71 protein-coding genes and 1 pseudogene (2 of these 72 cut by a window edge) are annotated in these 50077 nt (G+C 65.1%); 28 read left to right on the top strand and 44 right to left on the bottom strand.

Annotation, left to right across the window (positions count from 1 at the left end; all coding sequences use genetic code 11):
• The 16 genes in view from AC1PLS_RS07810 to AC1PLS_RS07735 are tightly spaced (at most 48 nt apart) and all read right to left on the bottom strand, a layout consistent with a single transcriptional unit that may run on beyond the window.
• A protein-coding gene (locus AC1PLS_RS07810; RefSeq protein WP_481104352.1) for a phage minor head protein crosses the window boundary here: on the bottom strand, positions 1–911 show its 5' portion. 187 nt of this gene lie to the left of the window's left edge; the window shows 911 of its 1098 coding nt (coding positions 1–911); its start codon is at positions 909–911; the stop codon falls past the left edge of the window.
• The gene (locus AC1PLS_RS07805; protein ID WP_481104351.1) at positions 911–1270 is read right to left on the bottom strand and encodes a hypothetical protein; all 360 of its coding nucleotides are present in this window, start codon (positions 1268–1270) and stop codon (positions 911–913) included. The genes AC1PLS_RS07810 and AC1PLS_RS07805 overlap by 1 nt, the downstream gene beginning before the upstream one ends.
• On the bottom strand, positions 1270–1782 hold the full coding sequence (locus AC1PLS_RS07800; protein WP_481104350.1) for a DnaT-like ssDNA-binding protein: 513 nt from the start codon (positions 1780–1782) through the stop codon (positions 1270–1272). The genes AC1PLS_RS07805 and AC1PLS_RS07800 overlap by 1 nt, the downstream gene beginning before the upstream one ends.
• Before the next feature lie 2 nt (positions 1783–1784).
• The gene (locus tag AC1PLS_RS07795; protein WP_104647333.1) at positions 1785–2315 is read right to left on the bottom strand and encodes a hypothetical protein; all 531 of its coding nucleotides are present in this window, start codon (positions 2313–2315) and stop codon (positions 1785–1787) included.
• A gap of 48 nt (positions 2316–2363) precedes the next feature.
• Complete coding sequence (locus AC1PLS_RS07790; RefSeq protein ID WP_481104349.1) at positions 2364–3293, bottom strand: DUF2184 domain-containing protein; 930 nt, start codon at positions 3291–3293, stop codon at positions 2364–2366.
• A gap of 13 nt (positions 3294–3306) precedes the next feature.
• The gene (locus AC1PLS_RS07785; RefSeq protein ID WP_481104348.1) at positions 3307–3747 is read right to left on the bottom strand and encodes a structural cement protein Gp24; all 441 of its coding nucleotides are present in this window, start codon (positions 3745–3747) and stop codon (positions 3307–3309) included.
• Between the two features lie 3 nt (positions 3748–3750).
• On the bottom strand, positions 3751–4845 hold the full coding sequence (locus AC1PLS_RS07780) for a DUF2213 domain-containing protein (protein WP_481104347.1): 1095 nt from the start codon (positions 4843–4845) through the stop codon (positions 3751–3753).
• Between the two features lie 3 nt (positions 4846–4848).
• Entirely contained in the window at positions 4849–6219 is a 1371-nt protein-coding gene (locus AC1PLS_RS07775; RefSeq protein ID WP_481104346.1) for a DUF1073 domain-containing protein, read from the bottom strand.
• Entirely contained in the window at positions 6219–7787 is a 1569-nt protein-coding gene (gene terL / locus AC1PLS_RS07770; protein WP_481104345.1) for a phage terminase large subunit, read from the bottom strand. Before terL ends, AC1PLS_RS07775 begins: the two co-directional genes overlap by 1 nt.
• Positions 7702–8196, bottom strand: a complete 495-nt coding sequence (locus AC1PLS_RS07765; protein WP_104605336.1) for a terminase small subunit — start codon at positions 8194–8196, stop codon at positions 7702–7704. The genes terL and AC1PLS_RS07765 overlap by 86 nt, the downstream gene beginning before the upstream one ends.
• Positions 8197–8226: 30 nt before the next feature.
• Positions 8227–8397 carry a hypothetical protein gene (locus AC1PLS_RS07760; protein WP_172453037.1) on the bottom strand — a complete coding sequence of 57 codons (171 nt, stop codon included), beginning with the start codon at positions 8395–8397 and terminating at the stop codon, positions 8227–8229.
• Positions 8394–8999 carry a hypothetical protein gene (locus tag AC1PLS_RS07755; protein WP_481104344.1) on the bottom strand — a complete coding sequence of 202 codons (606 nt, stop codon included), beginning with the start codon at positions 8997–8999 and terminating at the stop codon, positions 8394–8396. The genes AC1PLS_RS07760 and AC1PLS_RS07755 overlap by 4 nt, the downstream gene beginning before the upstream one ends.
• 34 nt (positions 9000–9033) lie before the next feature.
• A complete protein-coding gene (locus tag AC1PLS_RS07750) occupies positions 9034–9165 on the bottom strand; it encodes a hypothetical protein (RefSeq protein WP_481104343.1) in 132 nt (43 codons plus the stop codon).
• A 1-nt stretch (position 9166) separates the two neighbouring features.
• Complete coding sequence (locus AC1PLS_RS07745; RefSeq protein ID WP_047130278.1) at positions 9167–9379, bottom strand: hypothetical protein; 213 nt, start codon at positions 9377–9379, stop codon at positions 9167–9169.
• Positions 9376–9879: a hypothetical protein gene (locus AC1PLS_RS07740; protein ID WP_481104342.1), complete on the bottom strand. Its 504-nt coding sequence runs from the start codon at positions 9877–9879 to the stop codon at positions 9376–9378. The genes AC1PLS_RS07745 and AC1PLS_RS07740 overlap by 4 nt, the downstream gene beginning before the upstream one ends.
• A complete protein-coding gene (locus AC1PLS_RS07735; protein WP_481104341.1) occupies positions 9876–10391 on the bottom strand; it encodes a glycoside hydrolase family 24 protein in 516 nt (171 codons plus the stop codon). Before AC1PLS_RS07735 ends, AC1PLS_RS07740 begins: the two co-directional genes overlap by 4 nt.
• A gap of 595 nt (positions 10392–10986) precedes the next feature.
• On the opposite strand from AC1PLS_RS07735, the gene AC1PLS_RS07730 reads away from it, so the two are divergent.
• A complete protein-coding gene (locus AC1PLS_RS07730) occupies positions 10987–11190 on the top strand; it encodes a hypothetical protein (RefSeq protein ID WP_481104340.1) in 204 nt (67 codons plus the stop codon).
• Here AC1PLS_RS07730 and AC1PLS_RS07725 read toward each other — a convergent pair.
• From AC1PLS_RS07725 to AC1PLS_RS07695, 7 genes are read right to left on the bottom strand one after another with little or no spacing between them, the layout of a single operon-like run.
• The gene (locus AC1PLS_RS07725; protein ID WP_104623317.1) at positions 11187–11729 is read right to left on the bottom strand and encodes a hypothetical protein; all 543 of its coding nucleotides are present in this window, start codon (positions 11727–11729) and stop codon (positions 11187–11189) included. The two genes, AC1PLS_RS07730 and AC1PLS_RS07725, sit on opposite strands and share 4 nt — an antisense overlap.
• Positions 11719–11967, bottom strand: coding sequence for a hypothetical protein (locus AC1PLS_RS07720; RefSeq protein ID WP_481104339.1), 249 nt, complete (start codon positions 11965–11967; stop codon positions 11719–11721). The genes AC1PLS_RS07725 and AC1PLS_RS07720 overlap by 11 nt, the downstream gene beginning before the upstream one ends.
• On the bottom strand, positions 11964–12485 hold the full coding sequence (locus AC1PLS_RS07715) for a hypothetical protein (protein WP_481104338.1): 522 nt from the start codon (positions 12483–12485) through the stop codon (positions 11964–11966). The genes AC1PLS_RS07720 and AC1PLS_RS07715 overlap by 4 nt, the downstream gene beginning before the upstream one ends.
• Positions 12482–12703, bottom strand: coding sequence for a hypothetical protein (locus AC1PLS_RS07710; RefSeq protein ID WP_481104337.1), 222 nt, complete (start codon positions 12701–12703; stop codon positions 12482–12484). The genes AC1PLS_RS07715 and AC1PLS_RS07710 overlap by 4 nt, the downstream gene beginning before the upstream one ends.
• Entirely contained in the window at positions 12700–12945 is a 246-nt protein-coding gene (locus AC1PLS_RS07705) for a hypothetical protein (protein ID WP_481104336.1), read from the bottom strand. The genes AC1PLS_RS07710 and AC1PLS_RS07705 overlap by 4 nt, the downstream gene beginning before the upstream one ends.
• Positions 12942–13115, bottom strand: a complete 174-nt coding sequence (locus tag AC1PLS_RS07700; protein WP_181105622.1) for a hypothetical protein — start codon at positions 13113–13115, stop codon at positions 12942–12944. Before AC1PLS_RS07700 ends, AC1PLS_RS07705 begins: the two co-directional genes overlap by 4 nt.
• Entirely contained in the window at positions 13112–13510 is a 399-nt protein-coding gene (locus AC1PLS_RS07695; RefSeq protein ID WP_481104335.1) for a hypothetical protein, read from the bottom strand. Before AC1PLS_RS07695 ends, AC1PLS_RS07700 begins: the two co-directional genes overlap by 4 nt.
• A 71-nt stretch (positions 13511–13581) precedes the next feature.
• On the opposite strand from AC1PLS_RS07695, the gene AC1PLS_RS07690 reads away from it, so the two are divergent.
• Positions 13582–14007, top strand: a complete 426-nt coding sequence (locus tag AC1PLS_RS07690; protein WP_481104334.1) for a hypothetical protein — start codon at positions 13582–13584, stop codon at positions 14005–14007.
• 23 nt (positions 14008–14030) lie between these two features.
• Here the strand turns inward: AC1PLS_RS07690 and AC1PLS_RS07685 are convergent, their stop codons facing one another.
• The 5 genes and pseudogenes from AC1PLS_RS07685 to AC1PLS_RS07665 form a co-directional block, all read right to left on the bottom strand.
• A complete protein-coding gene (locus AC1PLS_RS07685) occupies positions 14031–14672 on the bottom strand; it encodes a hypothetical protein (protein ID WP_481104333.1) in 642 nt (213 codons plus the stop codon).
• 110 nt (positions 14673–14782) lie between these two features.
• Positions 14783–16198: pseudogene (gene dnaB / locus AC1PLS_RS07680) on the bottom strand (replicative DNA helicase); the annotation flags it as partial.
• Positions 16195–17199 carry a hypothetical protein gene (locus AC1PLS_RS07675; protein ID WP_481104332.1) on the bottom strand — a complete coding sequence of 335 codons (1005 nt, stop codon included), beginning with the start codon at positions 17197–17199 and terminating at the stop codon, positions 16195–16197. The gene AC1PLS_RS07675 and the pseudogene dnaB, both read right to left, overlap by 4 nt.
• Entirely contained in the window at positions 17196–17387 is a 192-nt protein-coding gene (locus tag AC1PLS_RS07670) for a hypothetical protein (RefSeq protein ID WP_184620175.1), read from the bottom strand. The genes AC1PLS_RS07675 and AC1PLS_RS07670 overlap by 4 nt, the downstream gene beginning before the upstream one ends.
• Positions 17384–17863, bottom strand: coding sequence for a phage regulatory CII family protein (locus AC1PLS_RS07665; protein WP_047130269.1), 480 nt, complete (start codon positions 17861–17863; stop codon positions 17384–17386). Before AC1PLS_RS07665 ends, AC1PLS_RS07670 begins: the two co-directional genes overlap by 4 nt.
• Positions 17864–18124: 261 nt before the next feature.
• On the opposite strand from AC1PLS_RS07665, the gene AC1PLS_RS07660 reads away from it, so the two are divergent.
• The gene (locus AC1PLS_RS07660; RefSeq protein WP_481104331.1) at positions 18125–18547 is read left to right on the top strand and encodes a hypothetical protein; all 423 of its coding nucleotides are present in this window, start codon (positions 18125–18127) and stop codon (positions 18545–18547) included.
• 25 nt (positions 18548–18572) lie between these two features.
• Here AC1PLS_RS07660 and AC1PLS_RS07655 read toward each other — a convergent pair whose 3' ends face one another.
• Positions 18573–18830 carry a hypothetical protein gene (locus AC1PLS_RS07655; RefSeq protein WP_481104330.1) on the bottom strand — a complete coding sequence of 86 codons (258 nt, stop codon included), beginning with the start codon at positions 18828–18830 and terminating at the stop codon, positions 18573–18575.
• Positions 18831–18906: 76 nt separating this feature from the next.
• On the opposite strand from AC1PLS_RS07655, the gene AC1PLS_RS07650 reads away from it, so the two are divergent.
• The 3 genes from AC1PLS_RS07650 to AC1PLS_RS07640 all read left to right on the top strand — a co-directional run bounded on the left by AC1PLS_RS07650 (position 18907) and on the right by AC1PLS_RS07640 (position 20762).
• On the top strand, positions 18907–19599 hold the full coding sequence (locus AC1PLS_RS07650) for a S24 family peptidase (RefSeq protein ID WP_481104329.1): 693 nt from the start codon (positions 18907–18909) through the stop codon (positions 19597–19599).
• 22 nt (positions 19600–19621) lie between these two features.
• Positions 19622–20245 (top strand): hypothetical protein, encoded by a 624-nt coding sequence (locus AC1PLS_RS07645; protein WP_481104328.1) that lies wholly within the window; start codon positions 19622–19624, stop codon positions 20243–20245.
• A 145-nt stretch (positions 20246–20390) separates the two neighbouring features.
• On the top strand, positions 20391–20762 hold the full coding sequence (locus AC1PLS_RS07640; protein WP_481104327.1) for a hypothetical protein: 372 nt from the start codon (positions 20391–20393) through the stop codon (positions 20760–20762).
• 17 nt (positions 20763–20779) lie between these two features.
• Here AC1PLS_RS07640 and AC1PLS_RS07635 read toward each other — a convergent pair whose 3' ends face one another.
• Entirely contained in the window at positions 20780–21025 is a 246-nt protein-coding gene (locus tag AC1PLS_RS07635) for a hypothetical protein (RefSeq protein WP_481104326.1), read from the bottom strand.
• A gap of 425 nt (positions 21026–21450) precedes the next feature.
• On the opposite strand from AC1PLS_RS07635, the gene AC1PLS_RS07630 reads away from it, so the two are divergent.
• From AC1PLS_RS07630 to AC1PLS_RS07560, 15 genes are all read left to right on the top strand, one after another.
• Positions 21451–21666: a hypothetical protein gene (locus tag AC1PLS_RS07630; protein WP_481104325.1), complete on the top strand. Its 216-nt coding sequence runs from the start codon at positions 21451–21453 to the stop codon at positions 21664–21666.
• Complete coding sequence (locus AC1PLS_RS07625) at positions 21663–21788, top strand: hypothetical protein (RefSeq protein WP_481104324.1); 126 nt, start codon at positions 21663–21665, stop codon at positions 21786–21788. Before AC1PLS_RS07630 ends, AC1PLS_RS07625 begins: the two co-directional genes overlap by 4 nt.
• Positions 21785–22039: a hypothetical protein gene (locus tag AC1PLS_RS07620; RefSeq protein WP_481104323.1), complete on the top strand. Its 255-nt coding sequence runs from the start codon at positions 21785–21787 to the stop codon at positions 22037–22039. Before AC1PLS_RS07625 ends, AC1PLS_RS07620 begins: the two co-directional genes overlap by 4 nt.
• A 38-nt stretch (positions 22040–22077) precedes the next feature.
• Positions 22078–22686: a hypothetical protein gene (locus AC1PLS_RS07615; RefSeq protein WP_127159244.1), complete on the top strand. Its 609-nt coding sequence runs from the start codon at positions 22078–22080 to the stop codon at positions 22684–22686.
• Positions 22683–22961 (top strand): KTSC domain-containing protein, encoded by a 279-nt coding sequence (locus AC1PLS_RS07610; protein ID WP_481104322.1) that lies wholly within the window; start codon positions 22683–22685, stop codon positions 22959–22961. Before AC1PLS_RS07615 ends, AC1PLS_RS07610 begins: the two co-directional genes overlap by 4 nt.
• Before the next feature lie 523 nt (positions 22962–23484).
• Entirely contained in the window at positions 23485–24330 is an 846-nt protein-coding gene (locus tag AC1PLS_RS07605; protein WP_481104321.1) for a recombinase family protein, read from the top strand.
• A gap of 2 nt (positions 24331–24332) precedes the next feature.
• The gene (locus AC1PLS_RS07600) at positions 24333–24746 is read left to right on the top strand and encodes a hypothetical protein (protein WP_481104320.1); all 414 of its coding nucleotides are present in this window, start codon (positions 24333–24335) and stop codon (positions 24744–24746) included.
• Positions 24747–24748: 2 nt separating this feature from the next.
• Positions 24749–26539, top strand: a complete 1791-nt coding sequence (locus tag AC1PLS_RS07595) for a lambda-exonuclease family protein (RefSeq protein WP_481104319.1) — start codon at positions 24749–24751, stop codon at positions 26537–26539.
• Positions 26540–26592: 53 nt separating this feature from the next.
• Positions 26593–26766, top strand: a complete 174-nt coding sequence (locus AC1PLS_RS07590) for a hypothetical protein (RefSeq protein ID WP_481104318.1) — start codon at positions 26593–26595, stop codon at positions 26764–26766.
• Complete coding sequence (locus AC1PLS_RS07585) at positions 26763–26960, top strand: hypothetical protein (RefSeq protein WP_481104317.1); 198 nt, start codon at positions 26763–26765, stop codon at positions 26958–26960. The genes AC1PLS_RS07590 and AC1PLS_RS07585 overlap by 4 nt, the downstream gene beginning before the upstream one ends.
• Positions 26957–27214, top strand: a complete 258-nt coding sequence (locus tag AC1PLS_RS07580; protein ID WP_104600776.1) for a hypothetical protein — start codon at positions 26957–26959, stop codon at positions 27212–27214. Before AC1PLS_RS07585 ends, AC1PLS_RS07580 begins: the two co-directional genes overlap by 4 nt.
• On the top strand, positions 27214–27540 hold the full coding sequence (locus AC1PLS_RS07575; protein WP_481104316.1) for a hypothetical protein: 327 nt from the start codon (positions 27214–27216) through the stop codon (positions 27538–27540). The genes AC1PLS_RS07580 and AC1PLS_RS07575 overlap by 1 nt, the downstream gene beginning before the upstream one ends.
• On the top strand, positions 27537–27689 hold the full coding sequence (locus tag AC1PLS_RS07570; protein ID WP_481104315.1) for a hypothetical protein: 153 nt from the start codon (positions 27537–27539) through the stop codon (positions 27687–27689). Before AC1PLS_RS07575 ends, AC1PLS_RS07570 begins: the two co-directional genes overlap by 4 nt.
• Positions 27689–27859, top strand: a complete 171-nt coding sequence (locus tag AC1PLS_RS07565; protein WP_481104314.1) for a hypothetical protein — start codon at positions 27689–27691, stop codon at positions 27857–27859. Before AC1PLS_RS07570 ends, AC1PLS_RS07565 begins: the two co-directional genes overlap by 1 nt.
• Before the next feature lie 58 nt (positions 27860–27917).
• The gene (locus AC1PLS_RS07560) at positions 27918–29891 is read left to right on the top strand and encodes a DNA cytosine methyltransferase (RefSeq protein ID WP_481104313.1); all 1974 of its coding nucleotides are present in this window, start codon (positions 27918–27920) and stop codon (positions 29889–29891) included.
• 50 nt (positions 29892–29941) lie between these two features.
• Here AC1PLS_RS07560 and AC1PLS_RS07555 read toward each other — a convergent pair whose 3' ends face one another.
• Entirely contained in the window at positions 29942–30277 is a 336-nt protein-coding gene (locus AC1PLS_RS07555) for a hypothetical protein (protein WP_481104312.1), read from the bottom strand.
• Positions 30278–30392: 115 nt separating this feature from the next.
• Between AC1PLS_RS07555 and AC1PLS_RS07550 the strand changes: the two genes are divergently transcribed.
• The 4 genes from AC1PLS_RS07550 (at position 30393) to AC1PLS_RS07535 (ending at position 31828) form a co-directional block, all read left to right on the top strand.
• On the top strand, positions 30393–30569 hold the full coding sequence (locus AC1PLS_RS07550) for a hypothetical protein (protein ID WP_481104311.1): 177 nt from the start codon (positions 30393–30395) through the stop codon (positions 30567–30569).
• 2 nt (positions 30570–30571) lie between these two features.
• A complete protein-coding gene (locus AC1PLS_RS07545; RefSeq protein WP_481104310.1) occupies positions 30572–31051 on the top strand; it encodes a hypothetical protein in 480 nt (159 codons plus the stop codon).
• A 118-nt stretch (positions 31052–31169) separates the two neighbouring features.
• On the top strand, positions 31170–31622 hold the full coding sequence (locus AC1PLS_RS07540) for a J domain-containing protein (RefSeq protein WP_481104309.1): 453 nt from the start codon (positions 31170–31172) through the stop codon (positions 31620–31622).
• The gene (locus tag AC1PLS_RS07535; RefSeq protein ID WP_047130252.1) at positions 31619–31828 is read left to right on the top strand and encodes a helix-turn-helix transcriptional regulator; all 210 of its coding nucleotides are present in this window, start codon (positions 31619–31621) and stop codon (positions 31826–31828) included. Before AC1PLS_RS07540 ends, AC1PLS_RS07535 begins: the two co-directional genes overlap by 4 nt.
• Positions 31829–32115: 287 nt before the next feature.
• Here AC1PLS_RS07535 and AC1PLS_RS07530 read toward each other — a convergent pair whose 3' ends face one another.
• Positions 32116–32286, bottom strand: coding sequence for a hypothetical protein (locus AC1PLS_RS07530; protein ID WP_167762803.1), 171 nt, complete (start codon positions 32284–32286; stop codon positions 32116–32118).
• A 107-nt stretch (positions 32287–32393) separates the two neighbouring features.
• Positions 32394–32639: a hypothetical protein gene (locus AC1PLS_RS07525; RefSeq protein WP_054592675.1), complete on the bottom strand. Its 246-nt coding sequence runs from the start codon at positions 32637–32639 to the stop codon at positions 32394–32396.
• A gap of 155 nt (positions 32640–32794) precedes the next feature.
• Here AC1PLS_RS07525 and AC1PLS_RS07520 point away from each other — a divergent pair, with 155 nt between their 5' ends.
• A complete protein-coding gene (locus tag AC1PLS_RS07520) occupies positions 32795–34492 on the top strand; it encodes a sensor domain-containing diguanylate cyclase (RefSeq protein ID WP_046342211.1) in 1698 nt (565 codons plus the stop codon).
• A 97-nt stretch (positions 34493–34589) separates the two neighbouring features.
• Here AC1PLS_RS07520 and AC1PLS_RS07515 read toward each other — a convergent pair whose 3' ends face one another.
• Positions 34590–34895, bottom strand: coding sequence for a hypothetical protein (locus AC1PLS_RS07515; RefSeq protein ID WP_046342210.1), 306 nt, complete (start codon positions 34893–34895; stop codon positions 34590–34592).
• A 94-nt stretch (positions 34896–34989) separates the two neighbouring features.
• On the opposite strand from AC1PLS_RS07515, the gene AC1PLS_RS07510 reads away from it, so the two are divergent.
• Positions 34990–35964, top strand: a complete 975-nt coding sequence (locus AC1PLS_RS07510) for a GGDEF domain-containing protein (protein ID WP_046342209.1) — start codon at positions 34990–34992, stop codon at positions 35962–35964.
• Between the two features lie 136 nt (positions 35965–36100).
• On the opposite strand, the gene AC1PLS_RS07505 is transcribed toward AC1PLS_RS07510, so the two are convergent.
• From AC1PLS_RS07505 to AC1PLS_RS07480, 6 genes are all read right to left on the bottom strand, one after another.
• Positions 36101–37525 (bottom strand): efflux transporter outer membrane subunit, encoded by a 1425-nt coding sequence (locus tag AC1PLS_RS07505; protein ID WP_184434076.1) that lies wholly within the window; start codon positions 37523–37525, stop codon positions 36101–36103.
• Positions 37519–38250 (bottom strand): SDR family oxidoreductase, encoded by a 732-nt coding sequence (locus AC1PLS_RS07500; RefSeq protein ID WP_016904913.1) that lies wholly within the window; start codon positions 38248–38250, stop codon positions 37519–37521. The genes AC1PLS_RS07505 and AC1PLS_RS07500 overlap by 7 nt, the downstream gene beginning before the upstream one ends.
• 43 nt (positions 38251–38293) lie before the next feature.
• On the bottom strand, positions 38294–41464 hold the full coding sequence (locus tag AC1PLS_RS07495; protein WP_054592673.1) for an efflux RND transporter permease subunit: 3171 nt from the start codon (positions 41462–41464) through the stop codon (positions 38294–38296).
• Between the two features lie 105 nt (positions 41465–41569).
• Positions 41570–42760, bottom strand: a complete 1191-nt coding sequence (locus AC1PLS_RS07490) for an efflux RND transporter periplasmic adaptor subunit (protein ID WP_184434073.1) — start codon at positions 42758–42760, stop codon at positions 41570–41572.
• Complete coding sequence (locus AC1PLS_RS07485) at positions 42757–43530, bottom strand: SDR family NAD(P)-dependent oxidoreductase (protein WP_434982530.1); 774 nt, start codon at positions 43528–43530, stop codon at positions 42757–42759. The genes AC1PLS_RS07490 and AC1PLS_RS07485 overlap by 4 nt, the downstream gene beginning before the upstream one ends.
• Entirely contained in the window at positions 43527–43754 is a 228-nt protein-coding gene (locus AC1PLS_RS07480) for a hypothetical protein (RefSeq protein ID WP_104568704.1), read from the bottom strand. The genes AC1PLS_RS07485 and AC1PLS_RS07480 overlap by 4 nt, the downstream gene beginning before the upstream one ends.
• A 130-nt stretch (positions 43755–43884) precedes the next feature.
• Between AC1PLS_RS07480 and AC1PLS_RS07475 the strand changes: the two genes are divergently transcribed.
• On the top strand, positions 43885–44919 hold the full coding sequence (locus tag AC1PLS_RS07475) for an XC_2801 family transcriptional regulator (protein ID WP_054592674.1): 1035 nt from the start codon (positions 43885–43887) through the stop codon (positions 44917–44919).
• Positions 44920–45806: 887 nt separating this feature from the next.
• On the opposite strand, the gene AC1PLS_RS07470 is transcribed toward AC1PLS_RS07475, so the two are convergent.
• The 4 genes from AC1PLS_RS07470 to AC1PLS_RS07455 all read right to left on the bottom strand — a co-directional run.
• Positions 45807–46532, bottom strand: a complete 726-nt coding sequence (locus AC1PLS_RS07470) for a YiaD family glycine zipper/OmpA-like lipoprotein (RefSeq protein WP_016902719.1) — start codon at positions 46530–46532, stop codon at positions 45807–45809.
• Between the two features lie 290 nt (positions 46533–46822).
• Complete coding sequence (locus tag AC1PLS_RS07465) at positions 46823–48241, bottom strand: cryptochrome/photolyase family protein (protein ID WP_481104308.1); 1419 nt, start codon at positions 48239–48241, stop codon at positions 46823–46825.
• Between the two features lie 102 nt (positions 48242–48343).
• Positions 48344–49774: a replicative DNA helicase gene (locus tag AC1PLS_RS07460; RefSeq protein ID WP_047130779.1), complete on the bottom strand. Its 1431-nt coding sequence runs from the start codon at positions 49772–49774 to the stop codon at positions 48344–48346.
• A 222-nt stretch (positions 49775–49996) separates the two neighbouring features.
• Positions 49997–50077 carry the 3' end of an NADPH-dependent FMN reductase gene (locus tag AC1PLS_RS07455; RefSeq protein ID WP_054591582.1) on the bottom strand. It continues 474 nt past the right edge of the window, so only the last 81 of its 555 coding nucleotides appear in the window; its start codon lies beyond the right edge, outside the window; it ends in the stop codon at positions 49997–49999.

Raw genomic sequence — 50077 nt, 5'->3', positions numbered from 1 at the left:
TGCGTGTGCCTGGTGCGCTGGTCGCCAGTGTCCGACCACGTGCCGATGACGTTGTCTGCCGACAGCGCGCCGGATTCGATCTGCTGCCGATACGCCTCCTCGCGTCCAGCGCTCAAGCTGCCGATCGACTCGGTGCGCGCAATCATCTCGCCACGCAGCTGCAGCAGCCGGTCGGCGTAGCGTCCAGCGATCTTGTCGATGTCCGCCTGCGATACCGGCTTGCCGGCGGCGATGGCCCGCTTGACGATGCCGTCGAGGCGCTTGTCGCGGCGCTTACGGCCAAAGTACTTCGCCATCTCCTTCGGGTCACCGCTGGCCAGCTCCCCGCGCATGCTCTGCACGAACTGGCCCTGCTGCGATGTCAGGCCCAGCACGCCCCCGGTGCGCCGGCCCGTGTCTCCTACGCGCCCCACGATGTCCAGCGCGCTCTGACGCGGATTGCGGCCAGCGACCATGCCGCTCTCCAGCACGTTGCGGATCAGCGTGCGCTGGTCGTTGACGATGCCGGTGATGAGGCTGCTGGACTTGTCGCGCAGCCAGGCCTCGGCGGTGGGGTTGCGCAGGTCGAAGCTCGGGCGCAGCGCGGGCGAACGCACGTCCTGCCTTGGCTTGTAGCTGCTGGTGATGATCGGATCCAGGCTGAGCCGAATCTTTGGCATTTCCGACATACCCTGCTGTCCGCCTGCCGCGTAGGCGTTGCGCAGCGCTTCGCCCAGATCCGCAAAGCGCGGCTCGTCCAGCCCCATGACGGTGAGCACGTCGTCGATCCGTCCGGCCTGCAGCAGGTCCGCGATGAGCTGCACGCCTGCCTGACTGGTGACCTCGGATATCGCCTTGAGGAAGGCGCGCGCGATGGCCGGCTCCAGCTTCGCCGCCAGCTGTTCAAGTTGGCGGGAAGTCGTTGCGGCCATTAGCGTCTCGCGTGAAATTCGAAAAGGAGGATCTGCCCGCCCGGTGAAAGCGGCTGCAGGTCAATGAAGCGATGCAGCACGCCGCCGAGCAGGATCCTGTCGTCCTTCGTCGGCTCGATGGCGACATCGGTGGAGATCAGCCCCAGCTTGTCCCCCTGCAGCACCAGCGTGGCGTCGCGGTTGGTCAGGCTGTAATCGACTTCCACCACCTTGCAGTCGTGCCGCGTCGGCGGCCCCTGCTGCGGGTTGTGCGGCGGCCCGGTGATGGCGCCGTCGCGCTCCAGCTGTGTGGCGTATCCGTAGCCATCGATCAGCCTGCGAGCGGTCGCTTCCAGTCGTGCATAGAGCGCTGCGGCCATCAGACCACCCTCACGGCTGGCATTACCATCGGGCGACGCAGCAGCGGCGCCAGGATCTCGTCGATGCCCGGAATGACCGGACGGTTCGGCGTGCTGCCTGCAGCGGTGCTGGCACCGTATGAGACTTCGATCGGGCCAACCTTCTCGCGCGTGACCTGCGCGCTCGCGACGTAGTCCGGCGATAGGCTGCCGGGCTCGATCAGCTCGCGCAGCGCTGCTTCGTACGCCGCGTGCTCCACCTCGATCGGCACTGCGTCGGCGGCGATTGGGTTGCCGTCGTAATCGACTGCGCCTGTGCGGGGCCATTCGTTCGGCTGGCCCCGCCCCTGGGTACGCACGCCGGGGAACATCGACTGCCACCGGCCCGAAGACAGCAGCACCCGGTACCGGCCGTCGATGTAGTCGGTACCGCGCACCAGGGACGCCCTGCGGGCCTCCTCACTGCCTGCGGCCCATGCCGCGTTGCCACGGACCAGGTGATACGCGTCTGCTCCTTCCAGCGTGCCGTACATGGTCAGCTCCCGGTCTTGGGCTTCTCGGCGTCGTCCAGCGCGGCCTGCAGTTTCTCCAAGCCCCAGCGCTTGTCGTGCTTGATGCCGCCGGCTTCCAGCTTGGCGATCAGATCGACCTTCTTCTGATCGTCGGCGGCCTTCGCGTCGATCACCGCCTGCGCGGCAGCAGCGGCTTCGGCCTTCAGCGCGTCGAGCGATGCGCTGATACGTGCCTCGCGGTCCACCTCGTCCAGCGAATTCCAGTCCTCCAGCGACAGCGCCGAGGCCTTGAACGCGTGCTGCACGACGTCGTCGCGCGTGACGCTGTCGCCGCCTTCGATGAGCAGGATGCTGTCGGGCAGATTGAACGTGCCGAGCAGGAACGGCGCGGTGTCGTCCTCCGACTCGGTGAGGATGCTCGCGGCGAGCCACGCCTGCACGACGGCGTTTTTCTTGATGGCCTGCCAGTTGGGCACGATGGCCGGCGAGCCGGGAATGATCTCGGTGCCGTCCGGCAACGCCAGCGGCGTCTTGTGGTTATTGCTGATCTTCATTGCAAGCTCCGGTGTGGCCCCGCCGGGGACGCGCGGGGCCTTTGTGGATCAGATGCCGTCGACGTAGACGACCTGCTTCGGGAGGCGCACGTCCAGGCCCCCCAGGCGCATCACGCCCGGGATGTCCCAGCGCAACGGGCCGGACTGCCACGCGGGCAGGAAGCGGTGCGGCATCGGCATGTGCAGCTTCAGCACGTTGGCGTCGTAGCGGTACGCGACCATGCGGGGCACGCCGCCGACACCTGCAGTGTCCAGGCCGCGCTGGCCGCGCACGGTCAGTGGCTGCCCTGTCTGCACGGTGTAAACGTTGTTCGCCAAGAACCATTGCAGGATGGTCATGTCGCTGTTGTCGCTCATCTTGCGAGTGGCGATCAGCAGGTAGCGCAACCAGGGAAGCAACAGTCGATCTGCGATCGCTGCGGTGTTCGTGCCATTGAACACATTCAACAGCGCCTGGTTCATGTCGCCGACAATCTCGTCGGGAGAGGCGTTGGGCCAGTCGCCAGTGGGTGCCGCTACCGGAGTGACACCTGCTGCGTTGAACAGGCCGCTGAACCCCTTGCTGGCGTCGCCAAACAGCGCGACGCGGTCGACCATATCCTCGGATGCACGACGCGCGACGGCTGCGTCCTCGTTGGGCAGGTTGATACCGAGCAGCTGTGCGCGGCCGATTTCTTCCCAGCCGTAGCCGTAGCCGATACCAGCGGTGTGCACGCCGGTCTGGAACTGCGAGCGGTTGGTGCCGGCCTTCGGGATATCGTCGGCGTTGCCGTTGATCCAGTCAGCCTTGCCGTACTGGTCTTGCGAGTAGTAGGTGACCGACGTGGCGAACTCGCTGCCGGACGTATCGACCGGGATCAGGTCGCGGTACTGGATATCCGGGTAGACGGTGCGGTAAACGCCGGGCTCGATGATGGTGGTCTGCGAGACCACGAAGCCCATGACTACCTGGGCGTCGAAGAGTGGATGTGCACGCATGTGGCTGAGCTCCTTAGCCGAGACGGACGACGGCCAGCTGGGCTGCCGCGGTGGTGCTGGTGTCCCAGCGGGCGCCGGTGATGGCGGTGTTGTTGGTGGCGACGTTGGTGAACGCGCCGGCTGCGGTGAGGTACACCGGATCGCCGGCGGCGACGGCGACCGAGGCGGTCACCCAGATGTCGCCCTTGGTGATGACGCGCGCCGATGCACGCTGCGGGAACAGGTCCAGGCCCGTGGCCGAGCGATCCAGCAGCGTGATGCCGACGAACTTCAGGTTGGCGCCACCGAACGTGACGATGCCCTTGTCCGTCCCGCCCTGTGCCACGGCCAGGCCGAACGCGAGGCCGGCGACGTCCTCGACAGTGCGAGAGATGATGGTGGACGGGATCATCGTGGCCTGCATGCCGCGCGTGGCTGCAGGCTGGATGTCCGGGTAGTTGGTTTGCAGTGCCATGGCTTAGGCCCCCTGGTTCTTGGTGCGGTAATCGAGGCCGGCGACGGACGCGGCGTAGCCGTTGTCCTGCACGACGGTGCGAAATCCGGCGCCGTCCTTCAGCGCCTGCACAACGGGATCTTTGGGCTTACAGCTATCGGCCAGAATGTCGAAGCGCGCCTCGATGTATGCGTCGCCCTTGCCGGCGATGGCGGCGTCGCCGAGATTGCCGATGACAGCAGCCTTGCGAACATCCGCATCGCTCTTGCCGCTGTAGTCGGTGTCGTGGATTGCCTTGGCCGCAGCCAAGAGATCGCCACGCGCCTGCACGCGCGCATCCAGAGCGGCGGCATCCAGCACCTTGCCTTTCAGGTCGTCGATGGCGGCGTCGCGCTTGGCGATCTCGGCATCCTTCAGCGCGAGGGCTGCGGTGTGGTCGGTCGCCTGGCGCGCGGCAACTGCGTTGGAGTCGGAGAGCTGGCGCAGCAGCTTGTCGATGGCCTGGGCGCCGGCGTCGGTGGTCTCGACGGACAGCCCATCGACCAGGACGGTCCGGGTCTTGATGTCAGGCATTGAAGTGTTCCTCTGATGGTTGTCGTCGCCGATACGAAGGTGTTCACCACCGCGCGCCCGGTCGACTAGCGCGAGATGGTTGTTGCGGATGTTTCGTTGCACGGCGTCGTACGGTTCGCCTTCGGGCGTCACGCCATCCTCGAAGACGATCTCTGCGGTGTAGCCCTGCGACAGCTCGACCTTGCCGGCCTCCCAGTCGGCGATGGCCGCCTTGTCCATGAGCACCAGCGGCACGCGCACGAACTTGTCGTCGTGCCGCACCTCGTCGCCGGTCTGGCCGACGGCGTACTGCTTCCAGTTGCTCGCGTCGACCATCACCGGCGGGTGGTCGTTGGTCATGGGCCGGTGCGCGAAGCTGCGCAGAGTTGCGTCGGAGAAGACCTCCTTGGGTGGCCGGTACAGCCGCACGATCGGCATCTCCGGCTTGCCGACCTCCGAGCCCAGGTACTCCTGGATGCCGGTGCGGGCCACCTTTGCATCGGCCACGAGGTAGCCGTCTGCGGTGCGGCGTGGCGCCGTCACCGAGACTCGATCAGTCAGAAACATGGGTTACTCCTCGTTGACGTCCGGCTGCTTGGACTGGCCAGCAGCAGCTAGCGCCGCGCGCTCGTCGTCTTCCTGGTCTTCCTGCCAGTCAGGGTTCGCCTTGGTGAAATCGTCCATCGCCGATTCCAGGCCAGGCGCTACGCCCGCCTCGGTCAGCATGTTCACGGCCACCTCGGCCAGCACCTCGTCGGGAATCAGCTTGGTGTCGGCGAGGGTCTTGATAGTGTCGGCCGTGGTCTTGCCGTTGGTGGCGCGCTCGGTGTCGCTGGTCTGCCACAGGCTGCGCCAGCTGTAGAACACGTCCTTCGGTCGGCTGCCGAGCGCCGAGTAGATCAGGCACTCATCCAGCACCGACATGGCCGGCGTGTAGATCAGCTCCTGGCTTGCCTTGATGCGGTCGTAGTAGTTCCGGATGTCGTTGTCGCCGGTGCTGTTCAGACCGCCAGGCGACTGCCCCAGCAGACGCGTCAACGGGATATCCGCCGCGCCCGACACCTGCTGCAGGAAGGCCAGCATCACATCGACCAATCCACTGAAGGACGCCGACTTCTGCGTGTAGGTCTCCTCCCCATCCAGCACCAGCATGCCGTTGATGCCCTTAGCCATCGCCGCGAGCTGCAGGCGCTGGAGCAGCTGCGCCTCATACGCAGGATCTGCCAGCTGCGACATGAGATTCGGGATGTTCAGCACATCGACCTTCGCCTCGAACACCAGGCTGTCGATGTTGGCGCTCGTGTTGTCTGCACGCTTTACCGAGTCGCTCACCGCCATCAGTACCGAGTCGCCCCAGCCGTCACCGTGATCGATATCAGGATCCGGTCGATGTGCACCGTGCAGGATGACCAGCCGCGAGGGATGAATCTCGACCTGGCCCGCTCGTGCTGAGGTAAGCGTGTAGAACGCAGGCTGCCCGTAGGTTGGCGACTCAGCATCGCGATCTTGCTCGCCTGCGCTTAGCACACGCTTGGTCAGCACGTTGAGGTGCTTGATGCCCTCCTTCCTCACGCGCGTCGGATCCAGCGGCCTACTGGGGTCTGTGTCGCCTGTAGCGATGTAGATCGCTGCGCCACCAAACAGCCGCGCCTTGGTGTGCGCCTCCAGCAGCTTCACCTGCAGCCCCAGCCGCTTCTCCTCCGCCTCGAGGGCGCTGATCTGGTTCTGATCGGCATTCCACGTCCGCCAGTTGCGGCAGCTGTCGAGCGCAGGGATGTCGATGATCTTGCGAGCGAGCCACGTGCCGCGGTAGGCGTTGCTGGCATCAATGTCGCTCAGCGGCGCGAGCGCGTAGTGGCTGTGCACCGCCTTGTCGCGGGAGGTGCCCAGGTTGGCCACGAGATTGACCAGCCCGTCCTTGAGTTGTGCGAGCTTGCCCATCAGAGTGCGTTTCCAAGGTTGTAGGTGCTGCCTGTGACCAGCTCAGCGAACGCGCCAGAGAGCGCGTCGACCTGGTCGTCGTGTTTGGCGTTGGGGAATTCGGCGATCTCGTCGAGGAAGGCGGCCACCCAGGGGCCATTCACCAACTTGATGTTCCCGGCCTCGGCCTGCGCCTCCACCGGTGTTGCTCGGACCTCCTTCGATCCGGACTCGATCGCGGCCTTGATGTCCCAGCCGGCCAGCAGCTTGATCTGGTGCGCGGCGTTGGACTTGCCGGCGGCGCCAGGATCCTGCGGGATGCGCACCTTGATCGTTCTGCCGTCCTGCCGCGCGGTGTTCGTCAGCATCCGCTCCACGCCGGCGGGCGACACCTGGTCGCGCACCACGTCGAGCACGTAGTAGATTCCGCCAGCCTCGCCCAGCAGCAGGCCGACCGAGTAGTCGGGATCGCTGCTGGTCTTCTCCTTCGGATCCGTGGCGGCAAAGTCCCAGCGCCGAACCTTGCGCGCGGTCGAGATGGCCGGTGCCGCTTCCACGACCTCAAACCAATCCCGCTTGAACGAGCCACCATCGCGCGGTGTTGGCCGCTGCTGGTACTGGCCGGCATACGCGTAGGTGCCTTTGGCGCGCTTCAGCCGTTCGATCTCGGCGCGGGGGAAGCGCTCCGGAAACAGCAGCTCACCCTCTTGGGTGCGCGGATCCTCGAAGAACAGCTTGCCGTCGACGTAAGTGCGGCACGGACCGCCGGTCTTCTTGCCGTCCTTGTCCGTCCGCTCCTCCTCGAACTCCATCGGGAGGTTGAGGTGGACGAAGCCCAGGTCCAGCTCCATCGCCACCGCTGCAATGTCCTGCTGGTGCAGGCGCTGCATGATGATGACCATGGCCGACGACGTGATGTCGTTGAGGCGGTCGGTGATGCCCTCGCGGAAGATACGGACGGCGGTCTTGCGCTCGGCGTCGCTCTCGGCTGTTTCGGTTGAGTGCGGATCGTCGACCTTGACCCGGTCGCCGCGTCCGCCCGTCATCGAGCTGAAGGGTCTGGCCTCACTGAAGCCGTTGCCGGTGTTCTCGAACTTGCCCTTGGCGTTCTGGTCGCCGCGCAGCTTCAGCGGCCACGCCGCTTGGTACTGGTCGCTCTCGATGAGGCGCCGCAGCTTCAGGTTGTCGCGCAGGACGTTCGGCTGGCTGTAGGAGGTGGCCAGCGTCTGCAGGTCGGCGCGGCCGCATGGACCCCACTCCCAGGCAGTCCAGAACACCAGCACCAGCGACTTCATCATGCCCGGCGGCACGGTGATCAGCAGGAACTGGATGCGCCCCTCTGTGACCGCCTCCAGGTGCAGGCACATCGCCCGCAGTGCCCAGCCGATCTTGAGCGGCCGGGTCGGTTCAAGCACGTGCCAGTGCTCGCGGATGAATCCCTCCAGCGACTGCGACCGCGCCCGGATGCCTTCGACATCCTCAGCAATGCGCAGGCGCTCCCGCTCAGCCTCCCGCCTGGCCCTCTCCGCTCGGATCTCCGCCAGCGACGGCAAGCGGACCGAGGATCGATTCAAGGCGATCGAGGTCATCGTCGGACACATTGCTCAGGTCGTAGGTGCCGATGGCACCGGAATGGCGGTGGCGCTCGACGGCGAGGCCGTACAGCTTTGCCTTGCCCATGGTGGCGGCGACCATCGCGGACGCCTGCTTCTCTCCCTGGGCAATGCCCCGGGCTTCCTCCAGCTCTGCAGCCAGGGAATGCACGGTCACGGCTGCCTGCTGGGCGACCTTGGCCTGCGCCTTCTGGATGGCGGCGGCGATGTCGGGTTTGGTCAGGTTCTCCGACCCGACACTCCTGGCGGTCTTCTCGCTGTACCCGGCGCGGATGGCCGCCTGGGTTGCGTTCTGGTCCTTCAGGTACTCGACCACGAAGCGCTGCTGCTTCTGGGTCAGCCCGGGCGCTGCACGCGCCTTGGGCTTGGGTTTCTTCTTGGGCATGGGTTTGGCCCTCCGGGTGGGGCCGATGGGTCAGGGAAAGAAACCGCCCCACCACAGCAGGGCAATTATCAGGAAGGTGGCGACGATGCTGGACACGGCGTCGTGGTGCCCCGTCTTGGGCTCGCCGTGCCTGGCGATTTCCAGGCCAATGCCGAGCATGGCCAGCGCCAGATAGATCAACTGAGGTGTTCCCAGACTCATGGCGTCACCTCAGCTGGCTGTCGGAGAGCTTGGTATCGGTCGACGGCTTCGTCGCGCTCGGACTGGGCGAGCTCGCAGGCTCGTACAACTCGCGCCGCACTTGCCCCGCGTAGTCGGTCTTGTTCTGCAGCTTCTGCGGCAGCGGCGGCACCACCGGACAGACGGTCGGTTTCACAACCTGCCCACAGCCGCCGAACCCGGCCAAGCTCGGAGTCACGGCCAGCAACAGCAGCCGCAATGCGCGCGTCGTAGTCAGCATCGATCTTGTCCTCTCGGGTGGTGGCCTTATCGCCGGCTTGCTGCGCGGCTCCGGCCTGCTGGTGTTCGATGGATCGGGCGGCCTGCTCCCCGGCCAGGGCGCCGAGGGCGGCCCCTGCCTCCTGCTTGCTGGTGGCCCCCTCGGCACGATCACCGCGCCAGGCCCAGCCGGCACCGAACATGGCCCCCGACCACACAAGCGCGGCGATGATGGCGATCGCTATGCGGTTCATGCGGTCACCGTGTGCAGCCAGGGCTTCAGCAGCTCCCAAAGCCATGGAATCAGCCAGAAGGCCACTGCGAAAATGGCGCCACCGGCCAAGGCACAGGCGATCGCGAAGCATCCGATCATTCCGTCGAATGAGTTCCCGTACATGCTCAGACCCTCGTGTTGGTGTAGGCGATCCAGATCCAGGCCAGCCCGGCCAGCAGCAGGCCGCACAGGGTGGTGATCAGCCAGCCGGGTGGATCGCGTGGCGGCGGCAGGCCGCGGTCCCAGTTGTCGGCCATGTCAGGAGCCCGCCTCTCGCTGCGCCCGGTAGTAGTAGCCACCGATGGCACCCATCAGCGGGCCCAGGTTGCCCAGGAGCAGCATCAGCACGTCCTTATTGCCCGCCGGGATTTCCGAGTTGACGAGCACCGCGATGGCCAAGCCATAGAGCAGGAACACGATCAAGGCGATGCCGAGTCGAGCCGTGCCCATGTTTCGGGTGATGAAGGTCATGGCATGACCGCCGATGCTCCCATGACCAGGCGCATGACCAGGCGCGACACTGCGCGCTTATCGCGCTCGGTGGCATCGCTGAACATCTCCCAGCGGAACTCTTGGATCACTGAGCCGAACTCAAGCCAGTCGCCCTTGCGTGCCGCTGCCCACAGGTCGGCGCTGTCGCGCACCACCGTGGCGCCGATGATGTCGGCGATGGCGATGATGTACGGCAGCGAGCCGCGCATCTCCGGGTGCACCGCCAGCAGCTCGAAGAATCGACCGCGCAGTGTCTCCTGGGCTTCCATGACGTCCTCGGTCAGCTCCAGGGTGGCGGCGCGCTCACTCTGCTCACGGGTTTCGATCGCCCGGCCGTAGCCCAGACGCAGCACGTGCCGGCTGTCGCGACGTGGGCGGGTTGTCCGGCCCCAGCATTCCTGCAGCAGCAGCACGGCCTCGTTGAGCGATTCGCGCTCTGCGGTCAGCAGGGCTTCGTCGTCCAGGTCCGGCATCGTCATGCGCTCCCAACCTTGCCGCCGGCCTTCTTGTACGCGGCGATGAGCTTGTCGATGGCGTGCTCGGGCTGGCCGTAGCCGGCGCCCGGCAGGCTGGCCCACAGGTTGCGCACCTTCGCCACCGCTTCCACGAAGCGACCGGCCTGGATGTCAGCGATCGCGCGCCGCTCCTTGATCAGCTGCAGCGCCCAGCGGTCCTGCGAGAGCGGGCCGAAGTCCGGCAGCCTCAGCAGGTCGCGGTAGTGCGCGTAATCCTTGAGCATGAACTGGTAGCGGCCAGACGCATTGCTGGTCAGACCCTTCGAGTTGATCGCCTTCGACTTGCGGCCGCCGGCGAACGGATGCCGGCTGTAGTCGGTGAAGATCTCCGGCTTACGATCGGCGCCGGTGACGATGACGTCATACCCGGCATTCTTCGTGGCCGGGCTTGTGGACGTGCCCTCGGAATGCGCCAGCATGTCCAGGAAAGCCACGACGTTGCGGCCACCGGCTTGTTCGGGCGTGATGACCGCCATTGCTGCCTCCAAACAAAAAGCCCCGCCGGCTGGCAGGGCTGGAGCCGCGCGTCGGCGGCGGAAATAGGTGCCGGTTACGGTTCCGGCGCTGCATGTGCAGCCGTCACCCGGGCGTCTCTCGACGAGCCGGAGGTGCCGCGACCGGGTACTCCCAGTCCAAGCGGCGATAGGTGCCCGCCCCGCTGCCGGCTAGGCACGAGGGTTGATCCGGTCTCGGATGCGGGCATTGAAGAACGGCGAGCACCGCCGCGGTGGTCCTGTCCCTTCAGTAGGTCCGCTGCGCCGCGCTGGTCCCGCCCAGCTGGGCAGATCGCGGCAGTGCTCTCCGATAGGTACCGACCGCCGCCGGCGGATGGGTGGGCGGCGTCATGTCGCCGGCCCGTGCGCGATCCCGGCGCGCAGCGCCTCGCTTCTCGACGAGGACCTGGCACGCTGGCAGCGGTCGGTATTGGGCCCCAGAAACGCGAAAACCCGGCACTGGGCCGGGTTTCAGGGGGAACTTTTGACAGTTGCAGAATTAGGGCATTTGCTTGTGCAACTTGTCAATACTGATAGGTCAAATTATTTTCTGGAAACCACTCATGGAGGATCGAAGATGTTCGTCACGTACAGCGCCACTCATTTAGTCATCGCCCAGATCGTTTCCGTGAGCAGTCCCATCGCCGTCTTCATGGTCGGCGGGAACCAGTTTCGTGTCGACGTGCGAATGTCGAACGGCGACGAGCACAGCGAGAAGTACTCAACGATGGAAGAAGCACAAGTCGCGGTGGATGCATTGGTCAAGGCGATCAGGGGCTAAGCCGCATTGGCCCAGGCGCCGGCGAACCAATCGACGGCGCGTTCTAGCTCTCGGCGGTACTGCCATATCGAAACCTTGCCGCCGTACTGCTCCGCCACCATGCGGGCTTTCACAGCCTGGCTCGCCGCCACGGTGAACTCGGTGCGCACCACCAGCACGCGCAGCGGGAACTGCCTGCTCATTGACGCTAGCGCCCGGTCGATCCAACGCAGGTCATCAGGGATGCCGATATCGACGGCGACCTCCGGATTGTCGTGCGGCCGGTCGGCGTCGTTTCGCGCGCGCACCGGATCTACTGCCCAGGCCGGGATCTCGCCGAGCGATGTCAGCCCAGCCCGCTCGGCCATGAAGCGCCGCCGCTGGCGACCATCGCGCTCCACCAGCTCGCAGAAGGCCTGCTCCACCGTCTTGGGCGCGTAGTCCTTGGCATTCTCCAACACGTGCCGGCTGCGGTCGGCGCGGCTGAGGGTGTAGCGGTTTGCGTGGGCGTATCCCCACCGGCGCAGCTCAGCGAGCAGCGGATCCTCATTACGCCGCATGGCGAAATTCCTCCAACGTTTCATCATCCAGCCGGAACTGCGGCAGCCTGCCGTCGTCCTGGCACATCCCCATCTGCCGGCTCTCGTTGCCCTGGCAGTGCACGATCCCCAGCGTCCGATCGCGGCAGCTGCAGAACGCGCACAGCCCGCGCTTGCGCACTGCCGCTGCGTACCGCTTCCGCAGCAGCTTTTCGTAGTAGGCCTCGGGCCGGCTCAGGTTCGTCGGGTTGAGCATCATGCAGCGATGGCTCCCGGCTGGTTCTTCTGCTCGTGCCACAGCGCCATCAGCAACGCCTCAGCGCGGTCGCTGTGCTTCTTGAGGATCAGATATGACGCTGCAGATGGAAACCGGCGGATGGCCAGTTGTCGCGAAGCTTCTTTGTCCTTGCCGATCAGTCCGAAATGGCGCTTCCAGCTCTGCGGCTCGGCCAGGCTGAAGGGGATGCCCATCACCTCGAGCACCGCCTTGGCCTTGGCGTAGCTCTCGCCGAAGTTCATCGACGACTGCGCACCCGGTTTCCGGTCCCCCTTCGGCGGCATCGCCCGAACGCGCTCCACGCATCCCACGAATACCGCGCCCGGGTGCTGGCTGCGAATCTCGCGGATGAAGACTGCGATCGCACGCGCATCGACTTCCTGCTTCTTGCCGACCGTCATCGTCGGCATGTCCAGGATCGGGCCAGCCTCGCCGTCGATCAGTGCGGCCACGGCGCCGGACATGCCGGGGTCAATCCCGAACACCACGCGCAGAGTCATCGTGCACCTGCCTTCAGCACATAGGCCTGCCGCGCCCGCTCACGTGTATTGGCGATCGCCTTCTGCTTGCCGACGGCTACGCGCCGCTCCACCTCGGCAATCGTGTCGGCGCCGTCACGGATTGCGTCAATGCACCGCGCATAGGCCGGATAGGTGCGCGAGAGCTCTGCAACGCTGGCGAACACCTTGCCCTCGAATCGGATCGGGGTGGCGGTCATGGCTGCTTCTCCAGTTCGGCCAGCTGCGCGTCCCCCAGCTTCACGGCGTCGTGGGCAATCAGCTGGCTGACCTTCATGTCGTTCACGGCCGCGTGCCGCGCCAAACGGTTGTAGCCGTCCTCGCTCTGGATGCTGCCGACGATCCCTTGCATCGCCGCCTTCGCGAACTCTTCGCGCTTGGTCAGACTCTCCACGCGCTGATCGCCGTTCGAGATCAGCCTCGCTGACTGCTGGATGCTCATGCCGCCTTCCTCCGCTCTTCATCAGCTTCGTCCCAACCTTCGCGCCAGGCCTCGCGGAGCAGTGCGCCCTCTTCGCCCATGGCGTATTTCGGTGAGTCGTCGCGCTTCTTGCTGGCCTGACGCGCGCGGTGGCCGGCGAGCCGGGCGTTCTCGTATTGCTGCTGGTTCATGCTGCCCTCGGGATGTTGAGTAGTTGGTCCTGGTAGGTCTGCCAGGCTTCGGTGCCGCGGCCGCCCAGGACGTCGAACGTCCAGACACGGAACTCGCGGGCGTGGTGCTTAAAACTGGGTCCGAAGACCTCGCGCATGCGGTCGCGGGTCATGCCGGGCATCTGGTCGCCGTCGTGGTGCCAGGCGCCCAGGGCGACGACCGCGTGCTGGCCGATCTGCTTCTGGCCGTGCAGGTCGCCGAGGTTGCGGTGATGGATCTGCGTGTGGCCGCACTGGATGGCGCGCTGCAGGCCGGCGGCGATGCGCCAGCGGCACACGACGCAGCCGAGTGCGCGCGCGGCGTCCTGGTATGCCTGCCCGGCGCGCGTCGCCGGCTTGATGGCGCGGCGCATCATTTGCCACACCGTTGCAGTGTCGGAGCGATTAGTTCATCGTCCGAAAGCCAACCACAGCCAAGGATCGCGCGATGATCAAAGACCCTGCCCGTCGGACTCAGCTTGCCAACTTGTCCCTCATTGCCTGCGGAGTAATGCCCGCTGCCATGGCCTTCCTGCAGCTCGGCAAAGCCAATCTGGCTTGGCCGTTGTGGCAGAGCAATACAAGGGTCAACGAATTTGGTTTGACATACGACGGCAATATTTTGCTTATCGAGCTCCTTTGCGAAGAGCTTGAACTTGAGCAGGAGCCCATCCTTGAGAGCACTGAAGAGTGCCTCCCTAATCAGACCGAATTGGGCGAGGGCACTGTGTTCTTGAGGCAGGTAGCTCAGGCGGTAGAGAACGGATCGAAAATCGAAGGAGGCATGCAAGACGTCAAGCTGGCTCGGCTTGTCGCAAACGTATCGCCAGTTCCTATGAAGGACCCTACTGAGGTCCCCAAGTTGGACGTGTGAGCCGGTCGGCATGGGATAGGTTTTCACGCAGCCCTCCACGCCGGCGCCGGCTGCATGCCCTGCCCGTTGGCCATCAGCCAGAACTCGGCCAGAATGTCGTTGATCAGCACGTGCGCATACGCCACGCCGATGTGGCGAGTGATGCCTTCGAACAGCCGACGGAACTCGTCCTCATCCATCGAATCGAATGCCAGCGACCGCGCGACCGTGACGGGGATCGTTTCGATCCTCGGCAGTACTTCGCGCAGCAGCTTCGCGGCGCCAGGACCGAAGGCTGCATCTGACGCGGCCAGCACCGCGGCTACGACCGGCGTGGCGTCCATGTCGATCTGCTCGCAGCAGACGTTCGCCTCGCGCTGCAGCTGCTTGATCGCCTCGTGGCTGTCCAGGTTCTCCCAGCCCTCGACGTTTTCGACCATCAGCTGGCCGATCTTGTGCAGCAACCGGTGGCGCCAGGCGTCGCGCGGCGCCTTGATTTCCAGCCGCACCTCCTGGCCGCGCCGGTAGCCGCGCTGCTTCATCAACTCACGGTCGACCGGATGCTCGGCGAGCATGGCCAGCCGCTCCTCACCGGTGTCCATCACCACCACGCGCTCGATCAGCGCATAGATCGGACGCGATGCGCGCTTGGCGCGGATCTTCTTTGCTGCAGCAGTCATGGTCATGCGTCGACGTCCTGCCGCGGCGTGCGCGGCTTGAGGTTGCGGAAGCCGCGCGAGCGCGGGACCGGCTTGCCGTCGTCACTTTCAATCGGCGCCGGCTCCCAGTACTCGGGCAGGTTCTGGAACTTGAAGCGCTCCGGCATGTAGAGCACGCGCACCTCGCCAGGCGGGCCACTGCGCTGCAGCGGAACCAGCAGCTCGGCGGTGCCCTTCCAGCGGCTGTCGCGGTGGTACACCTCGTCGCGGTAGATGAAGATCACCGCATCGGCGTCCTGCTCGATCGATCCGGAGTCACGCAGATCCGCGGGCTGCGGGCGCTTGTCGGGGCGGTCTTCCAGCTTGCGATTGAGCTGCGACAGCAGCAGCACCGGCACGCCCAGCTCACCGGCCAGCAGCTTCAGGCCGCGGCTGATATCGCCGACGCCGTTGGCGCGGTTGTCGCCCTGAATCTCCATTAGCTGCAGGTAGTCGATAACGATCAGGCCCAGCGGCGTGCGTGCGTGCTGCCGGCGTGCCTGCGAGCTGACGTGCTCAACGCGTGCGCGGCGCGGCCGGCTGACGAAGATGTCCGCCGCGCGCAGCTTGCGCATAGCGCTGGTGACGTTCGTCCAGTCCACGTCGTCCAGGTCGCCGGAGCGGATCCGGTTGCCATCGATGCCGCCCACCGAAGCCAGCATGCGGTCGCCCAGCTCCTCGGCCTGCATCTCGAAACTGAAGACCGCGACCGCTTTGCGCAGGCGCAGTGCGACGTGCTCGGCGATGTTCTGCGCCAGCGTGGTCTTGCCCATCTTCGGACGCGCCGCCAGGACGTACAGACCGCCAGGCTTCAGGCCACCCAGCAGCGTGTCGAGGTCGTCGATGCTGGTGGTGATGCCATGGATACCGCCGCCGTCGCGGGAGCGCTCGCCCAGGCGTTCGAACACGCGATCCATCACTGGCGCCACTGCTTCCAGCTCGCACGGCTGGCTGTCCATCAGCGAGCCGATGCGCGATTGGGCGGCGCCGATCAGCTCGATGCTGCTCTGCCCGTCCGGGTTGTAGCCTGCGTTGGCTATGTCGGTGCCGACCTGGATCAGCCGGCGCAGCCGCGCCTTGTCCGCCACGATCTCCGCATAGGCTCGGATGTTGGCCGCCGACGGCGTGGTACTGGCCAGCTCAATCAGGTACGCGCCATCGGCCACCTGCTCCAGCAGACCCTGCGCTTTGAACCAGTCGCCCATGGTCACCATGTCGAACGGCCGGCGCGGGTTCGCTGTCGCCATCTCGCGGATGGCGCGGAAGATCAGCACATGGTCGCGGCGGTAGAAGTCGCCCTCCTCCACCAGGTCGGCGATGTCGTCCCATGCCCGGTTGACTAGCATCAGACCACCGAGCACAGCCTGCTCGGCTTCCACGCTGTGCGGCGGCATGCGCACTACTTCCGATGGCCGGTCGTGCCACATAGACGCGCTCTCGGCGCGCTCGGCGTCCAGCTGGTCGAGAAATTGCGACTCGTCGGCGTGGTGGTCGTAGTCGTAGATCGTGCTCATGCTGCGTTCTCCGTCATCGCCCGATCGAACAGCTTCGCGATGACTCTCTCGCGCAGTAGGTACTCGAAGTCGGGCTTCCAGTTCTCGTGCCCCGCACCGCCAGGCTGGCGGCCGGAGTGAAACTCGTCGTCAGCAGCCGTCTCGAACAGCGCCGTCCAGAATTCGGGTGTTACACGCTCGCTGCCGGTGCGCTGCTGGCACAGTTGCCGCACAGTTGGCAGGCAATCCTCAATGGCCTTCAGCCTTGGCTTGTTGAGCACCGTGCACTTCGCAAGCACACCATTCGGCTTGGCCAGCGTTGCGTTGAACGCAGCCTGCGCGTCCTCGGCGATCCGACGTATGCGGCTTGCTCGCTTGGCCTTCAGATCGGCAGGCGGTGGGTGGTCGCCCGTCAGCGTCAGCTGCGGGGACGACTCTGAGCGAAGCGAAGATGCTTCGTCCTGCTCCTGTTCCTGCTCCTGTTCCTGTTCCTGTTCCTGTTCCTGTTCCTGATTAGGCATAGCCTTAGGGGAAGGCTTTCCGGAAGACTTTCCGAAAGCCTCATCGAAAGCCTTAGCGAAACCCTCTCCAAGCTTGCAAACAAAGGTTCTCAGGCATTCCAAAGCCTCAGACTTAAGGGCACATTCGGGAATCAGATCGAACTCCGCAGCCCAGCTGCGCACCACGTTGGGCGACTCCGGGCGGTTGTGCTGGATGGCCTTGGGAATCCACACCACACGTGCTTTGAAGTCAGCTTTGACCATGCCTTGCCGAAAGGCTTCCGCGAAGGCTTTGTCGAAGGCTTCCAGTTCCCAATCGAGTTCCTCAGCCATCGCGGCCCGGCCGGCACGGAACAGTCCAGGGATGGGGCCGGTGTGGGGGCCGGTGATCAGATACAGCCACAGGCCCTGACCGCTGGGCGGCATCGGCGAAAGCGCGCGGAACTTCTCGTCGCCCCACGTCCTGACCTCCACCTTGCGGTAGCGGCTGCGCGCCGACCGGGTTTCGGTGTCGGTGCTCATACCAATCGCCCTGCCCGCTCCATGCGCTTCACCTGGCGGTCGCTACGGCCCTCGCATTCGCGTTTCATGTCGAGCCAGTAGGCGCGCGCAACGGCCTTCTTGCCGGCCCCCTGCGCCTGCCGCAGCAACTCAGCCAAGCGGCGGATGCGGCGCTCGCGGCGCCAGTCCTCGAGCAGCTGCAGAATCATGCTGCGGCCCTCGTGACCTTGGCCTCGGCGAACGCGGCCTGCGCCATCTGGCCGAAGATCGCCTGCAGCTGGCCGCACAGCGTTGCCAGTGCCTTTGCCTCGTTGAGCGTGAGCACCTGGTCTGCGTACGAATCGGCAATGAGCTTGCAGAGCTTGCCCTTCAGCTCGCCCGCATCCAGCAGCGATTCGACAACGCCGCCGGCCAGCGTCACGTCGGCGCGCTGGACGATGAAGTCGTGCTCGGCGGCCAGCGCGTGCAGGATCCGGAAGTCGCCGCTCAGCCCCATGATTTCGCTGGCTTCGGCCAGGGTCAGGTGATGCGTGCGCGTGTTCGGGTTGACCTTGCTGCGGAGGACGGCCGCAGACATCTGCTTCTCCTCGCCCTTGTCGTTGATCGAGATCAGGCGTGTAGCCAGGGCAAGGCTGCCGCCGGGATAGTCTTTGACGGTCTTGTGTGCTGCATCGGAGATGTTCATTGGCGGGACACCTGAACGGGGAACGTGAAGGGAACATCCGCCACGCTTTGCGCCATGGACGCACTGCAACGACGGATAAAGTCAGCGAGAAGAAGGGCCCCAAACGTCACGACGATCGTGCGTGTGGGAGGCAACGTGTTTGGGCTGCGGTGGGTCGACGGCCGCATGCTGGTGAAGCTGTTACGGAAGGGAAGCTAGGTGGGTGCCCGCCCACCGGTACGATATGGGGAGCCAACCACCACATCGACCGGAGACGGACATATGAATTGGATTCAATTAATTGTGGCCATCTGCATCCCACTTGCCGGAGGGCTGGCGGCCTTGGCGGTGAAGAAGCCGCGCGTCTGCCTGCGTATCTCCGAATTCTTTATCGGGATCACCTTTGGCGGCCTCAGTGCCGGCATCTTCGGACTTGCTGGATTGGGCACGGCGAAAATGCTGGTTATGTCGGACATCCAGACCCACCACAAAATCCTGACTGTCGGCGGCACCGCTGGCGTTGATGCCATTCGTTCCACTCTTGATTCCGCTGTCTGGAGCTGGATGGGCATCGCCGCGTTCTGGCTTGCTGTCTGCGCGACCTTCGTCGCTGCAGAAAGACTTTCCCAGATGGTTCTGGACGACCATGCCGAGGCTGAAAGAGTTGGTGCCAACGACAAAGGCCACGATGCAAACAGCGATTAGGTCTCTGCGATCTTGCGGCGACATGTCAGGCAGCCTCCTGCCGGGAGGCAGCATCGGCGACCTCCCCTGCGGGGTTGGCCGGCGGCCAGATATCAGGCCGCAGTTCGGTCAGAGAGACGGCTCCCTGGCTCTGAACGTGCAGCTGGCGCACCAAGCCGCCATCGAAACGCTGGCCTTTGCTCATCGCCTTGCGGAGATAGCCAATGGAAGTGCCAGCGCGAGCGGCATAGTCGGCCTGCTCGGTTGGGGTCAAGGTCGTGAGGTAGCTGCGCAGAGTGTCCATGCGCCGAATATTACTCTTTGGTAATTCTGAGTCAATACCTTTTGGTCAATTACCGATAGGTAAGGGAAAATCGGTCATGACCTCTACAGACCCCACCATCGTTGCGCTGCGTCGCGCCCGTCTGCGTGCTTGGATCGATGACCGCCATGCTGGCGTACAGGCATCGTTCGTAGGCGCCGTTGGCATCAATCAAGGCGAGCTGTCAGGCCTGCTCAACGGGAAAAAGTCGTTTGGGGAGAAAAAGGCCAGGTCGCTCGAGCAAGCCGCCGGCATGCCTACTGGCTACCTCGACAGTGATGCGACGTCCACGTCTCCGACCTCAACCGTCTTAGCTGCTGAGACCCCTCAGGGCTACCTTCGCTTCCAGCTTTTTGAAGGAGCAGCAGGGATGGGGCAAGGGGTGGTGAACCAAGATTTTCCTGAGGTTATGAAGGTCATGGAGGTGGCCGAATGGGAGGTGCGCCGAAAGCTCGGCTTTCTCCCAAAACCTGGGCGAATCCAAATCATCACTGGGCGCGGGCCCTCAATGCGTCCCAAGATTGAAGATGGCGACATCGTATGGATCGACACGTCAATCGACTACTTCGACGGTGACGACTACTACCTGATCAGCTACGACGGTGAGACACAGATCAAGATGCTGCAAAAGAGAAGCGATGGTCTGTATGTAGTGAGTGCGAACCCTGAATTTAAAGAGTGGCGCTGTGATCCGATGGATCTGACCGTCCGTGGAAAAGCGCTAGTACACGCCGGGTTTCGCAGGTTCTAGAGATTAGGAGCAAGGCAACAACATGAAGTTGATAACGAGCGCCCTGGCCTGCGTGTGCATACTCGGCTGCAGTAGGCAGGACAGCAGCAACGCCTCGCCGCCTGGACCGCTCCCAGCCGCAACGAGCTTCGTTGGGCTCGAGATCGGTTCATCAAACACCATGCCAGAATGCGCTCGGTATATCCCAGACGGGGATTATCAAGTGGCAAGCCTGCAGCCTGTCACCCCGTGCTTTATACCGCGGCTCAATGAAGTAGTTGCTATTGATGGCGTTGAGGTAAAGCAAACGGCGGACTTCCCCAAGAACATTGCCATCCTGTTTCGAGCAGAGCAGGTTCCGGCAGGAATAGACACGCGAGCAGCTGGAATTATCCAGGCCGGCAGATTGGCGGAGGTAGCCGTCGAGCAGTCTGCTGATGCCTCCTACGAGGACAGGCAGGCATTCATCTCTTTGCTTAGTAAAAAGTACGGCCAGCTCGCGGGGTTTACCTCGGAGCGGAATGTGTACTGGCATCAACCAAACATGGACGTCATCTACTACCCAGCCCCAATGCCCTACAAGGTGAGGATCGTCGCCAGATCGACTTCCTACAGAGAGTGGCTGCAGCGCTCGGCTCCTGCCCCACAGCAGTCAGGAACGTTCTAACTCCCGTCGACGCTCCCCTGAAGCGGGCTAAGCCACGCCAAAAATAATTACCATCTGGTATTGACATGGAATTACCGTTTGGTAATCTACATCCATCGCAACGAAACACCCGGATCCCGCCGGGGACGTGCGACGGAGAACGTAGATGTCCAGCTGCCGCTGCCACCCGTACCACCCGCAATGCGGCTGCGCGACCTGCAGCCGGCATGAGCTGTCCGACGAGCGCGCCGACGTTCTGGCGCTGGCCCTGCACCGCGATGGCAGCGTACTGAGCGAGGCGCTGGGCGAGCTGACGACCGAGCAGCTGGCCCTGATCGCCGGCCACCTGGCCCAAGGCAACGACGAAGGCGCTGCCGAGATCCTGCGCGCCGCAGTCACCGACTACCTGTCGCAGCTAATCACCGGCCGCATGGACGACGTGGACTGCTCGCGCATCGAGGCGGTGCAGCACTACCTGACGGTGTACGAAGCCAAGCCGGCGCCAGTCGCCGTGATGCCGTGGCGGGTGGCGGCATGATCACGCCCCCCTTGGCATCAAACCCGGTACTGCTGCGGATCCAGAGTCAATGCGATCTTGCGGCCAATTCGCATAGCCTGGTCGCGCGCATCACTGCGGTGCTGCGCCTGTCCGGCACCTTCCACGGTCGCGACTGCTGCGCTCTGGTCGCGGTGGTAGATGTACACGTGGGACGTCCAGATCGCCGCCCCCGGCGTTTGGACCTCCATGGTGTCGACGCGGAACTCGCCGCAGTAGCCGTGGGATGGTACGGATATCGTCATGCGCGCCAGTATGCGCCTGTCTTCGACGTGTGCGGTGGGTACCGAGAGCCTGACAGCCACAGCAGTTCGGCTTCGTGCGGGTCAGTCTTCCTGCAGCTTCCGCGCCGCCCGCGCGTTGGCATAAATTCTGTGGAGGATGTCAGCGAGCTCCCTCCCCATACCGACTGCCTGTTCTCGGGCGGTTGCCAGATCTTTGCCGCGTGCCGCATCCACGATCCATTCCACCGGCACCTCGCTCCGACCTTGGTGGATGTAGGCGTTTACCAGCCACTCGTCCCCTGTCCACATCTCCGAGGTCGTGACTCGCATCATCGGCTGGGCGGTCGTTCGACGATGCATGGCAGACGTCTTACCAAAAGGCGACCCGCGATTTTGCCAGAAATTGCGCTCGCGCCACACACAAGCAAGCTTATGCGGGGTAAGAAATGAGCGCCGTCATCCCCTTCCCCACCGCTGCGCGCGGTGCCGACCTGGTGCGCGACATCGCGCTCAATCGTGGCTATGGCGCGATCACCGTGGCGCAGCTGGTGCGCACCTTCAATCCCGACAGCGTGCGCCCTCTGCGCGTGCAGGCATCGCAGCACGTGCGCGATCGGGACGAGTCGGCAACCACCTACTTCGACGGCCCGGAGGCTGCGTGATGGACGAGATGGATGAGAAGGAATTCCAGCGCCACATGCTGCGCGAGGACATTCCGTTCGCGATCGTGTGCATGGTTGTGGGCGCTGTGCTGACGCTGCTGGCACAGGCGGTGTTCTCGTGACCGGCCGCCGCTACAGCAGCTTCGCGTGGCTGTGCGTGCTGGTTGTCGTGCTGGTGGCGTTTGGCTGGCTTGCCTATAGCCGCAACGCCGCTCTGATCGCCCAAGCGCTCCACACGATCGCATTTTTCCTGGCGCTGCATCTGCCCGAAAGCTGGTGCAACGCCCGAGCGAGCGCACACCGCGACCAGGCGCAGCCGGCCACCGATAGCACGCCCGATTTTCCGGAACCGCCGCGCCGCGGCATCCGCTGATCCCCGCCGGTCCGCCGGCACCACCGACGAGGTATTAAATGTTTCAGCTCGAAAGGCACGAGGCGTCAATCGCCAACGTCAACCAACGCATCCAGCGGCACGGCGAAGAACGCCAGCTGGCCGCCGACATCAAGTTCGTCCTGAGCGTCAGCAATGAAGCGCTCGATTCGTTCGATTCCACGCTGCGGCACGACCTGTTCCGCAAGCCGGCGAAGGGCGAGCAGCAGGATCTGCCGCAGATCGGCGGTGATGGCCTGACCGCAGTGAAGCATCCGGCGCTGGAGCCGCTGAAGCTGAGCCACGAGTTCACCGGCTACGAGATGCACCTGGCCGGCCTGCTGGAAGCCGGCGATCCCATCGTTCTGGTCGACGTGAAGCTCAAGCGCTTCGTGATCGAGCCGAAGGAAGGCGGCAGCTTGGCGATGTCCTTTACCGCCTCGTCTGAGGTCGACCCGCAGGAACTGGCCGAATTGTCGGAGGCGCTGATCCGCGAAGACGTGCTGTTGTCGCTGATCGCGCCGAAGCGCGCCGGCCAGGCTGCCGAGGATCTGACCGAAGGCGGCGACACCCTGGATGCGCAGGACACCGCGGCAGCTGCCGCCGAAGCCGCGAGCCTGATCGACGCCGGCAAGAAGGCGGCGGCATGAACGCGCCCGTCCGCATCCCGCTGGTTGACGTGGAAAGCCGCCAGATCGCGGCGATCGGCCACGACGCCGCCAGCCAGACACTGGCCGTGCGCTTCAAGAACTGGAGGGGCGAGATCACCTCGCTCTACCACTACGACAACGTCACCGCTGAGGACTACGCCGCGCTGCAGGCGGCCGAGTCGAAGGGCGGCCACTTCAACAAGGTGATCAAGGCCGACCCGGTGCGCTGGCCCTACCGCAAGGTCGAAGACCGTCCGCTCTCCGACGCGGCCTGATCCCAAACCCTGATCCGTGGCATGTGTCCACGGACGCGATCGCACCGCGCATTGACTCTCGAAGGTCAGACGTTAAAGGCAGGAAGGGAACCGCACGCACCGCCGATATGTGCGCGAGAAGGAGCGGGAGGCGAGAGCCGCGCGTGGCCCCGGCGATACGGGGCACCTATCCATCGCGGAGCGGCTTGCGATCAACGAGCGTCCATGTCTTGCGTATCGAAGACCAGGCCGCTCCGCAATGGAGGGAATGCGCAGGCTGATGCGCAAAGCGTGTGGGGCAACTCCGAGCACGTGCGGAACGTACATGGCCCTGATGCCGGGATCAGCTCCGGCCCCTCCACCCAGTAAGTGCCGGTTCGATTCCGGATGGTTGGCCGACGGCTTGGTAGCGACGAGGTGCGGTTCGAGTCCGTGGTTTGTCTAGGTAGGCAAAGGCCCGCGTGGTCCCGGCGATACGGGACACCCAAATTCATCGCCAGCCGGCGGCGCCCTTGCCGGCACATCTTCCACCCAAGGACCGCCCATGAACGCAGTCGCCACGATTCCACAGCAGCAGGGCACGCAGATCGCCCAGCCGCGCCAGCAGTTTGACCTCAGCCCGCAGACGTTCGAGCAGGCGCTGACCTTTGCCGATTACCTCGCAGAAAGTGACCTCGTGCCGAAGGACTTCAAAGGCAAGCCGGCGAATTGCCTGATCGCGATGCAGTGGGGTGCGGAGCTGGGTTTGAAGCCACTCCAGGCGCTGCAGAACATCGCTGTCATCAACGGCCGCGCGGCGCTCTGGGGGGATGCGGTGCTTGCGCTGGTTCGGAACTCGCCGGTGTGCGAGTTCGTGGAGGAATGGGACGTCAACGAGACGGCGCACTGCAAGGTGAAGCGGAAGGGCGAGAAGGAAGCTCTGGTGACCTTCAGCATGGAGGACGCCAAGAAGGCTGGCCTGGTCGGCAAGCAAGGCCCTTGGACTCAATACCCGAAGCGTATGCGCCAGATGCGCGCCCGCGCGTTCGCGCTCCGTGACGTGTTCACTGACGTGCTGCGCGGCATGGCGATTGCCGAGGAAATCATGGACATCCCGCAGGCAGGCGCAGTGGCTGCTGAGCATAGCCGGGCCGCGATCGAGGGCCAGGCCGAAAAGCAGCTGCCCGCCTACTCGGAAACGGACTTCGCCGCGAACCTGCCTAAGTGGTGGAACATCGTCGCCAGCGGCAAGAAGACCGCCGATGACCTCATCGCGATGCTGCAGACGAAGGCGACGTTCACCGCCGAGCAGCTTGACGAAATCCGTAACCCGCCGACCGATGAGGGTGAGGCGCAGAGCGACGTCGCTGCCGCTGCCGGCGGCATCACCCAGACCGCAGTGGAGCGCTGAACATGGCAGAGAACATGCAATTCCCGATTCCGAACAGTGTGCTTGAGCCGTACATAAAGCAGGCGATCAGCACCGCAATAACGGCCGCGCTCGGCGACGGTGCAAAGCTCGTTGAGATGGCTGTGCAGCAAGCGCTCTCTCAGAAGGTCAATTCCGAGGGCAAGGTCGACTCCTACTCGTCCTACAACACGCACCAGTTGGTCGAGGTCATCGCTCGCAACAAGATCCAGGAGATCGCGCGCGACGTTGTAGGGCAGATGGCTGAGGGCATGCGCCCGAAGATCAAGGAAGCCATTGAGAAGCAACTGAAGACCAAGCACACGGCGATAGCGCAGGTGCTGGTGGACAGCCTTATTAGCAGCCTCACGTCCAAGTGGAGCGTGAACGTGGCCATCGAAGCCCCGAAGGAGCGTTGAGCATGAAGACCGTCAACCTGATCCAGGGCACGCCGGAATGGCATGCCCACCGTGCTACCCACCTAAACGCCAGCGAGGCGCCGGTGATGCTGGGCGAGTTCCCGTCCGTCACCCGCAGCGAGCTTCTCAAGGTTCGCGCGACCGGCGTTGAATCGGAAATCAGCTGGTTCCTGCAGCAGATCTTCGATGATGGCCATCGCTTCGAGGCGCTCGCGCGACCGCTGGCAGAGGCGATTGTTGGCGAAGACCTGTATCCGTGCGTCGGCGTGGATGGGAAGCTATCCGCGTCGTTTGACGGACTCACGCTGCTGGGCGACGCGCTCTTCGAGCACAAGATGTTGAATGCCACGCTGCGCGCTTGCATGACCGAAGGTTGCACCGGCGCCGACCTGCCGATCTACCACCAGATCCAGATGGAACAGCAGCTGGCGGTATCCGGGGGCGAGCGGGTGCTGTTCATGGCGTCGGAATGGGACGCCGACGGCAACCTGGTCGAAGAACGCCACTGCTGGTACGTGCCAAACCTCGAGTTGCGCCAGCGCATCGTGGCCGGTTGGGAGCAGTTCGAGCGGGACGTCTGCTCCTACGAAGACAAGCCGGCCATTGCGCCTGCCGTCGGCCGCGCTCCCCAGCATCTACCTGCGCTGCACATCGCGGTGACCGGCATGGTCACGGCCTCCAATCTGGCCGACTTCCGCGGCTCGGCTATGTCTGTGCTTTCGCGCATCAACCGCGATCTGCAGACGGATGAGGACTTCGCCGACGCCGAGCAGACGGTGAAGTGGTGCAAGGGCGTCGAGGAGCGACTGGAGGCGACAAAGCAGCAGATCCTCGGCCAGACCGCCGACATCGACGCGGTGTTCCGGACCATGGATGACGTCGCCGCCGAAGCGCGCCGCGTCCGCCTGGAGCTGGACAAGCTGGTCAAGGTCGAGAAGGACAACCGCCGCACCCAGATCGTCGCCAACGGCGTGCAGGCGGTGCGGGATCACTACGCATCTATCAATGCCGGTCTCGATGCGCATGCGCTGACGGTACCGGCTTCGCTGCAGGCCGACATCGGCGCGGTGATCAAAGGCAAGAAGTCGATCAGCAGCATGCAGGATGCCGTCGGCACCGCTGCCGCAAACGCCAAGATCGCCGCCAGCCAGCAGGCCGAGCGCGTGCGCGCGAACGTGCGCGTGCTGGAAATGGAAATGGGCACGTTCGCCGGCCTGTTCCATGACCGCGTGCAGCTGTGCGCCACGAAGTCACCGGAGGATCTGCGCAACCTGATCACCGCGCGCATCACGGAGCAGAAGCGTGTCGACGAGCAGCGCATGGAAGCGCAGCGCGAGAAGATCCGTCAGGAGGAGGCGGACAAGCTGGCGCGCGAGCACCAGGAGCACGCGGCTGCACAGCGCCGCGCCTATGACCAAGCCGAGGAAGCACGGGTCGCTGCTGCTGCGCCGGCGCCCGCAGCTGCTGCTCCCGCCCCGGCCGTAGTGTCGTCACCGGCACCGGCACCGGTGGCTGCGGCTCCTGCTGACCTCTCCCCTGCCCTCGCTCAAGCGGTCAAGTCCTTGGCCGCGCCGGCACCGGCTCAAGTAGTGCGCATCAAGCTCGGCGACATCAACGCAAAGATCGCACCGCTGACGATCACCGCCGATGGCCTGGCGCAGCTCGGCTTCCAGCCGGTGACCATCGAGCGCGCCTCGAAGCTGTACGACGCGGCCCAGTTGCCGGCCATGTTCAGCGCCATGCAGCAGGTGTTCGCCCGTGCGGCCGCCAACCGCTACCAGCAGGCCGCCTGATGTTGCGCGTCTGCTCCAGCTGTAAAAGGTCGCTCAGCGATTCGGATTTTCCGGTGCAGAACGGGCGCGTGCTCAACGTCTGCGTGCTCTGCCGGAACGACATCAAGCGGGCGCAGACCAGGCTCGCACCGATCCGCCGTGATCCCGAGCAGATCCGGCTCAACAACGTCGCTGCGCTGTGGCATGGCCCGGTGCAGCGCACTCACCTGCTGAGGAACGCGGCATGAGGACTTGGCAAACCATCGAAAGTGCGCCCGACGGCGAAGTGGTCCACACCAAGATCGATGATCAGTACGGAGTTCGTAACGAGCAGCTGCTGAAGCGTAGAGGAAACCTCTGGTGCTTCCCGGATGGCGGCATGTACGTCTACTACACGCCCACGCACTGGAAGCCGCGCATAGCGGCATCGGCGGCCAAATGAGCAAGCACCTGACCCGCCGCGCGCCGAAGCGCAAACGCGGCCTGTGCTGGGGCCGCACGCCCAATGACAACGGCACCGTCGTGACGTGGCAGCTGTTCCGCCGCGATCACCGCGGCGCACTGCACATGTCCTCGCTGCAATTCACCTACGCCGAACCGCGCGCCTACATAGCGCAGCGCCTGCGCAACGCGCGCCGGAAGCTGCGCGACCGCGTGGACGAGATCGACCTGGCCGCAATGGGAGTTACTGCGTAATGCCGATCCTGCCCGAGAACCGCCCCCGCTACCCAACCAATTGGAAGACGGAGATCCGGCCTCGCATCCTCAAGCGCGCTGGCAACTGCTGCGAAGGATCACCGGATCACCCGAACTGCAGGGCGGCCAACCACCAGCCGCATCCGGAAACGGGCAGCCGAGTCGTGCTCACCATCGGCCACCTTGACCACGTCCCCGAGCACTGCGACGACGAAAACCTGCGCGCGTGGTGCCAGCGCTGCCATCTGCACTACGACCGCCACCACCACGCAGCCACACGGCGGCGCGGCAAGGCGGTCGCTGACCTCCTGGAGCAAACCGCATGACCATGCATCCGAATGACCGCCTCGCTGCTCTGGAATGGGCGCTGGCCCGTGCCCGCGAGGCCGGCAAGACCGACGAGCTGGTGCGGCTGACGCACGTGCCGGCCCTGCAGGAACTGCGCGACGAAGCGCAGCGGGAGGCTCGCGGCTAATGGGTTACCTCAATCCCCTGCTGAATCTTCCAGCCGGGCGGGCGCTCCGCGCGCTCCCCTCTGCTGAGCGGGCCGCACTGGAATCGCTCATGCGTGAGCTGCGCGACCAGGCCAACACCGAGGCCGAGAAGGCTTGGCGCAAGCGGAAAGGTCCGATGGCTGCCTATTGACGGGCCGTGTCCACCTATGCGCGCCACGTCGCGCACGCCTTGAAAAAGGAATCTGCAAATGGCTGACGGCTCGCACTCTTTCAACTTCCCAGTGCCGCAGGTCTCGTGCCTGCGCCCGGGCGAGATCGTGGTCGACCTGTTCGCCGGCGGCGGCGGTGCCAGCGAGGCGCTGAAGCAGGCGCTGGGTATTGACCCCGCGCTGGCCTACAACCACGACGAGTGGGCAATCGGCATGCACGCGGCCAACCATCCGCTGACGATCCACCATCGCGAGGATATCTGGCACGCCGACCCGCGCAAGGACGTCGCCGGCCGGCCAATCGGCTGGTTCCATGCCTCGCCGGACTGCACGCACTTCAGCCAGGCCAAGGGCGGCCAGCCGCGCAGCCACAAAACGCGGGCGCTCTCATGGGTCGCGCTGAAGTGGATCGGCCAGCTGCTACGCGCCGACTTGCGCGACGGCACGAACACCGCACCGCGCATCCTGTCGCTGGAAAACGTGTGGCAGATCCTGACCTGGGGTCCGCTGGTGGCCAAGCGCTGCAAGGTGACCGGCCGCGTCCTGAAGATGGACGGCACTGTGGCGGCACGTGGCGAGCGCGTGCCGGTGGCGAATCAGCAGTTGGTGCCGGACAAGCGGCATAGCGGCCGCACCTGGCGTCAGTTCGTGGCTGCGCTGGAGTCGAAGGGCTACCGCGTTGAGTGGCGCAAGCTGACCGCCAGCGACTACGGCGCCGGCACCAGCCGCGAGCGACTGTTCCTGATCGCGCGCCGCGATGGCGAGCCGATCGTGTGGCCGGCGCCGACACATGGCACCGCTCCCGGCCAGCTGCCGCGCGTGCGCGCCGCCGATTGCTTGGACTTCTCCCTGCCCTGCCCGTCCATCTTTACCCGTAAGCGGCCGCTCGCTGACGCCACGCTGCGCCGCATCGCCAAGGGCGTCATGCGCCACGTGCTGCAGTCGGCCGACCCCTTCATCGTCCCGGCCACGCACCAGGGCTCGGACCGGGTCAATGACGTGCGGGCGCCGCTGCCGACGATCACGGCCGCGAACCGCGGCGAGCTAATGCTGGTTGCGCCGGAGCTGGCGCCCTTCATCGCTGAGCATGCGAACAGCAGCCACACCATCGGCAGCATGCGCGCCGACGAACCGCTGCGCACCATCTGCGCCGGGGTGAAGGGCGGCCATTTCTCGGCAGTGGCGCCGATCCTCGCCGGTGTCGGCGGCCGCGCCGGCCAGTCCGAACCGCGCTCAGGTGCCGAACCGCTTTACACGATGACCACGAAGGCGGACACCGCGCTGGTGGCTCCCTGCCTGGTGCAGATGGGCCATGGCGAGGGCGCGACGCCCGGCAAGCGCTTTAGCCACGGCATCAACGATATCCAGGGTCCGATCGGCACCATCGTTGCGAGCGGCGGAGGCCAAGGCGTGATGACGGCTTTCCTGGAACAGGCGAACGGCGGCTTCTACGAAGGCGGCGGCCGTGATGCACGCGACCCGATGAGCACCATCACCGCGACCGGCAGCCAGCAGCAGCTCGCTACCACGCACGTGGTGACGCTGCGCAACAACACCCACGGGCAGGCAGCCGACGAGCCGCTGGGCACCGTGTGCGCCAGCACCGTGCACCACGGGATGATCGAGTGCACGCTGAGCGCCGAGCAGCAGGCCGGTGCGCTGCAGGTTGCCGCGTTCCTGGTGAAGTACTACGGCACCGGCATTGGCGTGGATCTGCGCGAGCCGCTGGATACCGCGACCACACGCGATCGCATGGCACTAGTCACGGTGGTGATCCAGGGCACGCCCTACGTCATCGTCGATATCGGCCTGCGCATGCTCAAGCCGCACGAGCTGTTCCGCGCGCAGGGCTTCCCCGCCACCTACCGAATCACGCACACCGCCGACGGCCGGGCGATCAGCACCAGCGCCGCAGTGCGCATGTGCGGCAACTCGGTCAGCCCGCCGCCGCTGGTCGCGCTGGCGCAGGCAAACCTCGACGCGACGCCGCTACCGATGAAGGTAGCGGCATGACTGCATTCCTTTACCTCATGCTTGCCCGCCGACTGCTGAGCACGAACAGGTCATCTGGCTGTGGCATTTGCCCAGATCGAAAGCGTTTCACAGTATCGCTTCCAGTTCGCCGCACCATCCGTCGGAATTGTTCCGTCGTCGTAAAAGAAGAAGAGCCCAGGGTCATCCGGTGCGTCATCAATGATGCTGCTGGCGCGGCGCTTCAGAGCGGCGATGGTGGCTGCTGGAATCGACTGCCTCGAGGGATGAGTGTCGTAGTCCACCCATTCATCCTTACTCACCATCCCAAGCGGTTTGTAATTTCGATTCAGGGCAAGCCATTTGCCGTCCTTAGTTTTTTGCAGGCAGTACGGCAAATGTGTATGGGCAACGGTACCGATTGGCATTCGAAAATCCTTCTGATCGTTGTGCGTCGATCCTGCCACATTTTGGACGTTCGCAATTGCCTGCCAGGCTCAGCCAGACATGGCTAATGACCTCTTCCCCAAGCCTCCGCGCCGCATGCGTCAGCCCCCCAAAGATCTGCTCCGGCAGCAGCTGGCCATGGCCGCCGACCACATCGAGCGGGTCACCGCCGAGAACCACGCTCTGCGCGCGATGTGCGCAGACCTCATCAACACCTGCCAGGGCAGCGCCGACCAGATGCGCGCCGCCTTGGCGAACACGGAGACCGAATAACCATGAACACTGCCACCACAGAATCGATCCGCCTGCCCGAAATCATTGCCTCGATGCTCAATTACGCGGGAGTGGCGGACACGTGCGAGGTCACCCAGGGGCACGCACCGGTCGCCATCCGCAATTGGGCAGAGATGCTGCAGCAGTTGGCCGCGCCTGCTGCTGTGCCGGTGGACGTGCTGCGCGAAGCAGCGGCGCTCGCCGATGCCGTCGAGAAAAATGGGCAGTGGGACGACGGTTGCTTCTACTACAACAAGCACGCGGCGAGCGAACTGCAAACTCCGCTGACCAACCTTCGCCGCGCGCTCGCCACCCACCCCCAGCCGGCAGCGGCGAATGGCGTGCCGGAGCTGTTCGTGCAATGGCTTGAGCGTGAGATGCCCGCTGGCACCATCATCGGCAAGCCGGCCTGGTGGGCGCCAAAGTTGGCGCGAGCACTGCGCAGTGCCGAGCGCGGCGTGTTGGGAGGCTGCAATGGCTGAGCGCCCCGACCAACGCTATCCGCTGACCTGGCCAGCAGGCTGGCCGCGCACGCCCGGCCACCTCCGCGCACACAGTCCGTTCAAGGCGCAGACCACCGACCGCGCATTCCGCGACCTGGTGGACGAGCTTGCCCGGCTCGGCGCGCGCAACATCATCGTCAGCAGCAACCTCAAGCTGCGCCAGGACGGCATGCCGTACAGCCAGCAGCCGCGCAACGATGACGAGGGCATCGCCGTCTACTTCACCCGCAAGGGTGTGGAGATGGTTCTGGCCTGCGACAAGTTCGCCAAGCGCGAGGCCAATCTGCGCGCCATCACCCTGACGATCGGTGCTATTCGCGGCATCGAGCGCTGGGGCAGTTCCGACATGATGGAGCGGGCATTCACCGGCTTCGCTGCCCTGCCCGCGCCGGTTGCGCTGTCCTGGCGCGATGTTCTTGACCCGGCCGACCCGGAGGGCAGCTACCGACGGCTGCGTTCGCAGCACCATCCCGACAATCGCGGCAACGCCGATACCTTCCAGCGGGTGCAGTCCGCCTGGCAGGCATACCAACAGGAGACCAAACGATGAGCAACACCCCGACCGCCACCCAGCGGCTGCTCCGGCTGCGCGACGTGCTTGAGCGCGTCGGCATGTCGAAGTCCACCCTCTACAGCCGCATCCGGGATAAGACCTTTCCCCAGCCCCTACACCTGGGCACATCGTCGGTATGGGTGGAGTCCGAGGTCGCCGACTGGATCAACCAGCAAATCGCCCAGCGGGACAAAGCCGCTTGAGCTGGGGGTATCTGTGGGGGCATCTGGCCCCCATTGGATAGGCCAACGCCTTTCCATTCAATGCCTTACGATTAATCGGACGTAGAGCCCACCTCCACCAAACAACGGTCCTAAGACGACCGACTAAGGCCGGGACTCCTCGATGCAGAGGGCTTCCGGCCTTTTTCATGGACGACACCATGTCCTGGAGACGCACGATCGGCAGCGAGACAGCTCTGACAGGATGCCGCGCCGGTTGCTGCCCGACAGCCCGTGCATCGCAGCCGACTGCAGGCTTACCTGCTGAGTCAATTAGTGACGTGGGCGGTCTGTTCGGTGCATTCGATGGATGCGGTTGCGACGACGCTGTCCGCGTCATGCGCCGGCACTGCATCGCCACGCAGTTGGTCGAATAGCGCGAGCAGTTCGGTGGCTTCCTGCTGCAGCAGGGCCAGGGCACTTTTGTTGGGCTCTTGCATGTCGCTTCCGTCCAAGACGCTCCCCAGCGTTGTTCAGGGCTGGAAGCAAACCGTATGCCAGCTGGTGCGGTGCCGGCGTGGTCGATGCGACCGGGCACGCATGCCGCTTACGCGGACTCGAGCTGCCGCTGCGCTTCGGCATGCATCGCTTCCAGCGTCACCATGCCGGCAACCCGGGCGGCGGCCATGGCGCTGCGGTGGTCGGGAAACGTGGCAGACAGGGCGCTGCCCGCCAGGTCGCCGGCGCTGGCCCCAATCTGGGCGATCTGCCAGTCGGCGACCCAGCCGCGGCTGGGGCCATCGCCCTGGGCAGCGCGACAGGTCAATCGATAGCTACCAAGGAAAATGACCACTCTGTTGCCCGGCTCGGTGACGAACATGAAGGATACCGTCGTGCCGGCGCCGGAGCGACCTCAAGCCCGTCCCGCAGCTGACTGGCAAGCGAAGTGGAGCATGGGCACGCGACTTGCATCAGCCTCAACCAGACAATCGATGTCAGGGGAACACGGTGTTAACCAGGAACGCAAAACGTCACGCCGCCGGCGCCTTGTTGCTTGGCGGGGTGATCTTCGTCCTGATCGGCGTGGGCGGTTATTTCACCACGCAGCGCTCGCTGGCCGATGCCGGCTGGGTGACGCATACGCAGGAAGTGATCGCCAGCATCGACGAGATCCAGGCCGGGATGCTGTCGGCAGAGTCGTCGGTGCGTGGCTATGTCCTGACCGACAACGAAGCGTTTCTCGGGGTGTACGCCGATGCGATCGGGCGGCTTCCCGAGCGCATCGTGCGGCTGGATGCCCTGGTGCAGGACAACCCGGTGCAGCGGCGCAACGTCGTGGCGCTCGGACGCCTGGTGGACATGCGCCTGGTCCAGATCAATGACCTGTTGCACAGCTATCGCAAGCAGGGCCTGGATGGCGCGCGCGCCTCGATCGCACGCGGCGTGTTCCAGACCTCGTCGTCGCTGCGCCGCCAGGTGCAGACCATGACGGAATTGGAGCGCCAGCAACTGGTGAAGCGTACCGACACCAATGCGCGCAGCGCGCAGTGGGTGCTGTGGGTGACGGTGGTCGGGATTTTCAGCGGCTTGCTGGTGATGTTGCTGGCCTACCGGTTGCTGTCGCGCGAACTGGAACGGCGCGTGCTCGCCGAAGACGCGGCCAGCACGACCAGCGAACGCCTGATCGAATCGTTCGCCACGCTCGAACGCACGTCGGCCGGGCTGGAGGCGCTGGCACGTTACTCGGGCCTGCTGCAGAACTGCCGCAATGCCGAGGAAGCGCTGGAAATCACCGCCCGCACGATCGCCCCGCTGATCCCGGGCGCGGCCGGCGCGGTCTATTTGCTGCGCGCCTCGCGCGATCGTGCCGAACAGGTGGTGGCCTGGGGCACGATGGCCGACGACGACAGCGCCAGCATCGCCCCGGACACGTGCTGGGCCTTGCGCCGCGACCGCACGCATGTGGTGGAAGACGCCAGCCAGGGCATGCTCTGCCAACACATCGGCGCCAATCTTCCGGCGCATGCGAGCACCGCCTGCATCCCGCTATCGGCTCAAGGCACGCAACTGGGGATGCTGGCGCTACGCAGCGAGGATCCGCGCGATCTGGCCTCGTTGACCGTGGCCGAGGCCGCAGCCGAACAATTGTCGCTGGCGTTGCACAACCTGCGCCTGCGCGAGACGCTGCGCCAGCAATCCATTCGCGATCCGTTGACCGGTCTGTACAACCGCCGTTATCTCGAAGAAGCGCTCAATCACGAACTTGCGCGCTGCACGCGGCGGGCCCTCCCTTTGTCGGTGCTGATGCTGGACGTGGACCACTTCAAGCAGTTCAACGATCTGCACGGCCACAGCGGCGGCGACCGCGTGCTGGCGGCGATCGGCGAATTCCTGCTGGCGCAGACGCGCGGCGAAGACATCTGCTGCCGCTATGGCGGCGAGGAGTTGACGATCATCCTGCCGGAAGTGGATCTGGCGACCGCCTGCAGGATGGCCGAGAAGCTGCGTGCCGGCATCGAAACGCTGCAGGTGATGGCCGATGGCGTGTCGTTGCCGAAGGTCAGCGCCTCGTTCGGTGCGGCCAGCTTTCCCCAACATGCGGGCAATATGGCGCAGTTGCTGCGTCGCGCGGACGAGGCGCTGTACCGCGCCAAGCAGGCCGGACGCAATCAGGTAGTGAGTGCGGGCACCGCAGCCGCAGGCTGAGACATGCCGTTATCAGATTGGACCTGCGTCTGCGGGCATACCGACGCGCCACGCGCGCCCGCAATGCAGGCATTGCACTGACCGCGCACAGCGGGCATCAAGCGCAACTGCGCCCATCCGCATCGGTTGGAATCAGGCCGGCACCCGCCAGCATGTTGTCGACGCGGGTCCGCACATAGGCCGCGTCCTCGGCCGCGGCACTGCTGAGCACGGCCTGGGCGCGCGCCTGAAAATCGAGATAGTCGAAATCCGCGTCTTCATCGGCCGATAGCTGCGGCAGTTCGTCCTGCAGCGCGTCCAGGCGCATGTCGAGTTCTTCGCGTGTGGGCATGGCAGACTCCGACGGCAAAGACGCTACGGTTGCGGCACGGCCGTCAAGGATGTGCGAAGCCCGACCCGGCAACGCTTCATTTTCCGACCCGCTGCCGCGGCGCGTGCACGCTCAACTTTCGCAAGGCTCCGCCGATAATGATGCCGACTCCTATAGAACCTTCCCTGTGATCCTCCACCTGCGGCGGGATTTCCGTCTCGGCATCGTCAAGATGCTGGGGCCGATCACCGCGCTGTTGCTTTGCCTCTATGCGGTGTACCTGGCCATTACCGGTCAGGCGCTGGCCTGCCTGATCACCGCATCGCTCGGTGTGCTTGCGATATGGCGTGGCTGGAAGATGCGCGATGCAGAGCGCACCGGCGCTGGCGGCGTGTGGCTGGCCTCGATCAATGTGGGCGGCTGTCTGGTGGCCTGCTGGACCGGCGGCGATGGCGCCCTGCCCTGGCTGTTTCCGGTGCTGGCCACCAATTACTTCCTGTGCGGCCCGCAACGCGCCGTGCTGCTGAGCCTGCCGCTGCTGGCGGCGCTGCTGCTGTTGCCGGGCCTGATCGTCAGCCCGGGCCAGGGCGTGTCGACGGTCGTGGTGACGCTGGTGACGCTGGCGGTGGGGTATGCGTTCTCGCTGCGCATGCAGGATGACCGCGTGCATCTGGAAGAGCTGGCCTCGCTGGATGCGCTGACCGGCCTGCCCAACCGGCGCATGCTCGAGCGTGCGCTCACCCATCAGATCGACCGACGCCAGCCGCATGAACGGCTCAACAGCCTGATCATTCTGGATCTGGACCATTTCAAGGAGGTCAATGATCTCTACGGGCACGCCGCAGGCGACGCCGCGTTGTCGGATCTGGCCACCATCCTGCGCTTCGAAGTGCGCGAGCCACACCAGGTGTTCCGCTTCGGCGGCGAAGAATTCGTGGTGCTGTTGCGTGCCGGCTCCCTGCAGGAACTGGAAGCGGCCACCGAACGCCTGCGCAAGGTGATCCGCAACGGGCTGCGTGGCCCCGGCGGGCGGATCACGGTGTCGCTGGGCGCGGCCCGCCATGACGGCGAAACGCATTGGCAGGACTGGTTTTCGCGTGCCGATGCAGCGCTGTATCTGGCCAAGAACGGCGGCCGCGACAGCGTGCGCGTGGCCGACTGAGCGCAGCCCTCGTGTGATCAGCTGGTCGGCAGGCGTGCCGACCGTCGCCCGGAATCCAGCCGCCGTATCGGCCGACGAGGCGTTGGCGCAGCCGGGTGCCTGCAGGGCGACCTGACGGTCGCCCTGCAGGCCTGCCTCACCGATTGAGCACGGCCACCGGTGCCGCAGGTGCTTCGCCCTGCTTCCAGCCGCCCAGCGCCTTGTACACACCGACCACGCCGACATTCACCGCGGCCTCGGCCTGCGCCAACGCATCGTCGGCGGCCAGCTGGGTGCGTTGCGCGTCCAGCAGGGTCAGGAAGTCTTCCGAGCCCTCGCGGTAGCGGATCTGCGCCAGTTGCTCGGCACGCCGCGCCGCATTGGCCTGCTCCACCACGATCGCCAGGCGCGCCTGCTGGCGGCCGTAGCCGATCAAGGCGTTCTCGGTGTCTTCCAGCGCCAGCAACACGGTCTGCTGGTATTGGGCCAAGGCACCGTCGGCCTGCGCCTTGCTGGCACGCAGGCGGGCACGCACGGTGCCGAAGTCGAATGCCGCCCAGCTGATCGACGGGGTGATCGACCAGGCCTTGCCGCTGCCCTCGGTCAGCCTGGCCGCGTCGCCGGACAGGAAGCCGACAAAGCCGCTGACGCTGATGCGCGGGAACAGATCCGCGGTGGCCACGCCGACCTGCGCGGTGGCCGCGGCCAGGCGACGTTCGGCGCTGCGCACGTCCGGGCGCTGACGCAGCAATCCGGCGGTATCGCCCAAGGGCAACGCACGTGCGAACGCGGGCGTGGTGCGCGCTACCAGGGTGGCGTCCAGGGCATTGGGCGGCTGGCCGAGCAGCACCGCCAGGCGATGGCGGTACTGCGCCTCGGCGGTTTCCAGCAACGGAATGTCCGCCTCGATCGCCTTCAGGCGCGCCAGGCTGCTCTGCACATCCAGTTCGCTGCCGGCGCCCAGGTCCCAACGCGTCTGCGTCAGCCGCTGGGTGTCGTGCAGATTGGTCAGCGTGCGCTTGGACACCTCCAGCTGCTTTTGCGTACCGCGCAACTCGAAGTAGTTGCGCGCCACTTCGGCAGCGACGGTGACCTGCACGTCGAGCAGACCGGCCTGCTCGGCTTCCAGATCCGCACGCGCCGCTTCCGAGGCGCGCCGCTGGCGGCCGAACAGGTCCAGCTCCCAGGCCGCATCCAGGCCCAGGTTGGTCTGCTCGGTGAGGAAGCGCTGGTTGCCGGCAACCACCTGCTGCTGTTCGCGTCGATCGAAGCTGCCCTGCGCGGTGATGTGCGGGGCCTGGTCGAGGCGACGCTCGACGAACACCGCGCGTGCCTGCTTGACGCGCGACACGGCGATGCGCAGATCGTGGTTGGCGAACAAGGCATCGCGCACCAGTTGTTCCAGCACCGGGTCGTCGAACTGCGACCACCAGTTACCGACCGGCGATTCGCCGCTGAAGGCCGCATCCTGCGCGCCCTGCAAGGTCACCGCGGCCGGCGGGTCGGGCCGGTAATCCGGCCCCACCGCACAGCCGCTGAGCACCAGCGCAGCCAGTGCCACGCTCAGAAAGGTTCTTACCATGGCAACACTTCTCCCAGATGCGTAAAGCTGCCGGTGGCGCCGTGCGCGTCGAGCAATGCCATTTGCACGCTGCTGTGCGCGCCCTGCTCCACCTCGATCTCGCCGCCGCCACCGTTCATGTCGGTTTTGACGTAGCCCGGATGCACGGTGTTGACCTTGATGGCGGTGTCGCGCAGCTCATGGGCCAGGTGCACCGTCCAGCTGTTGACCGCGCTCTTGGAGGCGTCGTAGGCGGGAATCTTGAAGTCGTAGATCGGCGAACCGGGCTGGGTATGCAGGGTCAGCGAGCCGAGCATGCTGGACACATTGACGATGCGCCCGGCCAGCGAGCGACGCAGCAGCGGCAGGAACGCCTTGGTGACGCTGACGACCGCGAACAGGTTGGTGTCGAAGGTGCGCTTCCACACCTCCAGGCTCTGCTGCGACGGCGTGCGCTGCATGTCCTCGATCATGATGCCGGCGTTGTTGATCAGGATGTCCAGGTGGCCATGGCGCTGCTCCACCGTGCCGACTGCCGCAGCGATGCTGATGTCGTCGTTGACGTCGAGCTGGATGGCCTCCACCGGCAGGCCTTCGGCCTGCAGCTTGAGTGCGGCGGCGACGGCATCGTCGCGCTTGCGCCCGGCCAGCAGCGTATGCACGCCGGCCTGGGCCAGTTGCCGAACGGTTTCCAGGCCGATGCCGCGGGTGGCGCCGGTGACCAATGCGATCTTGTGGTTGCTCATTTCAATGTCCTTGTACTGCGAATGGGAATTGGGGACGACGCACTCACGCCTTGACGTGATCGTGCGCGACGGTGGCCGGTGCAGCGGGTTCGCGACGGGTGACCCACTTGCGCAGCGCCACGTAGAACACCGGGGTCAGGAACAGGCCGAACAAGGTCACACCGAGCATGCCGGCGAACACGGTGATACCGGTGACCGAGCGCACTTCGGCGCCGGCGCCATGCCCGAACACCAGCGGCACGGTGCCGGCGATGAAGGCGATGGAGGTCATCACGATCGGACGCAGACGCAGGCGGCAGGCTTCGAGCGCGGCCTCGACGATGCCCTTGCCGTGCATTTCGAGTTCTCGGGCGAACTCCACGATCAGGATCGCGTTCTTGCACGCCAGGCCCATCAGCACCACCAACCCCACCTGCACGAACACGTTGTTGTCGCCGCCGGTGAGCCACACGCCGAACAATGCCGACAGCAAGGTCATCGGAACGATCAGGATCACCGCCAGCGGCAGCGTCCAGCTTTCGTACAACGCAGCCAGCACCAGGAACGCCAGCAACACCGCCATCGGGAACACGATCAACGCCGAGTTGCCCTGGGTGGATTGCTGATAGCTCAGGTCGGTCCACTCGATGTTCATGCCGTTGGGCAACACCTTCGGCGCCATGCCGGCCAGCGTCTGCATCGCCTGGGTGGAGGAGAGCACGCGCGGATCCGCTTCACCGATCAGGTCGGCCGCCGGGTAGCCGTTGTAGCGGATCACCGGATCCGGGCCGTAGGTCTGGCCCAGCGTGACCATGCTGCCGATCGGCACCATCTGCCCGCGATCGTTGCGGGTGCGCAGGTTGGCGATGTCTTCGACGCTGTCGCGGAACTGTCCGTCGGCCTGGGCGATCACCTGATAGGTGCGACCGAAGCGATTGAAGTCGTTGATGTAGGACGAACCCAGATAGGTCTGCAAGGTGTCGAACAGGTTGGTCAGCGGCACGCCCTGCGCCTTGGCCTTGTCGCGATCGACCTTGGCGTCGAGCTGCGGCACATTGGCCTGATACGTGCCGATCGGGAACTGCATGCCCGGCGTCTGCGAGATCGCACCGGACATCGCATTGACCGCACTCTGCAACTGGCCATAGCCCAGACCGGCGCGATCCTGGATGTACAGCGAGTAGCCCGAGCCCTGCCCCAGGCCCAGGATCGGCGGCGGCATGAACGCAAACGCAAAACCCTGCTGGATCTGGCTGATGCGGGCGTTTATCTCCGCATTGATCTGCGCCGCAGTGCGGCTGCGCTGGCTGAACGGCTTGAGCGTCAGGAACACCGTGCCGGTATTGGGCGTGTTGGTGAACTGCAGCGGGTTCAGGCCCGGGAACGCAATCGCGTGGTCCACGCCTTCGGTCTGCAGCGCGATCTGGGTGATCTGACGGATCACTTCGTTGGTGCGTTCCAGCGAGGCGCCTTCCGGCAACTTGGTACCGGCAATCAGGTACAGCTTGTCCTGGGTCGGAATGAAGCCGCCCGGCACCACCTTGAACATGAAGCCGGTGACCACCAGCAGCAGCACATACACCGCGAACACCGCGCCACGCTTGCCCAGGGTGCGCGAGACCGCGCCCTGGTACTTGTGCGAACTGCTGTTGAAGAAGCGATTGAACGGACGGAACAACCAGCCGAACAAGCGATCGATCAACCGCGACGGGCCGTCCTTCGGTGCGTCATGCGGCTTGAGCAGCATGGCGGCCAGTGCCGGCGACAGGGTCAGCGAATTGATCGCCGAAATCACCGTGGAAATGGCGATGGTCACCGCGAACTGCTTGTAGAACTGGCCGGTCACGCCCGACAGGAACGCCATCGGCACGAACACCGCGCACAGTACCAGCGCGATGGCGATGATCGGCCCGGACACTTCGCGCATCGCCTGATGCGCAGCAGCCAACGGGGCCAGCCCTTCTTCGATGTTGCGCTCGACGTTTTCCACCACCACGATCGCATCGTCGACCACGATGCCGATCGCCAGCACCAGGCCGAACAGGCTCAGCGTGTTGATCGAAAAACCCAGCAGGTAGAGCGCGGCGAACGTACCGACCACCGACACCGGCACTGCCAGCAACGGAATGATCGAGGCGCGCCAGGTCTGCAGGAACAGGATCACCACCAGCACCACCAGCAGCACCGCTTCCAGCAGCGTGTGCACCACCGCGCTGATCGAGTCGCGCACGAACACGGTCGGGTCGTACGCAGCCGACCACGCCATGTCCTGCGGGAACTGCTTTTCCAGCTCGGCCATCTTGGCGCGCACCGCATCGGACAATTCGATTGCGTTGGCACCCGGCGACTGGAACACGCCCATGCCCACCGCGTTCTTGTTGTCCAGCTGCGAGCGCAAGGTGTAGTTGCCCGCGCCCAGTTCCAGACGCGCCACATCCGACAGCCGCACGATCTCGCCGCTGTTGCCGCTGCGGATCACGATGTTGCCGAATTCTTCTTCGGTGGTCAGGCGGCCCTGCGCATTGATCGACAGCAAGAAGTCGCTCTTGTTGGGCATCGGCTCGGCACCGAGCTGGCCGGCGGAAACCTGCACGTTCTGCTCGCGGATGGCCGCCACAACGTCGCTGGCGGTCAGCCCGCGCGCGGCGACCTTGTCCGGATCCAGCCAGATGCGCATGGCGTAATCGCCGGCACCGAAGATCTGGATCTGGCCCACGCCCGGCAGGCGCGACAGTTCGTCCTTGACCTTCAAGGTGGCGTAGTTGCTCAGGTACAGCGAGTCGTACTTGCCCTTGGGCGAGGTCAGATGCACGACCATGGTCAGCGTCGGCGACTGCTTCTGCGTGGTCACGCCCTGGCGCCGTACGTCCTCGGGCAGACGCGCCTGCGCCTGACTGACGCGGTTCTGCACCTGCACCTGCGCCTGGTCCGGATCGGTGCCCGGCTTGAAGGTCACGGTGACCACCAGCACGCCATCGGAGCCGGCGACCGACTTCATGTACATCATGTCTTCCACGCCGTTGATGGCTTCCTCAAGCGGCGTGGCGACGGTCTCGGCGATGACCTTGGGGTTGGCGCCAGGATACACCGCACGCACCTGCACGCTCGGCGGTACCACTTCCGGGTACTCGCTGATGGGCAGCAGCGGCATGGCGATCAGGCCGGCAGCGAAGATGATGATCGACAGCACCGCGGCAAAGATCGGCCGGTCGATGAAAAAACGGGAAAAGTCCATTGGGGTGGTCCTGAAAGAGGTTGCCGCCGGGTGGCGGCGCGGCACAGCGGCCCCGAACCGGCCTTGTTTCAAGGCCGGTGGTCACGGACGCGATGCAGCGATGAATCAGTTCGAGGCGGTGCGCTTGTCCGGTGCGGCGGCCATGGCCACGGTCTTGGCATCGACCGGCATGCCAGGCATGAAGATCTTCTGCACGCCATCGACCACCACTCTGTCGCCGGCGGCCAGTCCCTTGCGCACGATGCGCAGGCCATCGGCATTGCGGCCCAGCTCGATGTCGCGCCGTTGCGCCTTGCCGTCCTTGTCGACCACGTACACGTACTTGCGGTCCTGATCGGTCAGCACGGCCTTTTCGTCGACCAGCATGGCCTTGAACTGGCCGCTGCCCAGCAACTGCACGTGTGCATACAGGCCTGGCGTGAACTGGCGCTGCGCGTTGTCCAGCACCGCGCGCACGCGGATGGTGCCGGTGCTGCGGGTCACCTGGTTATCCAGGAAATCCACGCGCCCGGTGTGCGGGAAGCCCTGTTCGCCGACCAGGCCGATGCGCACCGGCAACTCGCCGCCGCGCGCATCCGGACGCTCGCCGTTGCGGGCCATCTGCGAATAACGCAGGAAGGTGCCTTCGTCGGCATCGAAGTACACGAACACCTTGTCCAGCGACACCAGCGTGGTCAGCACGCTGGCGCTGTCGCTGGCGGTGACCAGATTGCCGGCGGTGACCATCGCACGCCCGGCGCGGCCATCGATCGGCGCACGCACGCGGGTCCAGTCCAGGTTGAGCTTGGCGGTATCCAGCGCGGCCTGCGCGGCCAGCAGATCGGCCTCGGCCTGATCGGCGGCAGCGCGGCGCTGCTCCCAGGTCTCGGTCGAAATGGCCTGCTGGTCCGACAATTTGCGGGCGCGTGCCGCTTCGCTGCGGGCCAGCGTGGACTGCGTGCGTGCACGCACCAGCGCCGCGTTGGCGCGCGCGAATTCGGCACGGTAGCTGCGGTCGTCGATGCTGAAGAGCACATCGCCCTTCTTCACTTCGGCGCCTTCGACGTAGTTGACCTTGTCGATGTAGCCGGACACGCGCGGACGCAGCTCGACGCTTTCCACCGGCTCGATGCGGCCGCTGAATTCGTCCCACTGGCTGATCTCCTTCAGCAACACCGGGGCGACGCTGACGCTGGGCGGCGGCGGCGCGCCGGTCTCGGCAGCCTTGCTGCCGCAACCGGCCAGCACAACCGCGAGTACGGCGCCCGTCAATACAGTACGCAAGGGAAAACGGAACGGGGTGGCGTTCGGGGTCATGGGGAAATCTCTCGGGTGGGGATGGAAAAATGCAGACCGGCGAGCCGGTCGGCCGAAGGAGCGGCGTGCAGGCGACGGCTGACGGTCACGATGGCTTGCCCGGGCTGGCCAGGCCCGGCGATCAGTGAAACTGCGGCACGGCCGACATCCACGGCGCGGATCCATTCCGGACACGCGTCCTTGGCACGGCCCGGCGTACACACCGGCTGCTCGACCGACAGCAGGTGCACGCGGACGCCGAGCGGCTTGGCTTCCTCGTGCAGGACCTGGGCGAGCATGCGGGTGGCGGCAGCGGCGATCGAAGTATCGCCATGCGCGGCCCAGGCCCGCAGCGCGCAGGGGCTGCCCAGCAACAGGTAGCGGCCACCGCCCTCGGCCTCGGCCAGCAGCGGCAGCAGATGCCGCGCGGCCGCCAGGTGCGGCAGCACATCGCGCTCGATGCGGCGACGCAGCGCAGTGACCGGGCGGTCCAGCAGGCGGCCGGCCTTGAGCGGGCTGCCCACGCTGGCGATCACCGCCGCCAGCGGACGCGGGCGCTGGGCCAGTTCGCCGGCCAGCGCCTGCGCCGAAGCGTCGTCGGCGACCGAGCCCTGCAAGGTTTCCAGCAGCGGTGTATTGCCATGCTGCGCGCGCAGCGCGTCGAGCTTGGCGGCGTCGCGTCCAATCACCAGCACCGGCATCCGGGCATCGAGCAAGGCGGCGACGATACCGGCGCCGACATTGCCCGCGCCGCCGATGACGGCCGTCTCGGATTGGACCATCCCGGTCATGGGACTTTCACTCCCGACATCGGGACAATTCCGCGCTGCGCCAGACGCGCCGACAGTCCAGTCCGCTGTGTCGGAGCGCCGCCGGCCTGACGCCGGGGCGATGCCGAAAAAGCGCGCGAAACGCCGGTACGCGGGCTTCTCGCCGTGGAAATCACTGGATCGAAGGCACCTTCGATGGCGCTACGCGATGTCGACGACAAGCCGAAAACATTGCACAACCACATGGCCGTGCTCCTGCATGGAGGGGATGCCGCATAAGTTAGGCCCCAAACCAGCACTTGATTAGTCCGGATTTAGGGGAATAATCGTCCCGTAAGCGGTCTAATCCCTCCTGACCCCCGGAAGGCAGTCCCCATGACTCACGATCTCAACGACACCCTGATCTTCGTCAAGGTGGTCGAACAAGGCAGCTTCATCGCCGCCGCCAACGCGCTCGGCCTGCCCAAGACCACCGTCAGCCGCAAGGTGCAGGAACTGGAAACCCGCCTGGGTGCCCGCCTGCTGCACCGGACCACGCGCCGCATCGGCCTGACCGAAGCCGGCTCGGTCTATCACGAACATTGCCAGCGCATCGCACGCGAACTGGAAGAAGCCGAGAGCGCCGTCGGGCAATTGCAGTCCGGTCCGCGCGGCTGGCTGCGCTTCACCGTGCCCTACTCGCTGGGCATCACCTGGATCGCGCCGTTGCTGGGCGAGTTCCATGCGCAATACCCGGAAATCCAGCTGGACATGCATCTGGGCAACGAGAAGCTGGACCTGATCGGCGGCGAAGCCGATCTGGCACTGCGCGTCGGCGCGCTGCCCGATTCCAATCTGGTGGCGCGCAAGCTCGGCAGCCTGCGCACGCAGGTCTTCGCCAGCCCGTCCTACATCGAGCGCTATGGCGAGCCGCTGCATCCGGACGAGCTGCAGTTCCATCGCACGCTGGCGCTGCGCAAGAACCGCAACGTGCACAACAACCGCTTTTTCTGGTCGCTCAGCGACGGCAGCGATGTGCGCGATTTCCCGGTCAATCCGTTGATGGTGGCCAACGATCCGGCTGCGCTCAATGGCGCGGTGCTATGCGGCGAAGGCTTGCTGTTGACCGGCGATGTGATGGCCAAGCCCTTCGTGCAATCGGGTCTGGTGCGCCGGGTGCTCGCGGGTTGGACCGGGCCGGAGGTGGACTTCAACGCGGTGTTCGCCGGCGGCCGCCTGGTCTCGCCGAAAGTGCGCGCCTTCGTGGATTTCCTGGTGACGCGGATGAACTTCGACGCGGACTACATGATGGCGCAGTGCCCCGCGCGTCTGGCCGCGCAAAAGGCCGACAACGATGCAAAGATCGAGGTCGGCGCAGACGCGGAACTGCGTGCAGAAGGCAAGCGCATCCTGGAAAACGTCACGGCGTAGTTCGCACTCGAATAGTCGCCTAACGGGGCACCCTCGTCCCCCTCAGGACAAGGTGCCCGAAGGGCGATGGGGAGACGTTGCCCGTACAAGCGAAAACGTCCCGGCTGCTACAAATCCCGAATCCCGAATCCCGAATTTCTGCAGGGGTGTCGGTTCCATCCGGCGCAGGTACTGCTTGTCGCCGCGAATCACCATGACCGCTGTCGACCGATGCAATCTTGAAGCAACCGCGCGCGCGCTTTAGCGTGGTCTGGAGATCCGAAGCTGCGTTGGTCAATGCCTAGCGATAACGTCCAGCTGCAAGTCAAAAGATCAGTCGGTCGAGTGCGCGGTGCCCTCACCGCTTGCGGGACACGCCGTGAATCCGTCCATGGAGGCTCCTCGGCGGCATCCATGCCGCCGAGGGTCCCGCAACCGGCAAGGACACCGCACCAGAGAGTTGGTCGGCTGCTTTTTTAAAGAGTGTTGCTCGGCTTGCGATAGCAGATGCGACGTTTGTAGCTTGCGTGTTGAAAGTCCGTTTGTTGCTCGGTTTGCGACGGGAAAATGGCGAGAGGTTGATCGAACACTTAGTGCTCCGAGCAACCTACGGCTTGCCTTGCTTGCAACCACGCACACCGACCATCCCGACAGGTCCTTGCCCGCCCACCGTCGCGGGACCTTACGCGGCATGGATGCCGCGTAAGAGCCTACACGGACGTACTTGCGGCGTGTCCCGCGAGGGTGGGCGGGCAAGGACCCTGCAGAAAACCCTCAGATCGGCAGCTTTGCACCTGATGCGCCTGATCAGAAAATTCGCAGCGCAAAAAAACAGGCCGCTTTCGCGGCCTGTCTTGCTTACCCATCGCGGCTCGTCAATCGACTCGCCACGATTCAGTGCGGCAGACTCAACGCATGCCCGTGTTGTTCCCGGCACCCTCCGAGCGCAGCGGGATCAGGCGGATTTCGACGCGGCGGTTCTGTGCGCGGCCGGCATCGGTGCTGTTGTCGGCGATCGGGTAACGCTTGCCGGCGCCCATGGTTTCCATGCGCTCACGCTGCACGCCTTGTGCGGTCAGATATTGCGCGACCGCGCCGGCGCGTTCTTCGGACAGACGCTGGTTGACCGCGTCGCTGCCGACGCTGTCGGTGTGACCGACCACTTCCACCATGGTCTGGTTGTACTCGCGCAGTGTGGACGCCACGCCATTGAGCGCGCTGTAGAACTGCGGCTTCAACGCAGACTTGCCGAAGTCGAAGGTAATGCCGTCGGGCAGGTTCAGGGTGATGTTGTCGCCCTGGCGCTGCACTTCGATGCCGGTGTTGGCGGTGCGCTCACGCAGTGCGCGCTCCTGGCGATCCTGGTACTGGCCAACCGCCGCGCCACTGAGCGCGCCGATGCCGGCGCCGACCATCGCATGCTGACGACGCTCGGTGGCGCTGTCGCCGGTCAGCAGACCAGCGGCCACGCCGATCGCGGTGCCGATCAGCGCGTTGCGGCCGGTGCGGTTCTGCTGTTGGGTCTGCTCGCCGTACTGGTCGCGCTGCACATACGAGCCGCCGGTGGCGCAGGCGGACAACGCAATGGCGCTGGCCAGGGCAACGGCAAGGCTCTTGGTGGCTGCTGGGGACATGGTGTTCTCCTGTGGCCGGACCATCCGGCACTCAATCGTGTCGGCGAGGATAAACAGGCCACCGCGACTGGCGCATGATGAAACCGACCGCCGATCGCACGCGGCTAGTGCTGCATTCAGGAAAACGTTTTCTGCGTGGACAGCACCATGTATCCGCGTCACGCATTCGATGATGTACGAAACAAGCGTCGCAGCACACGCATGCAACGCCTCAGCCTTGCACAAGAGAACACGCAGAAGCGAGCATCAGCTGACCACGCAATCAGGAGGTTGCTCGCCCTGCCGCGCGCCTAGCCGCGCGTTTTTGCATACGCCGCCAGCGCCGCATCGCGGCCTTCGGCCAGGCCGATGATCGGCGTGCGCGGATACTCTGGTGCCAGCCGCGCCAGCGACAACGGATGCAGCCACGGTGCGAAGCACTCTTTCACCGCAAGCTTGCCGAGCTCAGGTACCCAGCGCGTGATGTAAGCGGCCTGCGGATCGAACTTCTCCGCCTGCGTGACCGGATTGAACACGCGGAAATACGGCGCCGCATCGGCGCCGGTACCGGCCACCCATTGCCAACCCAGGGTGTTGTTGGCCAGGTCCGCATCCACCAGCGTGTCCCAGAACCAGCGCGCGCCTTCGATCCAGTGCACGCGCAGATGCTTGCACAATAGGCCCGCCACGATCATGCGCACGCGGTTGTGCATCCAGCCGGTGTGCCAGAGCTGGCGCATGCCGGCATCGACGATCGGAATGCCGGTGCGGCCCCGCTGCCAGGCCTGCAATGCGACCGGGTCTACCTTGGCCCAGTCAAAGCCTTCGAAACGCGGGTTGAGATTCTGGTTGGTGGTGTCGGGAAAATGGTGCAGCAGGTGATACGCAAAATCGCGCCAGCCCAGTTGACGGATATAGCCGTCGATCTCGGCACCGTTGCGTGCGTTGCGATTGGCTTCCAGCGTGCTGGCGATCCGCCACGGCGCGATCTCGCCGAAGTGCAGATGCGGCGACAACTGCGAGGTACCGACCCGGTCGGGCCGGTCGCGGTTTTCGCGATACCCGGACAGCGCGCCGTCGATGAAGATCTCCAGCATCTCGTGCGCGCCGGCCTCGCCGGGCTGCCAGTGTTCCCAGAAGCCTCGGTCCCAGTCCAGCGCCGGCAGCAGCCCCAGCGTGTCCAGCGCAGCGCTCTTCAAGTGCGCAGGCAACGGCGGCAGGCTGCGCGGTGCCGGCACGGCAGCCGGCAATTGCAGTTGCGTAAGCGCATTGCGCCAGAACGGGGTGAACACCTTGTACGGGCCGCCCTGCTGCGTCGTCAACTGCCACGGTTCGAACATCAGTGCGGAGTTGCAGCTCTGCACTTCGATCCCGCGCTCGCGCAGGCTGCGCTTGATCTGCGCATCGCGCGGCTGCGTGGCCGGCTCGTACTTGCGGTTCCAGTACACCGCCACCGCCTTGGTCTGCGCGATCACCTCATCCAGCACCTGCGCGCTGTCACCGGCGCGCAGCACCAAACCACTGCCGAGCGCGCGCAGGGCCGCATCCAGCGCCGCGAGCGAGCGATGCCGCCAGCTCCGCGAGGCGGCGCCAGGCGTCCACTCACCCTCTTCGTGCGGCGCATCGATATACAGCGGAATCGGCTGATGCCCCGCATCCAGCGCAGCCTGCAAGGCCGGGTTGTCCTGCAGGCGCAGATCGCGACGGAACCAGACGATGGCGTAGGACATACAAGCTCGGCAGCGGCGATGAGGCGCGCAGCATAAGCCAGCAGATGCAAGGATGGCGCGATGCCGCAGCGACGGATTGTCGCCCGGCATCACGCAGGAGGTTTATTCGAAACTGCCCACCGAATCGTGGGCCAGATTGTCGAACCGGGTGTATTCGCCGAAGAACTTGAGCTTGCACGACCCGGTCGGCCCACCGCGGTGCTTGCCGATGATGATCTCGGCCAGGCCCTTGTCCGGCGAATTTTCCTTGTTGTAGTAGTCGTCGCGATAGATGAACACGATCATGTCCGCGTCCTGCTCGATCGCGCCGGATTCGCGCAAGTCGGCCATCACCGGGCGCTTGTCGGTCCGTGTTTCCAGCGAACGGTTGAGCTGCGACAACGCAATCACCGGCACGTTGAGCTCCTTGGCCAGGCCCTTGAGCGAACGCGAGATTTCCGAAATTTCGGTCGCGCGGTTTTCACTGTTGCCCGGCACCGACATCAGCTGCAGGTAGTCGATGACGATCAGGCCCAGGTCGTGCTCGCGCTTGAGTCGGCGGCACTTGGAGCGCAGCACTTCCGGCGACACGCCCGGCGTGTCGTCGATGAAGATCTTGGTTTCCTTCAGCATCTTGATCGCGCCGGTCACGCGCGCCCAGTCCTCGTCTTCCAGCGCGCCGGTACGCAGGCGTTGCGCATTGATGCGGCCATTGGACGAGATCAGGCGCATCGCCAGCTGCGATGCCGACATTTCCATCGAGAATACCGCCACGCCCTTCTTGGATTTGATCGCGGCATATTCGGCGATATTCAGCGCGAACGTGGTCTTGCCCATCGCCGGACGCGCGGCCAGGATGATCAGGTCGGTCGGCTGCAGGCCGGAGGTCATCGCGTCGAAATCGTTGTAGCCGGTCGGCAGGCCGGTGATGTTGCCGCCGTTTTCGAAACGGCTGCGCAATTCCTCAAAGGCGTCCTTCAGCGCGCCCGGCATCGCCACGAAGTCGGTGCGCCCGCGCGCGCCGGCCTCGGCGATCTTGAACACCGCCTTTTCCGCCGACGACAGCAACTCTACGCTGTCGCGCCCCTCCGGCTGGAAGCCGTCGTTGACGATGGTGGTGCCCACTTCGATCAGCTGCCGCAACACCGCCTTGTCACGCACGATCTCCGCATATGCGGCGATATTGGCTGCCGAAGGCGTGGTGCTGGCCAGCTCGATCAGGTAGGCGCCATCGCCGACCTGCTCCAGCTTACCCTGCGATTCGAACCACTCGCCCAGGGTCACCGCATCGAAGGGGCGGTCCTTCTCGTTCAGTTCGCGAATCGCACGGTAGATCAGCCGGTGATCGCGGCGGTAAAAGTCGTTTTCGGTCAGCTGGTCATTGACCCGGTCGAACGCATCCGGCGCCAGCATCAACCCGCCGAGCACGGCCTGCTCGGCCTCGACCGAATGCGGCGGTACCCGCAACTGGTCAAGCCGCGGCTCGGGACGATCGTAATCGTCGTCGTCGCGATCGCGATTGCGCTTGGAACGGAAACCAGGACGAGCGGACATGGACAAACAGACCTGACGCGAGGGAGACGAGGGCAGGAAGCATAGTCATCGGCGGCGCCGACGACCATGCACAACTCTGTGGATAACTGGTGGACAGCCGGTGCATCACCGTTCTACGCGGCGGCTGTCGCAACCGCCGAGACGCTTGCTGCGCCGGGGTTTGCACCGCGTCACCGGTGCCGGTTGGCGGCTGTCTCCAGGCCCAACGCCGCTGTGGTCAACTCAACGCTTGGACTGTTCGACCAGGCCCAGGAAGGCGTCGACGAAGCCCTGCAGGAACTTGCGGCTGTCGGCGTTGGCGAC

The organism is Xanthomonas sp. NCPPB 3218 (genome assembly GCF_056725185.1).
The sequence above is the reverse complement of the archived record's forward strand: the minus strand, read 5'-3'. Positions and strand labels throughout refer to the sequence as shown.

Excerpts from the sequence above, each read along its gene's own strand:
- AC1PLS_RS07545 (WP_481104310.1), top strand. The coding sequence starts at position 30,572 with ATGAACACTGCCACCACAGAATCGATCCGCCTGCCCGAAATCATTGCC.
- AC1PLS_RS07735 (WP_481104341.1), bottom strand. The coding sequence starts at position 10,391 with ATGGCGGTCATCACGCCCGAACAAGCCGGTGGCCGCAACGTCGTGGCT.
- AC1PLS_RS07480 (WP_104568704.1), bottom strand. The coding sequence starts at position 43,754 with ATGTGGTTGTGCAATGTTTTCGGCTTGTCGTCGACATCGCGTAGCGCC.
- AC1PLS_RS07710 (WP_481104337.1), bottom strand. The coding sequence starts at position 12,703 with ATGACCGCCACCCCGATCCGATTCGAGGGCAAGGTGTTCGCCAGCGTT.
- AC1PLS_RS07495 (WP_054592673.1), bottom strand. The coding sequence starts at position 41,464 with ATGGACTTTTCCCGTTTTTTCATCGACCGGCCGATCTTTGCCGCGGTG.
- AC1PLS_RS07610 (WP_481104322.1), top strand. The coding sequence starts at position 22,683 with ATGAACGCGCCCGTCCGCATCCCGCTGGTTGACGTGGAAAGCCGCCAG.
- AC1PLS_RS07700 (WP_181105622.1), bottom strand. The coding sequence starts at position 13,115 with ATGAACCAGCAGCAATACGAGAACGCCCGGCTCGCCGGCCACCGCGCG.
- AC1PLS_RS07670 (WP_184620175.1), bottom strand. The coding sequence starts at position 17,387 with ATGATTCTGCAGCTGCTCGAGGACTGGCGCCGCGAGCGCCGCATCCGC.
- AC1PLS_RS07630 (WP_481104325.1), top strand. The coding sequence starts at position 21,451 with ATGAGCGCCGTCATCCCCTTCCCCACCGCTGCGCGCGGTGCCGACCTG.
- AC1PLS_RS07660 (WP_481104331.1), top strand. The coding sequence starts at position 18,125 with ATGAATTGGATTCAATTAATTGTGGCCATCTGCATCCCACTTGCCGGA.
- AC1PLS_RS07530 (WP_167762803.1), bottom strand. The coding sequence starts at position 32,286 with ATGCAAGAGCCCAACAAAAGTGCCCTGGCCCTGCTGCAGCAGGAAGCC.
- AC1PLS_RS07685 (WP_481104333.1), bottom strand. The coding sequence starts at position 14,672 with ATGACCATGACTGCTGCAGCAAAGAAGATCCGCGCCAAGCGCGCATCG.
- AC1PLS_RS07645 (WP_481104328.1), top strand. The coding sequence starts at position 19,622 with ATGAAGTTGATAACGAGCGCCCTGGCCTGCGTGTGCATACTCGGCTGC.
- AC1PLS_RS07490 (WP_184434073.1), bottom strand. The coding sequence starts at position 42,760 with ATGACCCCGAACGCCACCCCGTTCCGTTTTCCCTTGCGTACTGTATTG.
- AC1PLS_RS07555 (WP_481104312.1), bottom strand. The coding sequence starts at position 30,277 with ATGCCAATCGGTACCGTTGCCCATACACATTTGCCGTACTGCCTGCAA.
- AC1PLS_RS07615 (WP_127159244.1), top strand. The coding sequence starts at position 22,078 with ATGTTTCAGCTCGAAAGGCACGAGGCGTCAATCGCCAACGTCAACCAA.
- AC1PLS_RS07715 (WP_481104338.1), bottom strand. The coding sequence starts at position 12,485 with ATGACTCTGCGCGTGGTGTTCGGGATTGACCCCGGCATGTCCGGCGCC.
- AC1PLS_RS07605 (WP_481104321.1), top strand. The coding sequence starts at position 23,485 with ATGAACGCAGTCGCCACGATTCCACAGCAGCAGGGCACGCAGATCGCC.
- AC1PLS_RS07750 (WP_481104343.1), bottom strand. The coding sequence starts at position 9,165 with ATGGCCGACAACTGGGACCGCGGCCTGCCGCCGCCACGCGATCCACCC.
- AC1PLS_RS07720 (WP_481104339.1), bottom strand. The coding sequence starts at position 11,967 with ATGATGCTCAACCCGACGAACCTGAGCCGGCCCGAGGCCTACTACGAA.
- AC1PLS_RS07560 (WP_481104313.1), top strand. The coding sequence starts at position 27,918 with ATGGCTGACGGCTCGCACTCTTTCAACTTCCCAGTGCCGCAGGTCTCG.
- AC1PLS_RS07550 (WP_481104311.1), top strand. The coding sequence starts at position 30,393 with ATGCGTCAGCCCCCCAAAGATCTGCTCCGGCAGCAGCTGGCCATGGCC.
- AC1PLS_RS07765 (WP_104605336.1), bottom strand. The coding sequence starts at position 8,196 with ATGCCCAAGAAGAAACCCAAGCCCAAGGCGCGTGCAGCGCCCGGGCTG.
- AC1PLS_RS07650 (WP_481104329.1), top strand. The coding sequence starts at position 18,907 with ATGACCTCTACAGACCCCACCATCGTTGCGCTGCGTCGCGCCCGTCTG.
- AC1PLS_RS07485 (WP_434982530.1), bottom strand. The coding sequence starts at position 43,530 with ATGACCGGGATGGTCCAATCCGAGACGGCCGTCATCGGCGGCGCGGGC.
- AC1PLS_RS07760 (WP_172453037.1), bottom strand. The coding sequence starts at position 8,397 with ATGAGTCTGGGAACACCTCAGTTGATCTATCTGGCGCTGGCCATGCTC.
- AC1PLS_RS07640 (WP_481104327.1), top strand. The coding sequence starts at position 20,391 with ATGTCCAGCTGCCGCTGCCACCCGTACCACCCGCAATGCGGCTGCGCG.
- AC1PLS_RS07580 (WP_104600776.1), top strand. The coding sequence starts at position 26,957 with ATGAGCAAGCACCTGACCCGCCGCGCGCCGAAGCGCAAACGCGGCCTG.
- AC1PLS_RS07755 (WP_481104344.1), bottom strand. The coding sequence starts at position 8,999 with ATGCTTCGCGATCGCCTGTGCCTTGGCCGGTGGCGCCATTTTCGCAGT.
- AC1PLS_RS07635 (WP_481104326.1), bottom strand. The coding sequence starts at position 21,025 with ATGACGATATCCGTACCATCCCACGGCTACTGCGGCGAGTTCCGCGTC.
- AC1PLS_RS07730 (WP_481104340.1), top strand. The coding sequence starts at position 10,987 with ATGTTCGTCACGTACAGCGCCACTCATTTAGTCATCGCCCAGATCGTT.
- AC1PLS_RS07665 (WP_047130269.1), bottom strand. The coding sequence starts at position 17,863 with ATGAACATCTCCGATGCAGCACACAAGACCGTCAAAGACTATCCCGGC.
- AC1PLS_RS07775 (WP_481104346.1), bottom strand. The coding sequence starts at position 6,219 with ATGGGCAAGCTCGCACAACTCAAGGACGGGCTGGTCAATCTCGTGGCC.
- AC1PLS_RS07780 (WP_481104347.1), bottom strand. The coding sequence starts at position 4,845 with ATGTTTCTGACTGATCGAGTCTCGGTGACGGCGCCACGCCGCACCGCA.
- AC1PLS_RS07535 (WP_047130252.1), top strand. The coding sequence starts at position 31,619 with ATGAGCAACACCCCGACCGCCACCCAGCGGCTGCTCCGGCTGCGCGAC.
- terL (WP_481104345.1), bottom strand. The coding sequence starts at position 7,787 with ATGACCTCGATCGCCTTGAATCGATCCTCGGTCCGCTTGCCGTCGCTG.
- AC1PLS_RS07595 (WP_481104319.1), top strand. The coding sequence starts at position 24,749 with ATGAAGACCGTCAACCTGATCCAGGGCACGCCGGAATGGCATGCCCAC.
- AC1PLS_RS07725 (WP_104623317.1), bottom strand. The coding sequence starts at position 11,729 with ATGCGGCGTAATGAGGATCCGCTGCTCGCTGAGCTGCGCCGGTGGGGA.
- AC1PLS_RS07570 (WP_481104315.1), top strand. The coding sequence starts at position 27,537 with ATGACCATGCATCCGAATGACCGCCTCGCTGCTCTGGAATGGGCGCTG.
- AC1PLS_RS07470 (WP_016902719.1), bottom strand. The coding sequence starts at position 46,532 with ATGTCCCCAGCAGCCACCAAGAGCCTTGCCGTTGCCCTGGCCAGCGCC.
- AC1PLS_RS07675 (WP_481104332.1), bottom strand. The coding sequence starts at position 17,199 with ATGAGCACCGACACCGAAACCCGGTCGGCGCGCAGCCGCTACCGCAAG.
- AC1PLS_RS07790 (WP_481104349.1), bottom strand. The coding sequence starts at position 3,293 with ATGCGTGCACATCCACTCTTCGACGCCCAGGTAGTCATGGGCTTCGTG.
- AC1PLS_RS07500 (WP_016904913.1), bottom strand. The coding sequence starts at position 38,250 with ATGAGCAACCACAAGATCGCATTGGTCACCGGCGCCACCCGCGGCATC.
- AC1PLS_RS07465 (WP_481104308.1), bottom strand. The coding sequence starts at position 48,241 with ATGTCCTACGCCATCGTCTGGTTCCGTCGCGATCTGCGCCTGCAGGAC.
- AC1PLS_RS07575 (WP_481104316.1), top strand. The coding sequence starts at position 27,214 with ATGCCGATCCTGCCCGAGAACCGCCCCCGCTACCCAACCAATTGGAAG.
- AC1PLS_RS07505 (WP_184434076.1), bottom strand. The coding sequence starts at position 37,525 with ATGGTAAGAACCTTTCTGAGCGTGGCACTGGCTGCGCTGGTGCTCAGC.
- AC1PLS_RS07805 (WP_481104351.1), bottom strand. The coding sequence starts at position 1,270 with ATGGCCGCAGCGCTCTATGCACGACTGGAAGCGACCGCTCGCAGGCTG.
- AC1PLS_RS07600 (WP_481104320.1), top strand. The coding sequence starts at position 24,333 with ATGGCAGAGAACATGCAATTCCCGATTCCGAACAGTGTGCTTGAGCCG.
- AC1PLS_RS07565 (WP_481104314.1), top strand. The coding sequence starts at position 27,689 with ATGGGTTACCTCAATCCCCTGCTGAATCTTCCAGCCGGGCGGGCGCTC.
- AC1PLS_RS07800 (WP_481104350.1), bottom strand. The coding sequence starts at position 1,782 with ATGTACGGCACGCTGGAAGGAGCAGACGCGTATCACCTGGTCCGTGGC.
- AC1PLS_RS07745 (WP_047130278.1), bottom strand. The coding sequence starts at position 9,379 with ATGACCTTCATCACCCGAAACATGGGCACGGCTCGACTCGGCATCGCC.
- AC1PLS_RS07795 (WP_104647333.1), bottom strand. The coding sequence starts at position 2,315 with ATGAAGATCAGCAATAACCACAAGACGCCGCTGGCGTTGCCGGACGGC.
- AC1PLS_RS07475 (WP_054592674.1), top strand. The coding sequence starts at position 43,885 with ATGACTCACGATCTCAACGACACCCTGATCTTCGTCAAGGTGGTCGAA.
- AC1PLS_RS07690 (WP_481104334.1), top strand. The coding sequence starts at position 13,582 with ATGATCAAAGACCCTGCCCGTCGGACTCAGCTTGCCAACTTGTCCCTC.
- AC1PLS_RS07785 (WP_481104348.1), bottom strand. The coding sequence starts at position 3,747 with ATGGCACTGCAAACCAACTACCCGGACATCCAGCCTGCAGCCACGCGC.
- AC1PLS_RS07460 (WP_047130779.1), bottom strand. The coding sequence starts at position 49,774 with ATGTCCGCTCGTCCTGGTTTCCGTTCCAAGCGCAATCGCGATCGCGAC.
- AC1PLS_RS07740 (WP_481104342.1), bottom strand. The coding sequence starts at position 9,879 with ATGACGATGCCGGACCTGGACGACGAAGCCCTGCTGACCGCAGAGCGC.
- AC1PLS_RS07695 (WP_481104335.1), bottom strand. The coding sequence starts at position 13,510 with ATGATGCGCCGCGCCATCAAGCCGGCGACGCGCGCCGGGCAGGCATAC.
- AC1PLS_RS07705 (WP_481104336.1), bottom strand. The coding sequence starts at position 12,945 with ATGAGCATCCAGCAGTCAGCGAGGCTGATCTCGAACGGCGATCAGCGC.
- AC1PLS_RS07655 (WP_481104330.1), bottom strand. The coding sequence starts at position 18,830 with ATGGACACTCTGCGCAGCTACCTCACGACCTTGACCCCAACCGAGCAG.
- AC1PLS_RS07585 (WP_481104317.1), top strand. The coding sequence starts at position 26,763 with ATGAGGACTTGGCAAACCATCGAAAGTGCGCCCGACGGCGAAGTGGTC.